General features: G+C 71.8%; 40 protein-coding genes and 1 pseudogene (2 of these 41 running past the window's edge). 22 read left to right on the top strand and 19 right to left on the bottom strand.

Going from position 1 to position 57671, the window contains the following annotated elements; genetic code table 11:
* Positions 1-95: the 3' portion of an aldehyde dehydrogenase family protein gene (locus WMF24_RS47645; protein WP_437734143.1), read on the top strand. The gene continues 1348 nt to the left of window position 1, outside the view; only the last 95 of its 1443 coding nucleotides appear in the window; its start codon lies beyond the left edge, outside the window; it ends in the stop codon at positions 93-95.
* 146 nt (positions 96-241) lie between these two features.
* Here WMF24_RS47645 and WMF24_RS47640 read toward each other — a convergent pair whose 3' ends face one another.
* Positions 242-1195 (bottom strand): DUF4142 domain-containing protein, encoded by a 954-nt coding sequence (locus WMF24_RS47640; RefSeq protein WP_437734142.1) that lies wholly within the window; start codon positions 1193-1195, stop codon positions 242-244.
* 967 nt (positions 1196-2162) lie between these two features.
* On the opposite strand from WMF24_RS47640, the gene WMF24_RS47635 reads away from it, so the two are divergent.
* Positions 2163-2798 (top strand): glutathione S-transferase family protein, encoded by a 636-nt coding sequence (locus WMF24_RS47635; protein ID WP_437734141.1) that lies wholly within the window; start codon positions 2163-2165, stop codon positions 2796-2798.
* An 89-nt stretch (positions 2799-2887) separates the two neighbouring features.
* Here the strand turns inward: WMF24_RS47635 and WMF24_RS47630 are convergent, their stop codons facing one another.
* Positions 2888-3529, bottom strand: a complete 642-nt coding sequence (locus tag WMF24_RS47630; RefSeq protein ID WP_437734140.1) for a hypothetical protein — start codon at positions 3527-3529, stop codon at positions 2888-2890.
* Between the two features lie 110 nt (positions 3530-3639).
* Between WMF24_RS47630 and WMF24_RS47625 the strand changes: the two genes are divergently transcribed.
* Positions 3640-4218, top strand: coding sequence for a GNAT family N-acetyltransferase (locus tag WMF24_RS47625; protein WP_437734139.1), 579 nt, complete (start codon positions 3640-3642; stop codon positions 4216-4218).
* Positions 4219-4311: 93 nt separating this feature from the next.
* On the opposite strand, the gene WMF24_RS47620 is transcribed toward WMF24_RS47625, so the two are convergent.
* The gene (locus WMF24_RS47620) at positions 4312-5799 is read right to left on the bottom strand and encodes a serine/threonine-protein kinase (protein ID WP_437734138.1); all 1488 of its coding nucleotides are present in this window, start codon (positions 5797-5799) and stop codon (positions 4312-4314) included.
* A gap of 450 nt (positions 5800-6249) precedes the next feature.
* Between WMF24_RS47620 and hemL the strand changes: the two genes are divergently transcribed.
* A complete protein-coding gene (hemL, locus tag WMF24_RS47615; RefSeq protein WP_437734137.1) occupies positions 6250-7566 on the top strand; it encodes a glutamate-1-semialdehyde 2,1-aminomutase in 1317 nt (438 codons plus the stop codon).
* A gap of 32 nt (positions 7567-7598) precedes the next feature.
* Here the strand turns inward: hemL and WMF24_RS47610 are convergent, their stop codons facing one another.
* Positions 7599-9254, bottom strand: a complete 1656-nt coding sequence (locus WMF24_RS47610; protein ID WP_437734136.1) for an FG-GAP repeat domain-containing protein — start codon at positions 9252-9254, stop codon at positions 7599-7601.
* Between the two features lie 325 nt (positions 9255-9579).
* Here WMF24_RS47610 and WMF24_RS47605 point away from each other — a divergent pair, with 325 nt between their 5' ends.
* From WMF24_RS47605 to WMF24_RS47595, 3 genes are all read left to right on the top strand, one after another.
* Complete coding sequence (locus WMF24_RS47605; protein ID WP_437734135.1) at positions 9580-10182, top strand: hypothetical protein; 603 nt, start codon at positions 9580-9582, stop codon at positions 10180-10182.
* A 129-nt stretch (positions 10183-10311) separates the two neighbouring features.
* Positions 10312-11805, top strand: a complete 1494-nt coding sequence (gene gcvPB / locus WMF24_RS47600; protein ID WP_437734134.1) for an aminomethyl-transferring glycine dehydrogenase subunit GcvPB — start codon at positions 10312-10314, stop codon at positions 11803-11805.
* 150 nt (positions 11806-11955) lie between these two features.
* Positions 11956-12264: a hypothetical protein gene (locus WMF24_RS47595; RefSeq protein ID WP_437734133.1), complete on the top strand. Its 309-nt coding sequence runs from the start codon at positions 11956-11958 to the stop codon at positions 12262-12264.
* A gap of 6 nt (positions 12265-12270) precedes the next feature.
* Here the strand turns inward: WMF24_RS47595 and WMF24_RS47590 are convergent, their stop codons facing one another.
* Complete coding sequence (locus WMF24_RS47590) at positions 12271-16092, bottom strand: serine/threonine-protein kinase (RefSeq protein ID WP_437734132.1); 3822 nt, start codon at positions 16090-16092, stop codon at positions 12271-12273.
* Between the two features lie 578 nt (positions 16093-16670).
* Here WMF24_RS47590 and WMF24_RS47585 point away from each other — a divergent pair.
* The 4 genes from WMF24_RS47585 to WMF24_RS47570 all read left to right on the top strand — a co-directional run bounded on the left by WMF24_RS47585 (position 16671) and on the right by WMF24_RS47570 (position 23013).
* A complete protein-coding gene (locus WMF24_RS47585) occupies positions 16671-17786 on the top strand; it encodes an ABC transporter ATP-binding protein (protein ID WP_437734131.1) in 1116 nt (371 codons plus the stop codon).
* Entirely contained in the window at positions 17779-18672 is an 894-nt protein-coding gene (locus WMF24_RS47580) for an ABC transporter permease (protein ID WP_437734130.1), read from the top strand. The genes WMF24_RS47585 and WMF24_RS47580 overlap by 8 nt, the downstream gene beginning before the upstream one ends.
* Positions 18669-19496 (top strand): ABC transporter permease, encoded by an 828-nt coding sequence (locus WMF24_RS47575; RefSeq protein ID WP_437734129.1) that lies wholly within the window; start codon positions 18669-18671, stop codon positions 19494-19496. Before WMF24_RS47580 ends, WMF24_RS47575 begins: the two co-directional genes overlap by 4 nt.
* A gap of 442 nt (positions 19497-19938) precedes the next feature.
* On the top strand, positions 19939-23013 hold the full coding sequence (locus WMF24_RS47570) for a TonB-dependent receptor domain-containing protein (RefSeq protein ID WP_437734128.1): 3075 nt from the start codon (positions 19939-19941) through the stop codon (positions 23011-23013).
* A 431-nt stretch (positions 23014-23444) separates the two neighbouring features.
* Here the strand turns inward: WMF24_RS47570 and WMF24_RS47565 are convergent, their stop codons facing one another.
* From WMF24_RS47565 to WMF24_RS47545, 5 genes are all read right to left on the bottom strand, one after another.
* Positions 23445-23969: a GNAT family N-acetyltransferase gene (locus WMF24_RS47565; protein ID WP_437734127.1), complete on the bottom strand. Its 525-nt coding sequence runs from the start codon at positions 23967-23969 to the stop codon at positions 23445-23447.
* A gap of 341 nt (positions 23970-24310) precedes the next feature.
* The gene (locus WMF24_RS47560) at positions 24311-25432 is read right to left on the bottom strand and encodes a polyamine ABC transporter substrate-binding protein (RefSeq protein WP_437734126.1); all 1122 of its coding nucleotides are present in this window, start codon (positions 25430-25432) and stop codon (positions 24311-24313) included.
* Positions 25433-25501: 69 nt separating this feature from the next.
* On the bottom strand, positions 25502-27745 hold the full coding sequence (locus WMF24_RS47555; protein WP_437734125.1) for an SLC26A/SulP transporter family protein: 2244 nt from the start codon (positions 27743-27745) through the stop codon (positions 25502-25504).
* Between the two features lie 193 nt (positions 27746-27938).
* Positions 27939-31025, bottom strand: a complete 3087-nt coding sequence (locus tag WMF24_RS47550) for an AAA family ATPase (protein ID WP_437734124.1) — start codon at positions 31023-31025, stop codon at positions 27939-27941.
* Positions 31026-31464: 439 nt separating this feature from the next.
* Positions 31465-33138 (bottom strand): protein kinase domain-containing protein, encoded by a 1674-nt coding sequence (locus WMF24_RS47545; protein ID WP_437734123.1) that lies wholly within the window; start codon positions 33136-33138, stop codon positions 31465-31467.
* A 513-nt stretch (positions 33139-33651) separates the two neighbouring features.
* Between WMF24_RS47545 and WMF24_RS47540 the strand changes: the two genes are divergently transcribed.
* Both WMF24_RS47540 and WMF24_RS47535 read left to right on the top strand, forming a co-directional pair.
* Positions 33652-34773, top strand: a complete 1122-nt coding sequence (locus tag WMF24_RS47540; protein ID WP_437734122.1) for a serine/threonine-protein kinase — start codon at positions 33652-33654, stop codon at positions 34771-34773.
* 24 nt (positions 34774-34797) lie between these two features.
* A complete protein-coding gene (locus tag WMF24_RS47535) occupies positions 34798-35784 on the top strand; it encodes an NAD(P)H-quinone oxidoreductase (RefSeq protein ID WP_437734121.1) in 987 nt (328 codons plus the stop codon).
* Positions 35785-35866: 82 nt separating this feature from the next.
* On the opposite strand, the gene WMF24_RS47530 is transcribed toward WMF24_RS47535, so the two are convergent.
* Entirely contained in the window at positions 35867-36355 is a 489-nt protein-coding gene (locus WMF24_RS47530) for a DUF2452 domain-containing protein (RefSeq protein WP_437734120.1), read from the bottom strand.
* A 185-nt stretch (positions 36356-36540) separates the two neighbouring features.
* On the bottom strand, positions 36541-37725 hold the full coding sequence (locus WMF24_RS47525; protein ID WP_437734119.1) for a hypothetical protein: 1185 nt from the start codon (positions 37723-37725) through the stop codon (positions 36541-36543).
* A 210-nt stretch (positions 37726-37935) separates the two neighbouring features.
* On the opposite strand from WMF24_RS47525, the gene murA reads away from it, so the two are divergent.
* The 5 genes from murA to sucD all read left to right on the top strand — a co-directional run bounded on the left by murA (position 37936) and on the right by sucD (position 43352).
* Positions 37936-39207 carry a UDP-N-acetylglucosamine 1-carboxyvinyltransferase gene (gene murA / locus WMF24_RS47520; protein WP_437734118.1) on the top strand — a complete coding sequence of 424 codons (1272 nt, stop codon included), beginning with the start codon at positions 37936-37938 and terminating at the stop codon, positions 39205-39207.
* Positions 39204-39839 (top strand): ATP phosphoribosyltransferase, encoded by a 636-nt coding sequence (hisG, locus tag WMF24_RS47515; RefSeq protein WP_437734117.1) that lies wholly within the window; start codon positions 39204-39206, stop codon positions 39837-39839. The genes murA and hisG overlap by 4 nt, the downstream gene beginning before the upstream one ends.
* Positions 39840-40007: 168 nt before the next feature.
* Positions 40008-40958 carry a hypothetical protein gene (locus WMF24_RS47510; protein ID WP_437734116.1) on the top strand — a complete coding sequence of 317 codons (951 nt, stop codon included), beginning with the start codon at positions 40008-40010 and terminating at the stop codon, positions 40956-40958.
* Positions 40959-41172: 214 nt separating this feature from the next.
* A complete protein-coding gene (sucC, locus tag WMF24_RS47505; protein ID WP_437734115.1) occupies positions 41173-42375 on the top strand; it encodes an ADP-forming succinate--CoA ligase subunit beta in 1203 nt (400 codons plus the stop codon).
* 95 nt (positions 42376-42470) lie between these two features.
* Positions 42471-43352, top strand: coding sequence for a succinate--CoA ligase subunit alpha (gene sucD, locus WMF24_RS47500; RefSeq protein WP_437734114.1), 882 nt, complete (start codon positions 42471-42473; stop codon positions 43350-43352).
* A gap of 139 nt (positions 43353-43491) precedes the next feature.
* Here sucD and WMF24_RS47495 read toward each other — a convergent pair whose 3' ends face one another.
* Entirely contained in the window at positions 43492-44541 is a 1050-nt protein-coding gene (locus WMF24_RS47495) for an oxidoreductase (RefSeq protein ID WP_437734113.1), read from the bottom strand.
* 274 nt (positions 44542-44815) lie between these two features.
* Here WMF24_RS47495 and WMF24_RS47490 point away from each other — a divergent pair, with 274 nt between their 5' ends.
* Both WMF24_RS47490 and WMF24_RS47485 read left to right on the top strand, forming a co-directional pair.
* Positions 44816-45832: a hypothetical protein gene (locus tag WMF24_RS47490; RefSeq protein ID WP_437734112.1), complete on the top strand. Its 1017-nt coding sequence runs from the start codon at positions 44816-44818 to the stop codon at positions 45830-45832.
* Positions 45732-47090, top strand: a pseudogene (locus WMF24_RS47485) (HTTM domain-containing protein); the annotation flags it as partial. The gene WMF24_RS47490 and the pseudogene WMF24_RS47485, both read left to right, overlap by 101 nt.
* Here the strand turns inward: WMF24_RS47485 and WMF24_RS47480 are convergent.
* Together WMF24_RS47480 and WMF24_RS47475 are read right to left on the bottom strand one after the other, a co-directional pair.
* Complete coding sequence (locus tag WMF24_RS47480; protein ID WP_437734111.1) at positions 47080-48573, bottom strand: MFS transporter; 1494 nt, start codon at positions 48571-48573, stop codon at positions 47080-47082. The pseudogene WMF24_RS47485 and the gene WMF24_RS47480 sit on opposite strands and share 11 nt — an antisense overlap.
* Complete coding sequence (locus WMF24_RS47475; RefSeq protein ID WP_437734110.1) at positions 48570-49202, bottom strand: hypothetical protein; 633 nt, start codon at positions 49200-49202, stop codon at positions 48570-48572. The genes WMF24_RS47480 and WMF24_RS47475 overlap by 4 nt, the downstream gene beginning before the upstream one ends.
* A 56-nt stretch (positions 49203-49258) precedes the next feature.
* Here WMF24_RS47475 and WMF24_RS47470 point away from each other — a divergent pair, with 56 nt between their 5' ends.
* Positions 49259-50218, top strand: coding sequence for a LysR family transcriptional regulator (locus tag WMF24_RS47470; RefSeq protein ID WP_437734109.1), 960 nt, complete (start codon positions 49259-49261; stop codon positions 50216-50218).
* A 49-nt stretch (positions 50219-50267) separates the two neighbouring features.
* Here the strand turns inward: WMF24_RS47470 and WMF24_RS47465 are convergent, their stop codons facing one another.
* Together WMF24_RS47465 and WMF24_RS47460 are read right to left on the bottom strand one after the other, a co-directional pair.
* Positions 50268-53816 (bottom strand): PHP domain-containing protein, encoded by a 3549-nt coding sequence (locus WMF24_RS47465; RefSeq protein ID WP_437734108.1) that lies wholly within the window; start codon positions 53814-53816, stop codon positions 50268-50270.
* An 8-nt stretch (positions 53817-53824) separates the two neighbouring features.
* Positions 53825-55378: a porin gene (locus WMF24_RS47460; protein WP_437734107.1), complete on the bottom strand. Its 1554-nt coding sequence runs from the start codon at positions 55376-55378 to the stop codon at positions 53825-53827.
* Between the two features lie 325 nt (positions 55379-55703).
* Between WMF24_RS47460 and WMF24_RS47455 the strand changes: the two genes are divergently transcribed.
* Positions 55704-56195, top strand: coding sequence for a hypothetical protein (locus WMF24_RS47455; protein ID WP_437734106.1), 492 nt, complete (start codon positions 55704-55706; stop codon positions 56193-56195).
* A gap of 66 nt (positions 56196-56261) precedes the next feature.
* Here WMF24_RS47455 and WMF24_RS47450 read toward each other — a convergent pair whose 3' ends face one another.
* Together WMF24_RS47450 and fumC are read right to left on the bottom strand one after the other, a co-directional pair.
* Positions 56262-57077: an SDR family NAD(P)-dependent oxidoreductase gene (locus tag WMF24_RS47450; protein WP_437734105.1), complete on the bottom strand. Its 816-nt coding sequence runs from the start codon at positions 57075-57077 to the stop codon at positions 56262-56264.
* 240 nt (positions 57078-57317) lie between these two features.
* Positions 57318-57671: the end of a class II fumarate hydratase gene (fumC, locus tag WMF24_RS47445; protein WP_437734104.1), read on the bottom strand. 1038 nt of this gene lie beyond the right edge of the window; only the last 354 of its 1392 coding nucleotides appear in the window; its start codon lies beyond the right edge, outside the window; it ends in the stop codon at positions 57318-57320.

The raw sequence follows: 57671 nt of genomic DNA, 5'->3' as shown, positions 1-57671 counted from the left end.
GCGGGTACAAGCAGTCCGGCTACGGGCGGGAGAACGGCCGCGCGGTGCTGGACGAGCTCACGCAGCTCAAGTCGGTCTGGGTCGCGCTCGGCTGAGCCGGGCGTGGGTCGCGCTCGGCTCAGCCGAGCGCCGCGAAGCGCGGGAATCGCCGAGAGGCGGAGAGTCGCCTAGATGCGGAGAGCTGCCGAGATGCGGAGAGACTCTCGCTCTCCGCATCTCGGGGCTCAACTCGCGCTGTCGACTACTTCGTCGTCCCGGCGCCCCTCGCGCCGGCGCCGCCGGGGGTCGCCGGCGGCGGCTGGACGCCGCCCTGGCCGCCCGGGCTCCCCGCCGTCACGCCGGTCTGGCCGGCCTGGTTCCCCGACTGCGCGCCGGCCGCGCCCTGCGCGCCCGCCGAGCCCTGGTTCCCTGCGCCCGCCGCGCCGGTCGTCGCGCCGCCCGGCGCTCCGGCGCCGGTCGGGGTCCCCGTCGCGCTCGTCGTGCCCGTGCCGGTCGTCCCCGCCGGGCCGAGCTTCTGCGCGAGCGCCTCCGCCTCCTTGAGGTGCTTCTCGATCGTCGGGCGGAGATCCTTCTCGATCATCGCCTTCAGATCGGCGTTCTTCGCGTCCTGCAGGATCCGCCGGTCGAGCAGGTCGAGCGTCTTCTGGTGGTCCTGGACCATGGTGGCCACGAACTGCTGATCGAAGTCGGCGCCCTGCAGGGCCTTGAGCTGGGTGACCGCCTGCTGCGTCTCGTCGGTGAGCTGCTTGCTCTTGTCCGACTCGGCCGCCGTGATGCCGAGCTTCTTCACGAGCTGGGCCTGCTTCGTCTTCGCCTGGGTGTGGTGCTGGGTGATCATCCGGGCGTAGGCCTTCACGTCCTTGTTCTTGGCCTTCGTCTGCGCGAGCGTGGCCTCGTCGATCTCCTTCTTGTTGGCGGCGTCGAGCACGGCGACGATCTGCTCGTCCGTCAGCGGGGCCTCGGGCGGCGCGCTCGGCGTGGTTGTGGTGGTTGCCTCCGTCTGCGCGTCGGCGCTGGGCTGCGTCGCCGGCGGCGGCGCGGTGTCGACCGGCGGCGGCGGCGGGGCAGCGGGCTGGGTCGGCGGCGGCGTTGCTCCGCTCGCCGAGCTCGGATCGCTCGCCGGCGGCTGGTTCGAGCAGCCGACGCCGAGGGCGAGACCGAGCGAGACGACGAGAACGTTGCGCGATGCGACCATAGATCGAGACCTCCTCACGTGGGTTTGGGTGCCCGGCCGTGTGCAAGATCGGTGCACAAGGCGAGCTCATGGTTTCCCCGCATTTCGCGCGATCCGTGGGGTGGACCACTGTCGCAAATCGCCACGGCGGGAGCGATGTTGCCTCAGCAGGAGCTTCCGGACACGGGGCCTCGCGGCCTCCGGCGCGCCGCGGTCGCCTTGGCCACGACGGGGTAGCACCACCGCACACATGGCGACAGGGGCTCTGCCTGGTCGCTCGCAGCGCGGCGCACGGGTTGTGAGGAGCTGCCAGCGGATGATCCCTTCAACGCCTTCCGGCATCACGGCGGGCATCGGAGGAAGAGAGAAGTGTCGTTCATCGGACCGTCCGTGCGCTCGATGCCTTCCGGCATCACGGCGGGGAGCGAGGTTGAACGAAGCCCGTGGACCCGCCCGCATCGCCTGCGGCGAAGCTCCGCGCGCTTCGCGCAATGTCCTGCACCACCTGCGGCGAAGCCCCGCGCGCTTCGCGCAATGTCCTGCACCGCGAGGCGATAAAGGACGATAAGAGGAACTTTCGCAGCGAAGACGAAGGACGCGAGCGCCTCGGCGGAGCAGATCCTCCGCCTGCTCGGCGCCACGACGACACCCGAGCAAACGCTCTGGAAAGGCTACCAGGCGCGCGCCGCCAAGCTGCTCTTCCGCCATTACGACGAGGCCGTCCGCGTCGTCCGGTTTCTCTTCTATTACGACGACCCCGAGGGCCGCTTCCCCAACCTGTACACGGCGACGCGCGCGCCGGCGTCCCCCCGGCCCGACAAGGGCGACACGAAGCCGGATGCTGGCGCCGTGACGCCCGAAGCCGCCCCTGTCGCGCCGCCCGTCGTCGGCATCGCCTGATCCGGACGCGCGCGCTCCCCTGCGGCGCCCCGCCATCCCCTCCACCGCGCCGCTCGTGCCCTCCGGTCCGTTGCGCTAGGGCATCGGCATGCGCCTCTACACGTTCCTCCACTCGCCCAGCGCGCTCAAGGTGCGCCTCGCGCTCGCCGAGCTCGGCGTCGCCTACGAGCCGATCGAGGTCGACCTGTTTCGAGGCGAGCAGCGCGCCGAGGCGTTCGCCCGGCTGAACCCGCACCGGAAGGTGCCCGTCCTCGAGGACGGCGCGCTCGTGCTCCGGGAGTCGAACGCCATCATCGCCTACCTCGGCCGCACCCAGGGGACGACGCGCTGGCCCGACGTGCCGACGTCCGAGGCGAGGGCGCTCCAGTGGCTGTTCTTCGACAGCGCGCACCTGACCCCGCACTGCGGCGTCCTCTGGTGGACCAACGTCGTCGCGCCGAAGACGGGCTTCCCCGCCCCCGCCGAGGCGGTCGTGAAGCGCGCCGCCGACGAGGCGACGCGCGCGCTCGACCTTCTCGAGGCAGAGCTCGGCGAGCAGCACTACCTGCTCACGAGCTCCATGTCGCTCGCGGACTGCGCCATGGCCGCCGCCCTCGCGATGCTCCGCGGGTCGCACCTCGACGACGCCGAGCGCTGGCCGCACGTGACCGCCTACCGCGAACGGCTGCACGGCCGCGAGAGCTGGGCCGAGGCGCGCGGCGACGCGATCACCGAGCTCGGTTGAGCGACGCGGCAGCCCGGCGCGCCCGCGGCTCCCCAGGGGCAGCGCGCCCGCGGCTCCCCAGGGGCGGCCCGAGGGCAGCGCGCCTGCGGCTACCGCCTCGCCCTGCGGGCGAGCCCGCGCGGGTCGCGGCCGATCGGCTCGCCCAGCTCGAACGCCGGATCACCGGCCCTCGCCGGCGGCTCCTGCGGCTCGCCCGCCTCGAGGGGGCCGTGCGCTCGCTCGGCCTCGGCGATCGATGGGTAGTGCTCCACGTCGCCGTCCACCCGGAAGCCGCCACCACGCGCCGGGCGCACGACGCGGCCGAGGGCGAGCCCCTCGTCCCAGTAGCCCCCGTGCTCGACCGCGATCGCCGCGCCGACGGCCACCTCGGAGAGCCGCGAGAGCGCGCCGTCGGGCCGGCTTGGCGTGGGCCGCCAGCGCAGGATCGTGTCCTCGGGGAGCACCACCACGGCGTGATCGCCGGACAGCTCGGAGATCCCACGGGCGAAGCGCACGCGGCACCCCGGCGCTCCGGCTCTCCATCCGCGCTCGCGGCCGGCGGCCCCCTCCTCGGCCACCCCGCCGGCAGCGTCCTCCGCCAGCTCGATCGCCGGGCCCTCCGCCAGCTCGATCCCCGGGCCCTCCTCCGCCACCCCGATCGCAGCGCCCTCCTCCGCCAGCTCTATCGCGACGCCCTCCGCCACCTCGATCGCGGCGAGCTGCTCCGGACGCGGATCCTCGAGCGGCGCCATGCGAAGTCCTTCCTCCCCGGCAGCTTCCGGCCGAGGGCGCAGCGCCGTCAAGGCCGCGGCCCCGTGCCACGCGCTTGACGCCCTGCCAGCCCGGCTGGTGCGATGCCCCCGTGGCCTTGTTCGACCCGTTCCCCGTCCTCACGACGCCTCGCCTCCGGCTCCGCGCGCTCGGGCCCGGCGACGCCGAGCGCGTCTTCCGTCTCCGGTCGGATCCGGAGGTGACGCGGTACCTCGGCCGCGCGCCCGACAGCTCCCTCGCCGACGCGGAGCAGCACCTCGCCGTCATCCGCGAGGGCATCCGCACGGACGCGGCGATCTACTGGGGCATCACGCGGAAGGAGAGCGGAGAGCTCGTCGGGACAGGAGGCTTCTGGCGCTGGAACAAGCCCCATCGCTGGGCAGAGATCGGGTACGGGCTCCTGCCGGAGCTCTGGGGACAGGGCATCATGACCGAGGCGCTCGGCGCCATGCTCCCCTTCGGCTTCGAATCGATGGATCTCCACCGCGTCGAGGCCCAGCTCGACCCGGAGAACCGCGCCAGCGCGCGCCTGCTCGAGCGCCTCGGCTTCGCGCGCGAGGGGCAGCAGCGGCAGAACTGGTACCACGAAGGGCGGTTCACCGACACGGCGGTCTACGGGCTCCTCCGCGGAGAGCTCAAGCGCGGAGAGCTCAAGGCCGCCGCGACGTGATCCGCGCGCTCGCGCCGACCTCGGCGCCGCCGCTGCCGCCGCGCGGCGCCGCCGCGCCGACCTCGCCGCCGCCGCCGCGCGGCGGCCCCGCGCCTACTTCACCGCCTCCGCTCCGCCGCTGCGCGCCGGCGCCGGCGCCGCTGGCTCGCCCTTCCGCTCCAGGTTGAGCTGGATGCGCGCGGGGGACTCGGACGTGATCTCCACCGTCTGCGAGACGCCGTCGCTCGACCGCGCCTCCACCGAGAGCGACACCCCCGGCTTCGGCCGCGCGATGACCTGGCTGCCCACGCCGAGCACCACGTCGTTCAGCCGCACCACCGCGGCGCTCGGCTGGACCTGCACCGCGATCGGATCCACGAGCGGCCGGTGCTCCCGCGGCCGGCTCAGCGCGACGAACATGAGCGACGCGACAGCCACCCCCGTCGACACCGACGCGATGAGCCACGGCAGCGCCACCGGGCGCAGCGCGTCGCTGCCGGCGCGCATCAGCCCGCCGATGCCCCGCCGCGGCTCGGTCCGCGCGCTCCGCGGCCGGCTGTCGGAGAGCGGCCCCGCGCTCAGCGTCGCGCCGGGCTTCGGCCGCCACCCCGGGCGCTGCTGCGGCGCGGTCGCGCCCGCGATCTTCTGCCGCTCCTCCTCCATCGCGTCGCCGCAGCGCGCGTTCAGCAGCTCCGCCACCTGCGCGGTCGTCATCACGCCCGACCGGCGCATGAGGAAGTCCTCCAGCGCGATCGCCATCTCGCCCGCCGTCTGGAAGCGCTGCCGCGGATCGCGCGCGAGCGCCTTCAGGATGATCTCCTCCAGCTCGCGCGGGCACTGCGGCGCGATGAGCGTCGGGCGCGGCGGCTCCGGCACCCCGGTCTGCGGCAGCACGAGGTCGTGCAGCACCTGGAACGGGAGCGCGCCCGTGACCGCCTCGAAGAGCACGACGCCGAGCGAGAAGATGTCCGAGCGACGGTCGACCGGGTAGCCCTGCGCCTGCTCGGGCGACATGTACTCGCCCTTGCCCTTGATCTCGCCGGTCTGCGTCGTGTCGCCGAGCCGCTCGAACGCCTTCACGATCCCGAAATCGGCCACCTTCACCGTGCCGTCGCGGTCGATGAGGATGTTCTGCGGGCAGACGTCGCGGTGCACGATGCCGAGCGGCTCCCCGCGCTCGTCGTGGAGCTCGTGCGCCGCGTGGAGCCCGTGCGCCGCGTCGGCCACAATGCGCGCGGCGATCGCCGGGGAGATCGGCATCGGGCGCAGCCCCGGCCGGAGCAGACGCTGCATCGTCTGCCCGTCGATCCACTCCATCACGAGGAAGAGCACGCCGTCCGAGTCGCCGAGGTCGAGGATCTCGACGACGTTGCGGTGGTGGATCTTCGAGGCGAGGTTCGCCTCGTCGAGGAACATGCGCTGGAACTGCGGGTCGTTCGCGAGCGCCGGGATCAGCGTCTTCAGCGCGACGACCTTGTGGAAGCCGCGGGAGCCCTCCATGCGCGCGGCCCACACCTGGGCCATCCCGCCCTCGCCGATGAGGCGCAGAAGCTCATATCGCCCGAGACGCTGCCCCGGAGCGGGGTCCTCGGAGATCCGCATGGCTCACCAGACGCTTGTGCTCGGAGAGCCGCGCCCGCGGCCTCCAGGAGCAGCACGGGCCGCACGATCGCGGCCCCCTCTCTCCAGGCGCTCACAATAGCCAAGCACGACCGCGCCGCAAAGGATCGTGTGGGCCGAGGGCCGCCCGCGCGTCGCCGGCGCCCCTCAACGCACAGCGCCACCGCGACGGCGACCCCGGGCCAGGGCCGCGGGAGACGCACGCCACCGCGACCCCGGGTCAGGGCCGTGGGAAGCGCACGGCGCCACAGCGACCGGCGACCCCGGGTCAGGGCCGTGGGGCCCGCAGCCCCGGACCACGCCCCCCGCCCGGCGATCACGACCCCGGCGACCACGACCCGCGCGGCGACCACGACCCGCGCGGCGACCACGACCCCGGCGGCCTCGATCCGCGTCGCCCCTCCGCCGCGCCCCTGCTATGGCCGGAGCACGATGACGAACGCGACAAGCGCCCCTCCGCCCGACCGCGGGGGCCGAGCCCCGGCCTCCAGAGCCCTGTTCGACCGCGCGGCCGCCGTCCTGCCCGGCGGCGTGAACAGCCCGGTGCGCGCCTTCCGCGCCGTCGGCGGCGACCCCCTCTTCATCGCCCGCGCGCAGGGATCGCGGCTGTTCGACGCCGATGGCGCCGAGTACATCGACTACGTCGGCTCCTGGGGGCCGGCCATCCTCGGCCACGCGAACCCCGCCGTCGTCGAGGCCGTCCGAGAGGCCGCCCTCCGCGGCCTCTCGTTCGGCGCCCCGACCGAGCTCGAGGTGCGCTTCGCCGAGGCGATCCGCGAGCTCTACCCGAGCATCGACATGCTGCGCTGCGTCTCGAGCGGCACCGAGGCGACCATGAGCGCCATCCGCGTGGCGCGCGGCTTCACCCGCCGCGACGTGATCATCAAGTTCGAGGGCTGCTATCACGGGCACGCCGACCACCTGCTGGTCAAGGCGGGCAGCGGGCTCGCCACCTTCGGCGCGCCCGACTCCGCCGGCGTCCCCGAGAGCGTCGCCCGCGCCACGCTATCGCTGCCCTACAACGACCCCGCCGCCCTCGAGGCCGCCTTCGCCGCCCGCGGCGGCGACATCGCCGCCGTCATCCTCGAGCCCGTCGTCGGCAACATGGGCTGCGTCCCGCCGGAGCCCGGCTTCCTCGCCCTCGTCATCGACCTCTGCCGCAAGCACGGCGCGCTCTCGATCTTCGACGAGGTGATGACCGGCTGCCGGCTCGCCCGCGGCGGCGCGCAGGAGCGCTTCGGCCTCCGGCCCGACCTCACGACGCTCGGCAAGGTCGTCGGCGGCGGCATGCCCCTCGCGGCCTACGGCGGCCGCGCCGACGTGATGCGCGTCGTCTCGCCGCTCGGCCCCGTCTACCAGGCCGGCACGCTGAGCGGCAACCCGCTCGCCGTCTCGGCGGGGCTCGCGACCCTCGAGCGCCTCACGCCCGACCTCTACGAGCGGCTCGAGAAGCTCGGCGCCGCGCTGGAGGAAGGCCTCCGGGCCGCCGCCAGGGGCGCCGGCGTGGACGCGTGCGTCCAGCGGGTCGGCTCCATGATCACGCTCTTCTTCACGAAGGGCCCGGTCCGCTCCTGGGCCGACGCGTCCACCTCGGACACGAAGCGCTTCAGCGCCTTCCACGCGGGGATGCTCGCCCGCGGCGTCTACTGGCCCCCGTCGCAGTACGAGGCGGCGTTCCTGAGCGGCGCGCACACCGAAGAGGACATCGATCGGACGGTCGCCGCCTGCCGCGAGGCGCTCGCGGCCTGAGATCCGGCGGGGCCCGCGGCCCCGCCGGCGCGTCAGTCCGCGCTGCGGACCCAGCCGTTGCGGTAGTAGTTGCCGCGGGCCGTGGGCCAGAGCAGGCAGTTGTCGGACGACTGCGGCACCGTGTACACGTACGTGCACGGCTCCGGGTACTGCCCGTCGATCCACCCGATCTCGCGGAGCGACACGACGATCTCGATCGTCCCGTCGCCGTTCACGTCGGCGAGCGTCGGCACGGGCATCGCGCCGAGCCGCGGCAGCGGGAGCTTGTGGAGGACCTTGCCGCCCGCGTCGAGGACGAAGAGGTGGCTCTTGTCCTCGTCGGTCGAGTAGGTGTTGAACACGATCTCGGGGATGCCGTCGCCCGACAGGTCGCCGACGACGACGCCGCCCGTGAGCACCTGCGTGTCGTCCGTGTACCGGACGTCCCAGAACTCCGTCTTGTCGGCGTAGACCGCGTGGATCCGCCCGTCGAGGCCCGCGAAGATCATCTCGGGGCCGGGGCGCGTCGCGTCGATGTCGGCCACGGTCACCTGCTGCGTCGCGGCCACGATGTTGCCGCCGAGATCCTCGCCGCCGGACAGGTAATCCGGCGCGTAGAACGGGCTCTCCCAGCCGTCGATGCGGCTCGCGTCGGGGCGGACCACCCAGAGGCCGACGCCCTGGGACTGGTCCGACATGTCCACGTCCTCGGCCGCCGCCAGCATGACGACCTCCGGCTTGCCGTCGCCGTCGACGTCCGCGATCGCAGGGGCCGAGTTCTTGAAATAGGCCTGGAGCTCGTCGCCGTCCCCGAAGCCCTGCATCGCGAGATCGAGATCGTGCATGTACCGCACGCCCGGCGTCTTCGGGCGGTTCCGGAACATGGGATTCGCGTCGAAGGCCTCTCCGGTGCCGTGATAGAAGCCGGCATAGGAGTTGTCCATCGGCGAGACGATGTCCTGCGCGCCGTCGTCGTTGAGATCGCCGATGGCCAGGTTCTGGTCGTAGGCGCCGACGATCCAGCACTCGGCGTCGTCGCTGCGGCGCGCGTCGCACCCGATCGTGCCGCTCGCGATCGGCGGGAAGCCCGCGATCGGCGCCCCACCCGCCTCGAAGGCCATCAGGATGTCGGGGGACCTGTCGGTGCTCGCCGCGACGACGTCGAGCTGACCGTTGCCGTCGACGTCGCCCGCGGCGATGGCGCGGATCTCGTCGTTCCAGGTGACGGGCCAGCCGCTGACGACCTGGCCGTCCGCGTCGAGCATGTAGATCGTGGTGCGCGCGGCGATGACGACCTCGAGCCGCTCGTCGTCGCGGAAATCCGCGACGATCGGGCTCGCCCAGATGCGGCCGTGCTGCCGCGCCTCATCGAAGCGCCACCGCTGCTCGCCGTCGGGGCCCCAGGCGACGACGTTGCCGTTGTGCGTGACGAGGATCTCCTTCGTGCCGTCGCCGTCCAGATCGGCGACCGCCGGCGACCCGAGCCACGCGCTCTCGTCGTCGTCGGAGAGCTGGAGCAGGAGCTGGGGCTCCGCGACAGCGGTGGACCCGCCGCCCGCCGCGGGGGCGCACGACGCGGCCGCGGGCAGCGGCCTGGAGCCCCCGGGGACGCTGTGCTGGCCGCCGCTCGAAGAGCTGCTTCCACCGCCGCGCGGGGGCGTGCCGTCAAGATTGCCGAGCTGCCCCTCGCAGGCGGCAAGGGCGAGCACACTGGCAAAGAGAGCAGTCCTGCCGGGAATTACTGAACCTCGGTTGCAGACAAAGGACTTCAGCATGCCGGGAGCTTAACAGCGGATTCGCACCCCTCGAGCAATGGAAGTAGAAAATCACGCATCTCAGCACACACCGGACGGTGCGTTACGCTCCCCCTTCAGGCGGTGAGGTGGGAGCGTGTCCCTGACGCTCTGTGACAACCCGCGCCCCTCGCCCCGCGCAGGCGCCTCAGGGCGTCAGGGACGCGCAGCGCGGACGCACGGCGGGAGGCGCATGGCGGGGGTATGGGTGAGGGGATGTGCTGTGCTAGTCTCCGCCGCCATGAACGTATCGCGACGGCTTTGGATCGCCGCCGCCGCCGGAGCCCTCCTGCTAGGCCCGATGGCGCTCGGCTGCAGCTCGAATCCCGCTCCCAAGACGGCCAAGGTGCAGGCCGGGGACATGCCCGAGGGCGGCGACTGGACGGGGGTCTATTACAGCGAGCTCTACGGCTACCTCCACCTCGTCCAGGACAACGACGCCATCTCGGGCAAGTGGATCCGCCCCGTCAAGGATCGCTGGGGCGAGCTTCACGGCTCGGTGACGGGCGACCTCATCAAGTTCTCGTGGACCGAGCATGTCATCGGCGCGATCGGGCCGAACTCGAAGAAGGAAGGCCGGGGGTACTTCAAGTACGTGCGCCCGGAGGGCGAGAACGTCGACGACAAGCTGGCCGGCGAGATCGGCCGCAACAAGGACGAGGTCGGCGAGCCCTGGGAAGCGATCAAGCAGCGCAACATGCTGCCGGACCTCGCGTCGATCGGGGGCACCGGCAGCTCCGACATCGGCGGCGGCGACTGGGACGCGGAGAACCAGGAGTCCGGCACGCCCGAGCCGCCTGCCTCACCGTCCGACGAAGCGCCTGCCGAGCCGCCCAGCCTCTGACATAACAGCACCCGCCGCCGGGGCCCCCGGGCCCTGACCGACGAAGCGCACCGCGAGGCCCCCACCCGGGGGCCCCTGACCGACGAAGCACCTGCCGGGGCTCCCCGGCCTCTGACAGAACAGCACCCGATGACCCAACCGCAGCCGCGAGGCATTCAGTTCCGCGAACCCCCCATCTTCGAGCGCGGCACGCCGGGCAGGACCGGCGCGTCGCTGCCCCCGCTCGACGTGCCCGACGTCGATCCGGGCGCCCACTACGGCGCGCTCGCGCGCAAGGAGCCGGCCGGCCTGCCCGAGGTGAGCGAGCCGGAGGCCTTCCGGCACTTCGTCCGCCTCTCGCAGTGGAACTTCTGCATCGACGGGCAGATGTACCCGCTCGGGTCGTGCACGATGAAGTACAACCCGAAGATCAACGAGTGGGCGGCGCGCATCCCGGGCTTCGCGAAGCTGCACCCGATGACGCCCGACGAGCTGAGCCAGGGCTCGCTCGAGGTGATGTGGCGCCTGCAGGAGGCGCTCTGCGAGGTCAGCGGGATGGACGGCTGCTCGCTGCAGCCGTCGGCGGGCGCGCAGGGCGAGCTCGCGGGGCTGATGATGATGCGCGCGTTCCACGAGTCGAAGGGGCGCTCGCCGCGGAAGGTCTTCATCCCGGAGAGCGCCCACGGGACGAACCCGGCGAGCTGCGCGCTCAACGGGCTCGTGGCCGTCCGGATCGAGAAGAACGCCGACGGCATCACCCACCCCGAGCAGGTGCTCGCCGCGATCGAGCGCGAGGGGTCGGACGGCGACGTCTGCGGCCTGATGATCACGAACCCGAACACCCTCGGGGCGTACGAGACGCACCTGCCGACGATCATCAAGCTCATCCACGACAAGGGCGGGCTCGTCTACGGCGACGGCGCGAACACGAACGCCATCATGGGGCACGCGCGGCCGGGCGACGTGGGCATGGACGTCATCCACATCAACCTGCACAAGACCTTCACGACCCCGCACGGCGGCGGGGGCCCCGGCGCCGGGCCGGTCTGCTTCAAGAAGCACCTGGAGCCGTTCCAGCCCTCGCCCGTCCTCGTGAAGCGCGGCGACGCGTTCGCGTGGGACCACGACCGGCCGCAGAGCGTGGGGCGGCTCCGGGCCTTCACCGGCAATTTCGGGATGTTCATCCGGGCGTACGCGTACATCCGGGAGATGGGCGGCGAGGGGCTCACGACCGCGAGCAGCCTCGCGGTGCTGAACGCGCGCTACCTCTGGGCCAGGCTGAAGGACCACTACCTGGCGCCGGTGCCGCAGCCGTGCATGCACGAGGTGGTGCTCTCCGACAGCCAGATCGAGAAGGAGACCGGGGTCAAGACGCTCGACATCGCGAAGCGGCTGCTCGACTACGGCTTCCACGCGCCCACGGTCTACTTCCCGCTGGTCGTGCCGGGCGCCCTGATGATCGAGCCGACCGAGACCGAGACGCGCGAGACGCTCGACGAGTTCGCGGCCGTGATGATCAGCATCCTCAAGGAGGCGCAGGAGACGCCCGAGGTGGTGAAGCAGGCGCCGCACGGCAGCGTGGTCGGGCGCCTCGACGAGGCCCGGGCGGCGCGCCAGCCGCGCCTGCGGTGGTCGAGGACGTGAGCGCCGCGGGGGAGGCCGCTGCCCGCGGGCGGCCTCCTCGGGCGGGCGTCGCGAGCGGGCCGCGCGCGCCAAATTCGCGAATCTCCGCCGGACGCGTCTACAATGAGCGACGAGGGACCGCGGTGAGGTACCTCACGGGACGAGCGACGCGTGGCCGATACCGTTGAGAACGAAGGCGACATCGAGACGATCAGCCAGACCACGCCGGTCTCGGTCGGAGACACCGTGCGCCTCGTGTTCCGCGCGTACGACGAGGCGACGCCGCCGTTCAACATCAAGATCCGCTCCCCCTCGGGCAAGATCATCATCGAGCGCGTGCTGCGCGACCTGCCGACCGGCAAGCCGCAGAGCGCTTCGCCGGTCGAGTTCAGCGCGTCGGCGCCCGGGGAGTACAAGATCGAGATCAAGCAGCTCTACGGCAAGCAGAAGGGCACCGCGGTCCTGCGCGTGAAGCCCTGAGGGGCGCTAGGTCGAGAAGCCGGGCAGGAGCATTCCCGTCATGCGGTCGGGGCTCACGATGCCCTGGTCCTGCATCCAGCCGTTCGCGGCGGCGACGGCGGCGCGGCCCTCGTCGCCCTGGAGCAGCTCGCCGTGGCGGCGGCGCGCGGCCGCGGCGTAGAGCGCCATGCCGGCGGACTCGAAGCCGCGCACGGCGTCGGCGAGCGACTGGAGGGCCGCCTCCGACTCGCCGCGCGACGCGGAGACGGCGGCGCGCACGGACGCGGCGAGCGGGTCGGCCCAGGGCATGTGCTCCGCGTCGAGCTTGCGGGCGGCGCGGAGCGCCTCGTCGTGGAGCGGCTCGGCGTCGGAAGGGGCGGCGGCGGCGGCGGCGAGCGCGGCGCAGGCGCGGAGGTGCGTGATGATGATGCGCACGGCCTGGATGCGCAGCACGAGCGAGCTCTCGATGCCCGACCGCTGCTCGGCGAACAGACGGTGCGTGGCCTCGCCCTCGCCCCGGTACAGGCCGATGTGCGCGCGGGCGACGAGGTCGAAGTAGCTCTGGAGCTGGAAGCCCGCCCTGGACCAGCTCCGGATCGCGTCCTGCGCCTGGCGCTGCGCGGCGTCGGGATCGTCGCCGACGAGCCAGTAGGCGTTGCTCTGCGACGAACGCAGGCTCGTGGCCAGGTAACGATCGCCGCGCTCGTCGGCCGCCTGCAGGTACATGGGGACCCGGCGCATGAACTCGCGCGTCTCGCCGCCGTACCAGAGCGCCCAGACCGAGAACGCGTGCGCCCAGCTCCGCTCCCACGTGACGCCGGTACAGCGCTCGCGGAAAATGACGTCCGCACGGTCGAGATCCGCCACGCCCTGCTGCCAGCGGCCGAAGAGCGTGGCCGTGACGCCGCCGACGAAGCCGACGAGGCCGAGCGCGTGGGGGCGGCCGATGCGCGAGGCGATGGCGCTCGCCGTCGAGAGCAGGTCGGCGACGCGGGCGGCGGAGGGGCCGCCGTCGACCGCGAGGTAGGTCGCCTCGAAGGCGAGGGCGCGGGTCACGCGGTAAGGCTCGCCCGCCTTGAGCGAGAGCAGCAGGTTGCGCGCCTGGAAGTCGGCGCCGCGCGTGGGGTCGACGATCGCGAGGCCCATCGCCGCCGACCAGCAGACGTCGATGCGCATGAGATCCTCGGGCGAGATCTCGTCGGCGGGGCGCTCGACGAAGTTCAGCCCGCGCAGGCGCACCTGCGCGCGCCGCAGCATCAGCGACGCGACGGCGAGCTCGGGGGTCTTCGGCACCTGCATGCCGACCGCGTGGAGCACCGAGCGCAGGCCCGCCATGCCGGCGTCGACGTAGCCGGCGCGGAGCAGGTTCTCCGCGGCGCGGCGCCCGAGATCGATCGCCTCCGCCTCCGGGGCGCCGTCGCTCGCGGCCATGTAGGCCTCGGCGGCCTTGGCGCCGCGGCCGGCGCTGCTCAGCGCGTCGCCGAGCTTGGCGAGCACCACCCGCCGCTCCGCGCCGCCGGGGAGGTGGAGGTCGATCGCCATGCGGTAGAGGCGCGCCGCGTGATCGAACGCGAACGCGGCCTCGGCCTGCTCGCCGGCGCGCACCGCGTAGCCGGCGGCGCGCTGGGGGTCGCCGGCGGCGCGCCAGTGCTCGGCCAGCGCCTCGAGCTCCGCGCGCCCGGAGGCCTCCAGCGCCAGGGCGAGCCGGCCGTGCCAGCTCCGCGACGTCTGCTCGTCGAGCCGGGTCGCCACCGTCTCGCGGATGCGGTTGTGGAACGGCTCCACGAACTCGTCCTGGCCCGACCCGCCGGTCCGCACGAGGTTCGCGGCGCGCAGCGCGGAGATCACCCGCGTGAGCTCCGAGAAGTCCGCGGCCATGGCGTGCGCGGCGACCGACGTGAGCACCGGCGAGCCGGCGCACACGACGAGCTCGAGGAGCTGGCGCGCCCGCGGGTCGAGCCGGCTGATGCGCGCCCAGAGGACGTCGTCGAGGCGCACCGGGCCGCTGTCGCCCTCCTGCGCGAGGCGGTGGCGCAGGAGGGCGTCGATGAAGAGCGGGTGGCCGCCGGCCTCCTGCGCGATCGCCTCGATGCTGAGCGGGCGGCCTGTCGGCGCGCCGCGGAGCAGCAGCGCGCAGAGCTCCTGCGCCTCGGCGAGCGACAGGCGGTGCAGGATGATGTGCCCGAGCGCGTCGGCGGGCACCCCGAGCTGCCGCGAGACCGGCGGCGCCGACTCCGAGGCGGTCCGCACCGCCGCGACGAGCATCATCGCGCGCGGGCGCGAGGGGTCGGCCGGCGCGCCCGCGGGGCCGTCGAGGCCGGCGAACGAGCCGGGCCTCGCCGCGGCGCCGAGGTCGGCCTCGGTCCACGGGCGCATCACCTCCGAGAGGAGCGCGATGCTGTCGGCGTCGGCCCACTGGAGATCGTCGATCGCGAGCACGAGCGGCCGCTCGGCCGCGAGCCGGCCGAGCAGCTCCCGGAGCGCGGCGAAGACGAGCGCGCGGATCTCGGGCGGGTCGATCGCCTTGCGGCGCGCGCGGGCCTCCGTGATCGCGGGGACGGTCCGGAGCACCGGGAAGACGGTGCCGAGCAGGCCCGCGTTGGGCGGCAGGAGCGCCTTGATCTCCTCGGGAGGGCGGCGCGCGAGGTGCCGGCTGAGCGCGTCGATGAGCTCGTCGACGGCCTTGTACGGGACCGCCTCGCGCTCGTAGCAGCGCCCCGCGAGGACGAGCGCGTCCTTGTCGATGCGCTCGAGGAAGCGGCGCAGGAGCGCGCTCTTGCCGACGCCCGACTCGCCCTCGATGAACCGCGTGACCGCGCGCCCCATCCTGGCCTCGGCGAACGCGCCCTCGAGCGCGGCGAGCTCGCTCTGCCGGCCGACGAAGCCGATGCGCTGCGAGAGGACCGGCGGCTCCTCGATGAGCTCCTGCACCCGGAGCCGCCGCAGCACCTCGCGCGCGGTCGGGCGGGCGGCGGGATCGATGCGGAGCATGTCGACGCAGAGCTCGTCGATGTCGGGCGGCATGTTCTCGACGAGCCGGCTCGGCGGCGGCGGCTCGGCCCGCCGCATCATGTCGAGCGTCGCCTTGGGGGCCGTCTGGAACGGATACACCCCCGTCAGCGCGAGGTAGAGCATGACCCCGACACTGTAGATGTCGGCCTCGGGACCGGCGGCCTTGGCCTCGGCCTGCTCGGGCGCCATGTAGTGAAGGGTCCCCACGACGGCGTTCTCGCGGCCGGCGCCGCTCGCGTCTGCGACGAACCCGAAGTCGAGGACGACAACCCGCCCTTCCGCGGTGACGAGCACGTTCGACGGCTTGATGTCGCGGTGGACCTTGTAGGCCGCGTGCACCGCCGCGAGCCCCTGAGCGAGCTGCGCCAGCGCCGAGCGGAGGCGGGCCTCGTGGAACGGGCGCTTGATGCGGGGCTGTTCCTCGCCGGCGGGGGCCTGGAGGTTCCACAGCGGGCTCGACGGCAGGGTGGAGCGCCGCCCGCCGCCCGCGGGCTCGCCCCGCGGCGCGGCGTCGCCCTCCTCGTGGAGCCGCACGTGCACGACGAAATCGACTCCGCGGATCAGCTCCATGGTGAAGAAGAGCTGCCCCTCTTCCTCGTGGAGCTCGCCGAGGCTGACCAGGTTGGGGTGCTGGATGTCCTGCAGCGCACGGAACTCGTTCTTGAACCGGAGGCGCGCCTCGGCGCTCAGATTCCGGAGGATCTTGAGGGCGACGCGCCCCTTTCGCTCGCGGTCGAAGGCCTCGTAGACAACCCCCATCCCGCCGACGCCCACGACGCGAACGACCTGGAAGCGACGCGTGCCTCCGAACTCGGGTCTCGCGCTCCTCAGGCCCATGCGTGGACCAAGAAATCACCGGCGCCGGGCGGTGGCAAGCCGTGCGTAGACAGCGCGTAGACAGCGCGTAGACAGCGCGTCGACAGCGCGTCGACAGCGCGTCGACAGCGCGTGGGAAGCGCGTCGAGGCGCGTGGCAGCGCGTGAAAGCGCGTGAAACCGCGCGGAGGCCCCTGGCAGCGCGCAGCGCCGCGCAGCGAGCGCGCCGGGCCCGCAGGGCGCGCCGGACGCGCGCTGGTCGCGCGTGCGGCGCTGAGGCCGCGGAGAGCGCGTTGGGCGCGGCGGGCCCGCGACCCGCGCGCTCGTCGCGCGGCGCGCGCGCGGGTCGCGGGCGCGCTCCGGGCCTGACGGGGACGCTCGTCACGGCGCGAGCAGGATCGGCAGAAAGGTGGCACCTCCAAGGGAAGGGCGGTAGCGTAGCCGGCCTGCGAGCGAGAAGAGCCCGGCCGGGTGCATGCCGTTCAGCCGGTCAGCACGGCGCGCACCCAGTTGACAACCGGAGGGCATCATGGTCTGCGTAGTACGCTCCGAGGCTTCGGAAGCGGTTCCGAGAGCGCCACGCGCGAAGGGTTTGCTGGGGTGATCCAGAGGTTGAGAGACTTCTTCTCGTCGTCGGCGCGGCGCAGCATGGCGCCCCCGGCCGAGAGCGCGGACGATCACTACCCGGGATGTAGCCTCGTTGTAGAGAATGTCAGCAAGAGCTTCGGCAAGACACAGATACTGAACGACGTATCGTTCACGGCGGAGGCCGGCGAGTTCGTGACGCTCCTCGGGCCTTCCGGCTGCGGAAAGACGACGCTGCTGCGCATCATCGCGGGGCTCGATCGCTCCGACCGGGGGCGCATCCTCCTCGCCGGCAGGGCGGTTGACCACCTGCCGGCGAACCGCAGGCCCGTGAACACGGTGTTCCAGAACTACGCGCTGTTCCCGCATCTCACCGTGTTCGAGAACGTGGCCTTCGGGCTGCGGTCGCGGAAGTTCCCGGATCCCGAGGTGCGCGAGCGGGTGCGCTCGAGCCTCTCGATGCTCAAGCTCGATGATCTCGCGGAGCGGTACCCGCACCAGATCTCTGGCGGCCAGAAGCAGAGAGTCGCGCTCGCCCGGGCGGTCGTCAACGAGCCTGAGGTGCTGCTGCTCGACGAGCCGATGTCCGCCCTCGACGCGAAGCTGCGCGCCGAGGTGCAGCTCGATCTGCGTCGCCTCCAGCGCGCGCTCGGCAAGACGTTCGTGCTCGTCACTCACGATCAGGACGAGGCGATGACGGTCTCGGACCGGATCGTGCTCATGAACAAGGGCCGCATCGAGCAGCAGGGCGCGACGGCCGAGGTGTACGAGCGGCCGCAGAGCCGCTTCGCCGCCGAGTTCTTCGGCGCGGCCAACATCATCTCGGCCCAGCGGGTCGGCGCCACGCTCGTGTTCACGACGGTGGGCGCGCTGCGGGTCCAGACCACGCCTCAGTGGGAGTTCGGCACGCTCGCGATCCACCCCGAGTGGATCGAGCTCTGCGAGACCGAGCCGCCGGAGAACGGCGTGCGCGGCGTGGTGCGGGAGAGCTTCTATCGCGGCGACCACGTGGAGCTCATCATCGAACCCGGGCCGCTCAGGGTGCAGCTCAGCCCCCGCTCGCGGCTCAAGCCCGGATCCTCGGTGTGGCTCGCCCTGCCCGCCGAGCGGCTCGAGGTGCTCAGTGACTGAGCCCACGGTCTGGTTCGGGCAGCTCACGACGCGGCGCAGGCTGCTCGCCCGGGGCTTCTTGTTCATCGCGACCGGCGTCTCCTGGCTCACGGTATTCCTGCTCTTGCCGAGCCTCGCGCTCCTCGTCGTCTCGTTCGTGAAGCGCGACGCGGACGGCGCCCTCATCTGGGAGCTGACGCTCGAGTCGTTCGCGCGCATCTTCGGCTCCGCTTCGGGCGAGAACGCGCGTATCCTCATCAGGAGCATCGTCCTCGCCCTGATCGCGACGAGCGCCTCGGTGATGCTCGCGTATCCCATGAGCTTCTTCATCGCCCGCGGCTCGCGGCGCCGGCGGTTCTTCTGGCTCGGGATCATCATCGTACCGCTCTGCACGAACCTCGTGATCCGCACGTTCAGCTGGAAGCTCCTCCTGTCGGCGCAGCTGCTGCCCGCCAAGCTCGCCGCCTGGCTCGGCTGGATCGACCCCGGCCGCGACATCTATCCGAGCTGGACGGCGGTCACGCTGGGCCTCGTCGCGGCCTCGCTGCCGTTCGCGGTGGTCCCCCTCTACACGAGCATCGACCGCCTCGACTGGTCGCTCGTGGAGGCCGCGCAGGACCTCTACGCCTCGCGGCTCCGCGTGTTCTTCGCGGCGATCTTGCCCCAGACCCTCCCCGGGCTCAGCGTCGCCGTGATCTTGACGTTCGTCCCCGCGATGAGCGTCTTCGTGGTGAGCGACATGCTCGGCGGCGCGAAGCACTGGCTGATAGGCAACCTGATCCAGCACCAGTTCGGCCCTGGCCGGAACATCCCTTATGGGGCGGCGCTGAGCCTGATCCTCATCATCCTGACGCTGGGCGGGGTCACCTTGTATCGCCGGAACGGGCGCTCGGTGGAGATCCTGTGAGCGGCGGCCGCGGCCCCTGGCGCGCGCTGACGACCGTCGCCGCCTTCGTCGGCTTCGGGCTGCTTTACCTGCCGCTCCTCGCCGTGGCCGTCTACTCGTTCAACGCGGCGGAGCGGGGCCTGGTCTGGACGGGCTTCTCGGTGCGCTGGTACCTCGAGCTCTTCGCCGATCCCGAGACCAGCCGGCGCGCCCGGGAGATCCGCGAGGTGGCCGTGAACACGCTGCTGCTCGGCGGCGCCTCGACGCTCATCTCGACGGTCCTCGGGACCTTGCTCGCGCTCGGGATGCGCTTTCCGTGGCCGACCTCCGTGAGCCGCATGCTCGAGTCGATCGTCGACATCCCGGCGGTCGCGCCGGACATCACGTTCGCGGCGGTGCTGGTGATGGCGTTCAACCTGCTCCGCCGGGTGGTGGACTGGTTCGACCTCGGCATGACGACGATGATCATCGGCCACGTGACGTTCGAGATCGCGTTCGTCACGCTCATCGTCCGCAGCCGCCTCATCTCCATAGGACCGACGCTGAGCGAGGCCGCGATGGACCTCTACGCGTCGCCCTGGACCCATTTCCGGCGGGTCACGCTCCCCCTGCTGTGGCCGGCGATCGTGGGGGGCGCGATGCTGGCATTCACGATGTCCCTCAACGACTTCGTGATCAGCTTCTTCACGTCCGGCCCGCGCTCGGTCACGCTCCCGCTCTTCGTCTACCACTCTCAGGTGCGGGGCATGCGGACCGATCTGTTCGCGATCTCGACGATCCTCGTGTTCGGCGTCATCGTGTTCATGATGATGGTCGAGCGGCTGACGCGCTGGAGACACGATTGAGAGCTCGCTGACGCGCCCCGGCCCGGCGGCGCGGCGCGCCGCGCCGCCCGTGGGGAGCGAGGGGCGCGCGCCGACGGCGTCCAGCTTCAGTGAACGGGCCGGGCGGGGCGCCCGATGCTGCGCATGCGCGCAAGCCAGAGCTCGCGCGCTTGCCTCGTTGCGCGCGGGAGATGCGAGGGTTTCCGGGGGGATCCACGCGCGCGGCGCCCTCGGCTCCGCTCACTCTGTATGCGCGCCGCGCAGGGCGCCTACACAGCGGCGTCCACGTGGAGCTCGGGGCATCGGCCGCTCGTGCGAACAGGTTGGATCGGCTCACGGCTTACGGTAAGCTCACCCGGCAATGCGGCTGTTCGTCCGAAGCTCGCCGTGTCTCGGCGTGACTGCTGGACCCGGCGGCGGCGCATTCCGCTCCACTTCGACCGTTGGGAATCGAGATCGAAAGATGAGCTTTCGTCGTTCCGCACTCCTACTCATACTCATTTCACTCCTCACATTCTCCGGTCGGCCTGCCTGGGCGGACGATCTGGCCGATGAGGCCGATCTACACTTCAGGATCGCCACGGACCGCTACGCGCAGCGCGATTACCGGGGCGCCCTGGAGCACTTCCTGGTGTCGAACCGGCTCGTGCCGAACCGCAACGTCATCTTCAACATCGCTCGAACGTACGAGGCGCTCGGGGAGTACGCGGACGCGTTCCGCTACTACGTTCAGGCGCTCGAGCAAGAGCCGAACGCGGCGCGCAGGCCCGCCATCGAGGAGGCGCTCGCGCGCATCCGGCCGAACGTCGCCGTCATCAACGTGCAGACGGACCCGCCCGGCGCGACGGTGTACATCAACCGCCGTGATCTCGGCGGCCGCGGCAACACGCCGCGCCTCCTCGGCTTCCAGCCCGGCAAGCACAAGATCATCGTCGACCTCGAGGGGTACGAGCCGGCGGAGGTCGAGAACGTCGAGGCGAAGATCGGCGAGCAGACGAACGTCCAGATAAAGCTCAAGCGCATCGTCGGCACGGTGCGTGTCGTGGGCGAGATGGCGGGCACGCAGGTGAGGATCAACGATCCGAGCGGTCCGGTGGCGTGCACCGCGCCGTGCGACCTCACGATGCCGCCCGGCCGTCACCGCCTGTACCTGACGCAGGAGGGGTATCAGCCGTCGGAGCAGGACGTGAACGTCGTGGCCGGCACGACGGTGGCCGCGCGTTACCGGCTGAACCCGCTCACCGGCAGCCTCGTCGTCAACGCGGACGAGCGCGACGCGCTCGTCGAGGTCGACGGCAAGCCGATGGGCTTCACGCCGGCGGTGCTCAACGTGCAGAGCGGCCAGCGCCGGGTGCGCGTCTCGCTGCGCGGCTTCCGCCCGGTGGAGCAGGTCGTCAACGTGGTGGCCAGCCAGCAGACCCGGATCGACCTCTCGCTGCGCCAGCTCGAGGAGGTCGAGGCCGCGTCTCGTTCGACGGAGGCCGTCGAGGACGCTCCCGGCTCGGTCACCATCATCCCCGGGCAGGAGCTCCGCGCGATGGGGTATCCCACGGTCGCCGAGGCCCTGAGGGGCGTGCGCGGCGTCTACACGACGTACGACGGCGTGTACACCTTCGCCGGCATCCGCGGCATCAACCTGCCGGGCGACTTCGGCAACCGGATGCTCACGCTGCTCAACGGGCATGCGATGAACGACAGCTGGGTCAACCTCTCGTACTTCGATTACCTGGCCCGGACGGACATGGAGGACGTGGAGCGGATCGAGATCGTGAGAGGTCCCGGCTCGGTGCTCTACGGTACGGGCGCCTTCTCCGGCGTCGTCAACGTCGTGACCAAGGGCCGCCCGACGTCGACCAGCGTGGGCCTCGGCGTGGGCACGGCGGACAACGGGCTCATCCGTGGGCGCGCGTCGTTCCAGCTGCCGCTCGGGCGCGACTCGGGCGTCTGGATGTCGGTCGGCGCCGCGCGCAGCCTGGGGCGGGACTACTACTTCGGCGATTACAGGGATCATCCCACGTCCAGCGATCCCCGGCCCCAGCCTGAGAATGAGGGCGACCCGATGCCGCCGGACGACCCGCTGCGTTACAGGTTCGACGGGCACTCGCGGGACAATGACAAGTTCACCGTCGGGACGCTCCAGGGGCGCCTCTGGGTGAAGTCGTTCTCGGCGCAGTGGTACCTGAACTCCCGCTCGAAGACGATCCCCAACGGCGTCGCGACGACGCAGCTCGGCAGCGACCGGACGTTCTACCAGGACACCCGCGGGTTCATCGAGGCCTCCCTGTCCCCGCGCTTCGGCGACAAGCTCGCGACGCTGACCCGCGCGAGCATCAACATGTACAAGTTCAAGGATCAGCTCTGGTACTACGCTCCTTCTATCGATCGGACCTTCGATCAGATCTATGACAGGGAAACCTTCGACGACATCTGGTTGCTCGCCGAGCAGCGGGTCGAGTTCAGCCCGATCCCGCAGCTGAAGATCACGGCGGGCGCCGAGGCCCAGATCCACTTCACAGCCGAGCAGACCGGCATCAACACGGCCTGCGCCTCCCAGGATGTTTGCCTCCCCTTCTCGTACCTGCCGCTCCCGGGTAACTCGGGCGATGACGGTATCGACGAGCACCCCTACAACATCCTGGCGGCGTACGCGCTCGTCGACATCACGCCGTCGGAGCGGCTCCGCATCTCGGCGGGCTCACGCTTCGACTACTACTCGACGCTGGAGGACCCGACGCCCGTCCCGAGCCCCAGGATCGCGCTCATCGTCAAGCCGTACGAGGGGGGCAACCTGAAGGTCACCGGCGGCCGCGCGTTCCGCGCGCCCTCGATTCAGGAGCTGTTCTACGGGTATGCCGTCTATGCGGACAACGCGCAGGGATACAATGTGACCTACAGGCCCGCGCCTGAGCTCGAGCCCGAGAACGTCTGGTCGGGAGAGGTCGAGTTCACGCACCGCCTCTCCTCCACGGTCTCTGCGCTCGGCGCCGGGTACGTGAACCACCTGAGCAACCTGATCTTCCAGCAGGGCTCCCAGACGGTCGGGGATCCGACGCGCTACGAGAACACCGGGGTTCCGATCCTGGTGATCGGCGGCGAGGCGGAGCTGCGCCGCGAGTGGCGCCAGGGGTGGATGGCGTCGGTCTCGTACTCCTACGCGAAGGCGCAGTACCTGGAGGACGCCGGCGAGAACCAGCTCCGCGCGGTTCCGAACTCGCCGGAGCACATGGGGTCGGTCCGCGGCGCCGTGCCGCTCTTCGGCAAGGCGCTCGGCCTGGCGTCGCGCCTCACGGTCGAGGCGCCGCGGTATGACCGCAACGTCCGCGCGACCAGCGAGATCAAGCAGACAAAGACCGAGCCGGTCGTGATCTGGGACATCGTCCTCTCCGGGCAGGTGGATGTCGGCGGTCTCCGCTACAACGTCGGCGTCTACAACGTCGGCGACTGGCGCTGGACGGCCCCCACGGCCGCGCAGTACACCATCGCCAAGTTCCCGCAGAACGGCCGTACGTTCCTCGCCTCGCTCAACATGAACCTCTGAGCGACGCGGGCGCTGGTCCCGCCAGCGAGCCCGACGCACGACAGCGCCCCTCCCGTCCAGCGGAGGGGCGCTGTCTTTTTGTCTCCCCGCCCTCGTTGCCAAGAGCGCTCCCCCGGCCCCGAGCGGCACGCGCGCGCGGCTGGCTCGCGCTCGACACGGCGCCGGCTGCCGACAGACCTGATGCGGTGGCGCCGGCCGACCAGCGCATGCCGCCTCGCGCGGCTCACGAACGAGCGTAGGCCCGCGCAGGGCGAGGTCGTCGCGCGGGGTGGGGAATGAGCTGTTGTCTGAGCCCAAATGACGTCGTGGCTCCGACGTGCTGTGCACGCGGGAGCCACGACGTCGAAGGCGAGCTCAGCCCATCCCCTGCCCCGCGCGACGACCTCACCCTCCGCGGGCCGTGTCGTCAGCAGGAGCCGGAAGGCCGACGGTTACTTGTTGTAGGGCCGCTGCGCCGGCCTGGGGCTGAACATCGTACACAGGACGGTGTCGTAGAACTTCCCCTGGAAGAAGTAGTTCTCCCGGAGGTACCCTTCCCGCTGGAAGCCGACCCGCTCCGCGACCCTCAGCGAGGGCCCGTGTTCGGGGTCGATGCCCGCCTCGATGGTGTGAAGGTCGAGCTGCTCGAACCCGAACCGCACGACGGCCCGCAGCGCCTCGGTCATGTACCCCTTGCCGCTCGCGGTGCGCGCCTGCTCATACGTGATCTCGGCGCGGTAGTGGTGCGGCATGAAGCGGAAGTACCCCGCCGCGCCGATCAGCTGGTCCGTCCCCCCCCGCACGGTGATGCCCCACCGGAGCTGCGAGCCCTCCTGGTGCGCGCGCTTGAGCATGCCGATCATCTTCCGCGTGTCGGCGACCGTCCTGTGGACGGGGGCGCCCCACAGCCGCAGCCACTCGTCGTCCGAGCAGACGGCGAACAAGGCTTCAGCGTCGGACTCCGTGATCTCACGCAAGATCAGACGCTCAGTCTCGATGCGGGGATGCACGGCGAACGGAAGGTCGAGAGGGCTGCTCATCAGGGGAATCTCCCAGGTATAACGCCCAGCCTATCATCGTTCCGCGAGACCGTGCGGCAAACTGGCGCGCGTGCGTTCGAATTGTACGCGTTGCGCACGACGGCGAGCCGCGCCCTCCGCACCACACCAGGTGCGGAAGAACCCGCTCGCCGCTTGTCGCGATCGGTCAGACAGCCTACTTCACAGAGGTTGAGTGTCAGTACACGTGGGCGCAGGTGCCGCCCTGATCCCGCCGTCGCGCGTCGCGCTCCCATGGGTCGTCGGCGCCGGCGTGGTCGTCACTGCGACTTCACTTCGGTCCACACCTCGTCAAACACCTTGGCTGCCTCGCCCAGGTCGCGGTGGTGCTCCAGGCGATCCGACACCTCTTTCGTCGGATAGATGAGCGTGTTCGTGCGGTCTCCCTCCGGCAGCTTCCCCTGCGCAACGGCGTTGGGAGACGCGTACTTCGTGTACATCGAGAGCTGCGCGCCGTTCTCCGGCGTGAGCACGTGATTGATGAACTTGTGAGCGAGCTCGGGGTGAGGCGCCTTCGCCGCGATCGTCATCACGTCGACCCAGATGACCGAGCCTTCCTTGGGGATCACGAAGGCGAGGCGCTCCTTGTCCTGCTCGATCGCCTTCTGCGCGTCCCCGTTCCAGACGACCGCCATGTCCACGGAGCCCGCCCTGACGTCCTCCATGGCGCCCACGCCGCCCTTGAAGCCGAGGCACTTCGGGTGCTTCTTCACGTCCTTCAGGACGCGGCCCGCCTCGCGGATCTCGTTCGCGTTCGTCGTGTTGCTCGAGTACCCCTTGTACTTGAGCACCGAGCCCAGCATGTCCCGCTGCTCGTCGAGCAGGATGAACGTCCCCGCCACCTTCTGCGGGTCGAGCAGCGACGCCCACGAGGCGTCGAGGTTGGGCACCTTCTTCTTGTTGTAGACGATGCCCACGGTGCCCCACTGGTACGGCACGCCGTGCTTGTTGCCGTCGTCGAACCCGGGCCCGGAGAACCGCGGCTCCAGGTTCTTGAGGTTCGGGATCTGGGCGTGATCCAGCGACCGGACGAGCCCGCGCCGCACCATCCTTGGCAGGATCTGGCTGGCCATGATCACGACGTCGTACTGGCTGTCGGCGCCCGCGTACGCCAGCTTGCTCTCCATCTCCTCGGTGGAGTCGTACCGGGTCAGCCGCACCTGCGCCTTGGTCTGCGACTCGAACTCCTTGATGATCTTCTCATCGATGTAGTCCGGGAAGATCAGCAGGTTCAGCTCGCCTACCTCGGCGGGCGCGGCCGGCTTCGCGCCGGCCCCCGACTCCTGCCCTGCCGGCGCGGATTCCTTCTTGGAGCAAGCGATAAGCGAAAGGGCCCCCAGCAGCATCGACAACAGCACCAGGGGTCTACGTCTGTATTGCATCGGTCAGTCCTTTCTCCGTCTTGTTCAAGGCATCTTGCGGGAACGCGGCGTGCTCGGACGTTCGTCGCTCTAGTTGAACAATGATTTGACAGGACCTGTCGAGTGGACGATTCTGCGCGCAAGCAACGTAACCACGAAGTGATGGAACGCGGCCGCCAGCTCCGGGGCCTCGGCGGTGAGGCGCCGCAGCGCCTCCTCCGAGAGCCGGTAGAGCGTGGCCTGGCGGCTCGCCGTCACGGTCGCCGAACGTTTCTCGCCCATGTACAGGCCGGACTCCCCGACGACGGAGCCCGGCCCCATGGTGCGGAGCCGCTTGATCTTCTTCCCGTCAATTTCCAGCCACGCTGTCAGCTCACCGCTCTCGATGAGGTATAGATCCTTGGAGACGTCCCCTTGCCGGAACAGGTCGAACCCCGCCGGGGCCTCGACGCGCTCCAGGTAGCCAAGGAAGCGAAGCATCTCCGGCCTGCCGTTGAAGACATCCTGGAGATCGTAGAAGAGCATGGGCGGCGGCAGCATGCTCGGGGGCGCCTCCTGGATGATCTCGTTCTCACACGCCTCGAGGCCGCGGTCCAGATCCGGGTAGATGCGGCACACGTCGTCGTTCTCGATCACGACCTCGCCGCGCTCGAGGTGATTCCTGATGTCCGCCGGGACCTCGGTGAGGATGAGCTTCACCCCGTGCGCCTTCGCGAGCCGGCGGAGCCGGAGGAAGCTGGCGATCGCCGAGGAGTCGAGCCCGTTCACGTGCCGGAAGTCGAGGAGCAGGTACCGGATCTCCCCGTCCGTGCTCTGGATGCGCTGCTGCGCGCTCGTGAGCAGGTTGTAGGCGGTCCCGAAGAAGACGTAGCCCTGGAGCTGGAGGATGTAGAGCTGCTTCGCGCGCTCCATCAGCGTCATCTCCTCGCCGTCGCTGCGGGCCACGTTGCTGCGGAGGTGCAGGCCGGAGATGGCGTTGCGGATGACCTCGATGCGGCTGTAGCTCAGCGCGAACAGGATGAGCGACACGCCGAGCCCCACGGCGACGCCGGTGAGGAAGTCCGAGACCGCCACGACGAGGAGGATGACCACGACGACGAGGTACTCGGTCCGGCGCAGCCGGAAATAGCCCTCGTACAGCGTGTTGATCAGGAAGTGAAAGCCGAGGTAAGCGATGAGCCCCCCGAGCACGGGGCGCGGGTAGTAGCTGATCGCGTCGGCGCCGATGACCAGCACGATCGCGCTGACCGACGCCGCGAAGATGCCCGCGAGGCGGGTGTTCGCGCCGGTCTTGAAGTTCATCGACGACTCGGGCATCGACATGTACCCGACGACGCACCCGAACAGGCTGCCGACGATGTTCGCGACCCCCGTCGCGCGCAGCTCCCGATCGAGGTCGATCTCCTGCTCGGTGGCGAGCTCCACGCCGGACGCGCTGAGGAGCACGGTGATGGCCGCCATGACCGTGACGGCCACCATGTTGCCGCCGCCCTCCTTGACCAGGACCGACCAGTTCACCTCCTTGAGATCGGAGGCCTGGACGGGGGGCCAGAGCCCCTCTTTCGGGAACGGCCCGAGGAGCCACCCGTCCGAGAAGGCCTGCGCCACGCTCGAGTCGGAGATGTAGAGGATGAGATAGAAGACGCCCGTCGACCCGAGGAGCAGGATCGGCAGGAGCAGGAGGTTCGAGTAACGCCGGAGCAGCGCCACGAGCAGGAAGCCGAACAGGACGCCGGTGAGGCACTTGTCCAGCGAGCTCGAGAACAGGTCCGGCAGCGTCTTCAGCGTGGCCGGCTTGCCCGACATGACGGACAGCGACCCCAGCACGAGCAGCCACCCGGCGCCGGCGAGGAAGCCGCCGGCCACGGGATAGGGGATGAAGCGGACGAGGACGCCGAGGCGTAACAGGCCGAGCAGCAGGAAGAAGCCGCCGGCGACGACGGAGGTGAGCGCGATGGCGACGATCACCGTCGGGAACGCGTCCGCGTTCGGATCGATCCTGTGGACGCCCGCCGCGATCGCGGTGGCCATCGACGCGAAGATGACGGCGGCGTCCTCCTGAGGCGCGGCGATGACGGGCCGGAATGAGCTGAGGAGGGCGACGATCACCCCGATGATCACCGAGCTGATCAGGAAGATGCCGATCCCCTTCGACAGGCGGTCCGCGAAGTCGTGCGTGAACACGAGCGCGGCCAGGGAGATGTCGAAGGTGACGACGAGCGTCCCCGAGACGGCAGCGGCCAGGAGCGCCTGGACCAGCTTGAGCCGCCTGCCCTTCCCGACCTGCGCCACCTGCACCGGCTCCGCAACGTCCCCTGCTTCCTGCTGTGTCATGCTCTTGAGAGACCTCTCGGACGATGTGGCGAAATCCCCGCGCTGCCCTGGGCCCGACGCGCGCTAGCGCCGCGCCCCGGCCTCGGCGAGCATAGCGACTTCGCCGCCGCGCAGGGTAGCGGCAGCGACGATCGCGGCGACGATGATGCTCAGGGGGCGACGGGCGGGGTGCGCTGCGGCACCCCGCGCCGGGTCAGGAGGCGCCCAGCTCACGCTCGATCGCGGCGGCCTGCTCCTGCAGAGCCTCCGCCTCGCCGAGATGGCCGCTCAGCCGGTGCAGCTTCGCGAACTCGGCGAGGAGCCTCGCCTCCTCGCGCCGGTTTCCGATCTGCCGCTCGATCGCGATCGCGCGGTGGTACAGCGTCCGCGCGGCGTCATACCGGCCCTGGACGGCGTAGGCCATTCCGAGGCTCGCCAGCGTGAGCCCCTCGGTCGGCAGGTTGCCCGACTCGCGCGCGGCGCGCAGCCCCTCTTCCCAGTACGTGCGCGCGTCGTCCGGCTGCTGCATCGCCCAGTGCGTGCGGCCGAGGCCGAGGAACCCGAGCGCCTCGGACGCACGGTCGCCGAGCTTCTGCGCGTCCGTCAGCACGCGGATGTGCTCCTGCCGCGCCTCCTGGTACCGCCCCCTCGCCTCGAGGACGTCGCGGGCGAACTCGTAGCGCACGATGACGCTCTCGGGCGTCGGCTCCGGCGAGAGCTTGAAGTAGACGCGGTAGAGCCGCGTCGCCTCCTCGTGCGCGTAGCGCGCCGCCGCCTTGCGCGCGCCGGCGAGGAAGTAGCGGCGCGCGTGATCGACCTTGCCCGCGCGCCGCCAGTGCCGGCCGAGCGCCACGAGCTGGTCCTCGAGGTCGTCCCCGTAGAGGCTCTCGATCGCCTCGGCGGCGAGGCGGTGGAGCTCCTGGAGCCGCGCCCGCGACTGCATCTCGTAGGCGGCGTTCCGGAGCAGCGCGTTGCTGAACTGGAAGCGCCGCTCCGTCATCTGCGACCAGATGCACTGCGCCTCGCCGATGCGCACGTGCTCCTCGAGCACCGAGGCGTCGGGGAGCATCAGCGCGAGCACGCGCAGGTCGAACTCGCGCCCGAGGACGGCCGCGGCGACGATCGTCTGCTTCACCTTCGCGTCGAGCCGGTCGAGCCGCGAGATGAGCAGGCTGTTCACGTTCTTCGGCGGCATGAACGTGTTCGAGATCGAGATGGAGCTCGAGCTCGACCCGTACCGGCCGTCCTCGAGCCAGTAGGCGAGGATCTCCTGCGCGAAGAACGGGTTGCCGCCCGCGGTCTCGCAGAGGAGCGTCGCGAGCATGTCCGGCATCGGGCCGCCGAAGAACGGGACCGCGAGCGCGAGGAGCTGCTCGCGCGGCAGCGGCTTCAGCTCGATCACCTTCTCGGAGATCCCGGGGTCGAGCGGGATGCGCACCGGGGTGCCGTCGTCCTTGCGCCGCGTCGTGCAGATGATCGCGATGGGCAGCCCGCGGCACGCGCGCGCGATGACGCGCACCGCCTCGAGCGAGTCCTCGTCAGCCCAGTGCGCGTCCTCGAGGTGGAGGATCACCGGCTGGAGCGACGCCTCGGCGAGGAAGACGAAGGAGAGCGCCGACAGCGTGCTCGTGTACCGGAGCTTCGGGTGCAGGCGCTCGTACGGCGAGTCCTCCCAGCGGATGCCGATGAGCGCGGCGAACACGGAGCGCGCGCGGTCGAGCTCGCGCTTGAGCGCGCTCTGGCTCTCGGGCAGCCGCTCGAGGAGGTACTCGAACGCGTCGTCGAAGTTCGTGAGCTTCTCTTCCTTGCCGAGCGCGGAGGACTCCCAGAAGTACTCCTTCAGCGCGAACTCGAACGCGTTCAGCGAGCTCTGGAGCGTCTGGTCGCAGCGCGCGTCGATCCACAGGAAGGGCCGCTCGCTCTGGTGCTCCTCGCACCGGTGGCGAAAGCGCTGCACGAGGTAGCTCTTGCCGAGCCCCGGCTCGCCGTCGATATAGATGATCCCGGCCGGCTTGCCCTCGAAGATGGGGCTCACGTAGCGCGCGAGCTGCTCGATCTCCGCCTCGCGGCCGATGAGGCCGAGGTCGTAGAACTCCTTCTGGACCGAGATGCGCCGCCGCTCGAGCGAGTAGACGAGGATGGGCAGGTCGAAGCCCTTGAACCGGAAGATGTTCTCCGTCGTCCACTGGTAGCTCGTCTCGCCGGCGCGGAAGACCTGCTCGTCGGCCCAGATGGCCGACCAGGGGGCCTTCGCGACGAGGCGCGCGGCGAGGTTCGTCGCGCGGCCGATGCACGCGAACTCGTGGCGCTCGGTCCCGCCGTTGAAGCCGGCGTAGCGGACGTCGCGCGTGATGCCCGCGCGGAGGCGCATCTGCCGGAGGCCGCGCTTCTTCAGCTCGAGGGCGAAGTCGAGCGCGCGATCGTTGTCGTTCTCGTGCGTGATCGGGGCGCCGAAGTGGATCAGCGCGGCGATGCCGAGATCGCCCGCGTCGATGCCCGTGAAGGTGCCGCCGTAGAGCTCCGAGAGCTCGTGCAGGAGGCGCGTGAGCTCCGCGAAGCTCGGGATCTGCTCGAACGAGAGGAAGACGCTCGTGACGTTGCGGAACTCGCCCTCGGGCGGCATGTCGGCGACGCCCCTCGCGACGAACGCGGCGCCGTCGCCGCGCGGCGGGTTGCGCGGGACCTGCGGCAGCCTCGGCGCGGGCACGTCGCCGAGCTTGTAGACGCCCTCGCCGTGGTACTTCGCGCTCGCGGGCGGGATGCGGTCGCAGAGCGCGCGGTCGAGCAGGATGTCCCCCTTCTGCGCTTGCCGCTCGATCGCGACGCACGCGGCGAGCGCCTGCCCGTGGAAGTGGTAGTACGCGCGCTCCGGGGAGACGCGGACGATGCCCCACTCGACCGAGCCCCACGCGAGCCCCATCCGGAACGAGAACGGGAAGCTGCCGAAGGGCGTGTCGCGCTCGGGGTGCTCCGCGAACAGGTCGCGCATCGACAGCGCAGCGCCGAGCACGTACTCGGCGACCTTGCGGTCCGGCGTGTCCTGGAACAGCGCCGTGAACGCGTCGCCCGCGAAGTTCGTGATGAAGCCTCCGGCGTGGTGGACCGCGGCGATGAGCGGGTCGAAGTAGTACCGGAGCGTGCCCGCGAGCGTCTCCGCGCCCGCGCGCCCGTGCTGCATCAGCTTCTCCGTGAGCTCGGTGAAGCCGGGGATGTCGATCATCAGCACCGCCCCCGTGAAGCTGCCCTCGGTGTTGCCGAGAGCGTCTTGCTGGATGATGAAGTCGGGGACGAGCGGGTTCATTTCCTTGCTCCTCAGCAACGGATCCCGCTTGGAATCGGCCTGGGAAGCGCGTCTGCGGGACGCAGAGCCCGGAGTCTACTGCCGGCGGGAACAGATGAATACGGGGATCTTCGATCGGCCGTGCGCGCGACGCGCCGGCTCACCGCCGCGCGCTGGTCACGCTGCGCGGTCCGGGCGGGCTGGCCGCGGCGCTGCGCAAGCTGGTCGCGGCGCTGCGCGGGCTGGTCGCGGCGCTGCGCGGGCTGGTCGCGGCGCTGCGCGGGCTGGCCCGCGTGCGCGTGTTCCGCAGGGCGCGGCACACCGGCGCCTCGCGGGACACCCCCCTCGGCGGAGAGCCCGGAATACAGCTCTGTCGGACCGGCTGGTACATCCGCCCAGAGCGGCCGCGCGGGGAGGACAGACGGGGACACGACGTCGAGGCGTGCGGGGCGCTGGAGGGTCATCGTTCGATCTGGATGTCCAGCGGCCGAGGAGGGGGAGGCGCCGGCGGGGGCGTGTCGGGCGGCGGCGTCGGCCTCGCGGCCGGCCGCCCGTAGCTCCGGGGCGCCGGGGCCGCCGGGGGCGGCGTCGGCGCTGCCGGCGTGCTCGTCGGCGCGGCCACCTTCTTCGTGAGCGTGGCGACGAGGCGGACCGACTGATCCGAGGGGCCCTGGACGATCGAGTACGGCTCGTACCCCTCGTTCCGCACGGTCAGCCGGCGGGGGTTGGCGCGCACCGAGCTGTTCGAGATCGAGAGCTGGAGCGGCGTGGTTCCAAGGAGCTTGCCGTCCTCGAGGACCTCGGCGCCGGAGGGCATCGACTCGACCATCAGCACGAACGACGAGACGTCCGCGGGCTGCGGCGGCGGGGCGACGACCGGCGGCGGCTTGTCCGGCTGCGGCGCGGCGACCGGCGGCGGCTCGCTCGATCGCATCTGCGACATCACGACGCCGATGCCAGCGACGGCGAGCACCCCCGCCGCGACGAGCACGATGCCCTTGCGGCCCTGCGGCGCCGCGTCGGCCGGCCGCGAGGCGGCGCCGAGCGACGCGTCGTCGACCGAGGCCGCGCCCGTGGACGACGACGGGGGCGACGGGCTCGCGGGGATCGCCGTCATCACGCGCACGGGCGGCATCGGCGTCGGCATCCTGCCGGTCCCGCCGGAGTCCATCGTCACGAGGCCCGTCGAGCCGAACGCCGGCGACAGGCCCATCGCCTGGGCGCACTCGCCGAGGCCGCGGATGAACGCCTCCATGTTGGCCGGGCGGCCGTCCGGCTCCTTCGACAGGCAGCGCATCACGAACGCCTCGAGCACCTCGGGCACGTCGGCCTCGGGGTTGCGCTCGCGCATGCGCGGGACGGGCTGCTGGAGGTGGGCGATCAGGATCTGGACCGAGTTCTGCGCCTCGAACGGGACCTTGCCGCAGAGCATCTGATAGACGATGACGCCCAGCGAGTAGACGTCCGTCCGGAGGTCGACCTTGCCGTGCGAGATCTGCTCCGGCGACATGAAGCGCGGGGAGCCGAGGAACGAGCCCTGCTGCGTGAGCTCCTCCGAGTCGTCCGCGAGCACCTTGACGAGGCCGAAGTCGAGGATCTTGACGAGCTCCCCGGTGTCCTCGCCGGGGACGAGCATGACGTTCGACGGCTTCAGATCGCGGTGCACGACGCCGTGCTTGTGCGCCTCGCGGAGCCCGCGCGCGATCTGCCGGGCGACGCCCATCGCGTCCGGCGCCGACAGCCGGCCGGCCTTGCGGAGCCGCCGGAAGAGCGTCTCGCCCTCCAGGAACTCCATGGCCATGAAGTACCGCTCGGGCTCCATGTTCTCGACTCGGCCGTAATCGAAGACCGTGACGATGTTCGGGTGCTGGAGCCGGGCGAGGATGCTCGCCTCGAGGAAGAAGCGCTTATGGAAGTTGGGATCGATCTGATTCGATGAGTTGGTGGGCGTCAGGACCTTGATCGCGACCTGGCGCTCGAGCGCGATCTGCTCTCCGCGGTAGATGACCCCCATGCCGCCCGTGGCGAGGAGGGAGTGGATCTTGAACTTCTGATTCAAGACCTTTCCCAGCAGCGGATCGGACTCACCGCTGGCCGACGAGGCACCGTCCGAAAGCTTCTCCGCCGTGCTCATGGCCTCTGTCTCTTTCCCCTTCCCATCCCGCTGGCCCCCACTGCTGGCAGTCGGGGAAAGCGTACCCCGATCCCGTCGCGCGCTGCCTTCGTTCGCCTTGTTCGATCGACGTCCGATCCGACGTTTGGTCTCACGTTCGGGCTTACGTCCTACCTCGCGTTCCGCCTCACGCTCCGCTTACGTCCGCTTACGTCCGATGCAAATCCTGGGACCTGGCTCGCCGCAGCGCCGCCCGCGCTCGTCGGGTTGTCCCCCGGACTGGCTGCGGCACGTAGAGCTCAGCCTACCGTAAGCCGCGAGCCGATCCAACCCGGCTGCTGAAGTTGACATCCGTTGGCTACCCGACCGCACGCTGTGGGCGCTCACGCCCGGCCAGGACGCTGGGTTCCTGAACGAGCTTGCTGCATGGGCGGATGTACCCGTACTCTGACCGGGTCCCCGATGCCGCCGCAGCACTTTATCCGATGCCAGGCGTGCGGGTTGCCGCACCCTTCGGACACCGAAAGGTGCCCGGTGCACGGCACGGCGCTCACGCCGAGCGTCGCCCCGCCCTCCTCGACGCGGGTGCCGCCGAGCAGGGGCGAGTCGGTCTGGCCGGTGGACGGCCCGCTCGGGGCCGACAGCGATCCCGATCAGCCCCGGCCGACGAAGGAGGCGCCCCTCGTCGGCCGGCTCCTTCACGATCGGTACCGCATCCTCGGCGTCATCGCGAAGGGCGGGATGGGGATGGTCTACGACGGCATCCACATCGGCCTGCGGCGCCGGGTCGCGATCAAGACGCTCCGCGGCCAGTATGCGCACAGCAAGACGGCGATCGCCCGCTTCCACAACGAGGCCGCCGTCGCGGGCCGCTTCGGCCACCCGAACATCGTCGAGGTGTACGATCTCGGCGTGCTCGAGGACGGGACGCCCTACCTCGTCATGGAGCGGCTCGAGGGCGAGACGATCACCGAGCGGCTCGCGCGCGAGCGCCCGATGCCCATCTCCGTCGTGCTGGACGTGGCCGTGCAGGTGCTCAGCGCGCTCGTCGTCACGCACGCCGAGGGCATCCTCCACCGCGACCTCAAGCCGGACAACATCTGCCTCGTCGGCGGCGACCGCGGCCCGCTCACCGTCAAGGTGCTCGACTTCGGCGTCGCCGAGGCGTTCAACACCGGGTCAGGGCCGTCGATCCTCGTGTCGACGGGCGCCGCGGGGAGCCACGCGGTGGCCGGCACCCCGGCCTTCATGGCGCCGGAGCAGGCGCAGGGCGTCCGCGATCTCGACGCCCGCGCGGACCTCTACTCGGTGGGCATGCTGCTCTACGTGATGCTCACCGGGCAGCTCCCGTTCAAGGCGCCGACGCCCGCGGCCCTGCTCACCGAGATCCAGCGCGTCAAGCCGATCCGGCCGCGCATGCTGCGCCCCGAGGTCCCCCACTCGCTCGACGTCGCGACGATGCGCGCGCTCGCGCTCGACCGCGAGGAGCGCTTCTCGAGCGCGGCCTCGATGCTGGACGCGCTCGAGCAGGTGCAGATCGAGGCGGCGATCGGCGGCCCGCCGCCGGCCGAGCCGGCCGAGCCTGTCGATCCGGACTCGGAGAAGGTCGAGTACTTCTACCGGAAGAGCGTCCTGCCGCCGCCCATGGAAGAGTGAGCGGCGCGTGCGGTAGAGAGACCCATGCGAGCCGTCGTCATCCGTGAGCCGGGCGGGCCGGACGTCCTGGAGGTGCGCGAGGTCGAGGCGCCCGAGGTGCCCGAGGGGCACGTGCGCGTGGCCGTCCGCTTCGCCGGGGTGAACCGCGCCGATCTGCTCCAGCGGCTCGGCATGTACCCGGCGCCGCCGGGCGCGCCGCCGGACGTGCCGGGGCTCGAGTACGCGGGCGTGATCGAGGCCGTCGGCAAGGGCGCGCACCGCTTCGCGCCGGGCGACCGCGTCTTCGGCCTCGTGCCGGGCGGCGCCTACGCCGAGCGGATCGTCGCGCACGAGCGCGAGGTCGCGCCGGTGCCGGACGGGCTCACGGACGAGGAGGCGGCGGCCGTGCCCGAGGCGTTCGTGACCGCGTACGACGCGCTCGTGACGCGCGCCCGGCTCGCCCCCGGCGAGCGCGTGCTCGTGAACGCCGTCGGCAGCGGCGTCGGGACGGCCGGCCTCCAGATCGCGCGCGCGCTCGGGTGCTTCGTCGCCGGCACGTCGCGCACGCAGGACAAGCTGGACCGCTGCCGCGAGCTCGGGCTGGACGCCGGCATCGCGGCGTCGGGCGGGACGTTCGCGGACGAGGTACTGAAGGCGACCGGCGGCCCGGGCGTCGACGCGGTGCTCGAGCTCGTCGGCGGCGCGTACGTCAACGAGGACCTCAGGGCGTGCGCGCCGCGGGCGCGCATCGCGCTCGTCGGGCTGACGGCGGGCGCGACCGCGGAGCTCGATCTGCGCGAGCTGCTGCGCAAGCGCGTCGAGCTGATCGGCACCGTGCTCCGCTCGCGCCCGCTCGAGGAGAAGATCGCGGCGGCGCAGGTGCTCGAGCGCAACATCTCCCCGTGGCTCGCGCGCCGCGCCGTGCGGCCGATCATCGACAGGGTCTTCCCGCTCGGCGATGCAGCGGCAGCGCACATTTACATGGCGAGCAACGCGTCGTTCGGGAAGGTGCTGCTCCGGATCGGCGCGTGATCGACGCGTGATCGACGCGTGATCGACGCGTGATCGGCGCGCGTTCAACGCACGCAACGCGTGCTCAACGCAGGGCGCTGCGTCACGCGCCGCGGCCGAGGAGCCGCGCGAGCGCGCCGGCCTCGGCGTCGTGCGCCTCGGCCTCGTCGGCCGGCGTCCACGACATGTCGACCTCGAGCCGGTACGAGCCCTCGAACGGGTGCGGCGGCGCGCCGCCCCACTCCTCGGGCGAGAGCATCGAGAGGTAGCGGACGCCGTCGGCGCGCCGGTAGAGGTGATAGACGTGGCCGGGCCGCTTCTTGAAGTTGCACGCCGCCCGGTGGAGCTCGCTGTCGCGCTGCGCGGCCTCGAGCACCTGGCGCGCCTGCTCCTGCAGCGCCCGGATCTGCCGGGCGATCTGCGCGAGCTTGCCGCCGGTGACCGCGCCGAGCAGCGCGTCGGCCTGCTGGATCTCCCGCGCCACGTCGACGAGCTCGTGCGGGGCGGAGAGCCGGCTCAGGGGGTACGGCGAGGTGCTGGCGGGGCCCTCGTGGCGGCCGCCGCCGTGCCTGGTGAAACCGTCGTCGCTCATGAGGAGACCCGGAGCTTAGTGCAGCGCGCGCCCGCGCTGTAGCGACCGCGACGCCGGGCGGCCGCCCCGCGCCGTCGCCGGCCGTCGCCGCGGCGGGCTCGTCCGGGCGCGCGCCCCCGTCACCGGCGCGCGCCCCCGTCACCGGCGCGCGCCTCCGTCACCGGCGCGCGCCGCCCGGGCGGTCGTCACGGGTCCGGGCACCCGTCCTCGTCCGCGACGCCGTCCTCGTCTTCCTTCTGCACGGGGCAGCGGTCCTCGTCGTCGAAGACGCCGTCCTCGTCGTTGTCCCCCTCGGGGCACCCGTCGTCGTCCTGGAAGCCGTCGCGGTCCTCCGCGAGCTCGCGGCACTGGTCGGCGTCGTCGTCCACGCCGTCCTCGTCGACGTCGTGGACGCGCGGGGTCCACGCGAGCGAGAGCACGCCGCGCAGCGGCGAGGTGCCGATGCCGCCGATCAGCGCGGTCTGTACGCCGCCGAGGAGCGAGAAGTCGCCGAGCGCGTAGCGCGCCGCGAGGCCGAGCTCCAGCGCGGCCATCTCCTCTCGCGCGAACGGCGCGACGGGCGAGAGCGGCAGGTGCCCGTGCGCCTCCAGGAAGAGCGTGGCGCGCCCCTCCGGATCGACGCCCAGGATCTGCGGCCGGAACGAGAGGCCAAGGCCGAAGGGGAGCTCGTGGCCGAAGACGGTGGGGCACGGATCGGCGCCGGCGGCGTCGATCGGCGTCGCGTGGCAGGCGAAGCGGGCCCGCTCGGCGCGGAGCTTGAGGCCGGCGGCGAGGTGCGCGCCGACCGCGATCAGGCGGTACTCGGCGAGGAGCCGGAGCTCGTTCGTGACGCTCCCCTCGCCCGCGTACGACGCCTCGTCGCCCGTGGGCAGCGTGAAGCGGTTGTGCAGGGCGAGCGCGAGGCCGCCGAGATCGCCGCCCGTGGGCTGGACGAGCGTGAGCTTGCCGACGAGGCCGAGATCGCCGAGCGCCTGCGCCGGGACCCACGTCGGGCCGAGCACGCGCGTCGCGTCGGACGTCGGCTCGTCGCCGGTCTGGTAGAGGACCACGGGCAGCGTGAGCCCGACGAGGAGGCGCCGCGCGATGCCGACGCCGGCCGCGAAGTCGGCGCTGACCTGGTGGCGGAGGACGTCGAAGCGGACGTCGTCCGACGCCGGGTCGCGGAGCACGATCGGCCGGAAGGCGTACGAGGCCCAGAGGCTCGCGCTCCACACGCCGGTGTCCGGGGTCGCGGCGGGCTCCAGGTAGATGCCGGCCCCGGGATCGATCGAGGCGCGGAACCCGCGGAGGTCCGCCGAGGGCTGGGCGGCGGCGAGCGAGGCCACGGAGGCGGCGAGCAGCGAGGTCAGGGCGAAGGCGCTCGGTCGCATGGCTGGAGGAGACTAATCCAGCGCAGGGGAAATTGGGCGCCCGTCGTCCGGCCGGGCCGGGCGCTCGACGCAGGGGCGACGCGGACGGCGGGCGCGCGCTGGAGCGAGGCGGCGGGCGCCCGCCGCTGACGACCGCGACGGCCGGCGGGGCGGGGCGCGCGGCATGCCCGAAACATCGCGTTCCGCTGCGGGTTGTGCGATAGCGGGGGCATGGACTCCATCCGGATCCGGGGCGGCAAGCCGCTCTCCGGCAAGATCCGCGTCAGCGGCGCGAAGAACGCGGCGCTGCCGATCCTCTGCGCGACGCTGCTCTCCGACGGCGAGAGCCTGCTCCGCAACGTCCCCGCGCTGCGCGACATCGACACGACCGCGGCGCTGCTCCGGTTCCTCGGCCGCAAGGTCGAGACCGCGCCGCCGCTCGTGAAGGTCGGCGCCGGCGACAACGTGCGGCCCGAGGCCCCGTACGAGCTCGTCAAGCAGATGCGGGCCAGCGTGATGGTCCTCGGCCCCCTGCTCGCGCGCTTCGGCCGCGCCAAGGTGTCGCTGCCCGGCGGCTGCCAGATCGGGACGCGCCCGGTCGATCAGCACCTGAAGGGGCTCGAGGCGCTCGGCGCGACGATCCGGCTGTCGCGCGGCTACATCGTCGCGGAGTGCAAGCGCCTCCGCGGCGCCGAGGTCGTGTTCGACCTGCCGACCGTGACCGGCACCGAGAACCTGATGATGGCCGCCGCGCTCGCCAAGGGGCGGACGACGCTCGTCAACTGCGCGCGCGAGCCCGAGGTCGAGGAGCTCGGCCGGGTGCTCAACAAGATGGGCGCGCGCGTGAGCGGGGCCGGCACGGACGTCATCCACATCGAGGGCGCGGACGAGCTGGAGCCGTTCGATCACGCGATCATCTCCGACCGGATCGAGGCCGGGACGTACATGGTCGCGGCGGCCGCGGCGGGCGGCGACGTGCTGATCGAGAACGCGCCGCTCGAGGACCTCGAGGCGGTCGCGGCCAAGCTGCGCCAGGCGGGCGTCGAGGTGGGCCGCGAGGGCGACTGCGTGCGCGTGCGCCGCGACCCCGAGCGGCCGCTGCGCGCCGTCGACGTCACGACCGCGCCGCACCCGGGCTTCCCGACGGACATGCAGGCGCAGTTCATGGTCCTGATGTGCCTCGCGCAGGGCACGTCGCGCATCGTCGAGACGATCTTCGAGAACCGCTTCATGCACGTCCCCGAGCTCGCGCGCATGGGGGCGCACATCGACGTGGACGGCCACACGGCGCACGTCCACGGCGGCGCGCCGCTGTCGGGCGCGACCGTGATGGCGACGGATCTGCGCGCGAGCGCCTCGCTCGTCATCGCGGGGCTCGTGACCGCCGAGGGCGAGACCGAGGTGCTGCGCGTCTATCACCTGGATCGCGGCTACGAGTTCATGGAGCGCAAGCTCGCGCAGCTCGGCGCCGACGCGGTCCGCGTCGAGGGGCGGGCCGGATGAAGAAGCCGCTCACGATCGCCGTGCCGAAGGGGCGGATCCTGAAGGATCTGATCCCGCTCGTGCAGCGCGCCGGGCTCGACAGCACGCCGCTCCAGGAGAACGACCGCCGCCTCGTGCGGCCGACGGCGGACGGCGCCTTCCGGTACGTGTTCCTGAAGCCGGACGACGTGCCGACCTACGTCGAGTACGGCGCCGCGGACCTCGGGGTCTCGGGCCGGGACACGCTCCTCGAGCGCCGCCACGACCTCTACACGCCGCTCGATCTCGGGATCGGCCGCTGCCGCCTCGTCGTGGCCGGCCCGGAGGACACGCCGATCCCCGATCTGCCGCGCGTCGCCACCAAGTACCCGCGGATCGCCGGCGACCACTTCGCGGGCAAGGGCGTGGTGGCGGAGATCATCCCCGTGCACGGCTCGGTGGAGCTCGCGCCGCTCGTCGGGCTCTCTCACCTCATCGTCGACATCGTCGAGACGGGCGCCACGCTGCGCGAGAACCGCCTCGAGGTGCTCGAGACGGTGACCGAGGTGAGCACCCTGCTCATCGCGAACCGCGCGTCGTACAAGCTGCGGAGCGACGACGTGCGCCCGCTCATCGAGCGCCTGCGGGCCGCGACGACCGGCGCGCAGAAGTGACGGCGAGCGCCGGCGGCGGTCCTCGCCGCCGGCAGGCCCGCCGCCGCCGGCCGGCTCGCTGCCCCCGGCCGGCTTGCGGATCAACGACAGACACCATCGGAGACATGGAGAGAGGAGGCCCCGCTGCTACCGCTGTTCGCCGCGCTTCCGGCCGATATCGATTTGTGGGTGGGAGGGGGGACCAGCGTGGTCGCGGGCGTGCACCGCGACCCGCCGGGGACCCACCGCTTCGACGCCCTCGCGCAGGCCGAGGTCGGGGTCCGGATCGCGAGCGATTCGCTCTACTTCCGGCTCGATCTCGACATGCAGGCCACCTCGGCGCCGCTCGGCCTGCCCGGGTTCGGCCTGCCGGGGTTCGTCTATCCCGAGTGGTCGCTGCCCGCGGAGGGGCTCAAGATCGGTCCTCCCGAGTGGGCGATGCTCCAGATCGGCCGGGAGGACTACCACCTCCGGCTCGGCATCATCACGCACGCGATTGGCATCGAGGACTGGGATAACTGGGTCAACTACTTCCCGACCTCCTCGACGATGATCAGCACCGTGCCGGGCCGGATGCTCGGCGTCGAGCCCGGGCTCGTCCTCGGCGAGGGCTACGAGGTCAACGTGTTCGGCGGCTTCGATCTCGACGTCGACGCGCCGACCTTCGGCGCCGGCCTGACCACGATGCAGGCGCTCTGGTCGACCTGGTCGGGCGTGGCGTTCTATCCGACGATCGATTTCTACTCGGCGGTCCTCGCCCTGGAGCTCTACCCGGCCGAGGAGCTGACGGTGTCGATCGACGGCAGCGTCGGGCTGGTCGGGATGGCGGACGACGTCGGTGCGGTGAAGCTGAAGCCCTGGGTCGGCGGCGAGATCATCGCCAACATCCTTCCCAAGGTGGCTATCCATCCGCTCGTCCGAGTCCAGGCTCTCCACGAGCCCGGGGGCGCCCTCTCGGCCTTCCTGTTCGCGCCCCAGCCGAGCGTGTCGGCGAGCGCCGGGCTCACCTACGCGCCGTTCGACGAGCTCAAGATCAGCCTCGAAGGCAAGGCGTCCCGGGTCGAGGACGACATCCTCCCCGGCCTGTTCGCCCTGGTGGCGCTCCGCCGGCCCGAGCCGCCGCCGTATGCCGCCAAGTGAGGAGACGGCGCGGCGCCGCGCTTTTCCATGAAACACATGAAACACTCGGGGTAGGGCCGGCTCGGCGGCCGGAGAGGCGGCCGAACGTCGCCGAGCGTTACCGATCGTTACCGGTCGTCACCTGAGCGGCCGCGCGATCAGCACGCGGCGTCCGTCGCCCTCTCATTCGCGTCTCGCCTGGGCCCACCCATGTGATAGGGTGGCGGCCCCTCTCATGAAAATCCACGAGTATCAAGGCAAGCAGGTCTTCGCCCGCTACGGGGTGCCGGTACCGAAAGGGGAGCCCGCTTTCCAGGCGAGCGAGGTCGCTCCGATCGCCGATCGGCTGATCGCGCAGACCGGGAACCCGGTCGTCGTCGTGAAGGCGCAGATCCACGCGGGCGGCCGCGGCAAGGGCGGCGGCGTCAAGGTCGCGAAGGGCGGCAGCGCGGAGGCGGCCGCCCTCGCCGACAAGATCCTCGGCATGCAGCTCGTCACGAAGCAGACGGGCCCCGAGGGGCAGAAGGTCCGGCGGCTCTACATCGAGCAGGGCCTCGACATCGCGCGCGAGCTCTACTTCGCGATGCTCGTCGACCGCGAGCGCCGCCGCATCGCGGTGATCGCGTCGACCGAGGGCGGCATGGACATCGAGGAGGTCGCCCACAGCACGCCGGAGAAGATCTTCAAGCTCTTCATCGATCCGGTGCTCGGCCTCGCCCCGTACCAGGGCCGGCAGCTCGCGATCGCGCTCGGGCTCACCGCGAAGGAGACGCAGCGCCAGTTCCTCAAGCTCGTGGCCTCGCTCTACGCGTGCTTCACCGCGGAGGACTGCTCGCTGCTCGAGATCAACCCGCTCGTCGTGACCCGCTCCGGGGACATCTTCGCGCTCGACGCGAAGGTGAGCTTCGACGACAACGCCGAGTTCCGGCACCCCGAGTGGAACGAGATGCGGGACGTCGACGAGGAGGATCCCGTCGAGCTCCAGGCGAAGCGGGCCGGGCTCTCCTACGTCTCGCTCGACGGCGACATCGGCTGCCTCGTGAACGGCGCCGGGCTCGCGATGGCGACGATGGATATCATCCTGCACTACGGCGGCAGGCCGGCGAACTTCCTCGACGTCGGCGGCGGCGCCTCGCAGGAGCAGGTCAAGACCGCGTTCCAGATCATCCTGCGGAGCGATCGGGTCCGCGGCATCTTCGTGAACATCTTCGGCGGCATCATGCGCTGCGACGTGGTGGCGGCCGGGGTCGTCGCCGCGGCGAAGGAGCTCGGGCTCAAGGTGCCTCTCGTCGTGCGCCTCGAGGGGACCAACGTCGAGGCCGGCCGCAAGCTGCTCGACGAGAGCGGCCTGACCATCCAGTCGGCGAGCTCCATGGCCGACGGCGCGCAGAAGATCGTCGCCGCCACGCGCGGCGGCAAGGCCCAGACTGGCGCCTAGGGCGCCCGCGAGCACCGAGCCTCGAACCCAGTTGAGCAGCGAGCGACCGGCGATGGCCGGGCTCCTGTCCACGTTGAAGGTAGAGTAATCAAGCGATGAGCATCCTCGTCAACAAGGACACGCGGGTCGTCTTCCAGGGCATCACGGGCGCCTACGGCTCGCAGCACGCCCGCGCCTGCATCGAGTACGGGACGAAGGTCGTCGCCGGCGTGACGCCCGGCCGCGGCGGCCAGCGCTTCGAAGACAAGGTGCCGATCTTCGACACGGTCGAGCAGGCCGTGCGCAACGAGGGTGCCGAGGTCTCGTGCATCTTCGTGCCGCCCGTCGGCGCGGCGGACGCGATCACGGAGGCGGTCGACGCGGGCTGCCGGCTCGTCATCTGCATCACCGACGGCGTGCCGGTGCTCGACATGGTGCGGGTGCGTCGCTTCCTCGAGGGCAAGCCGGCGCGCCTCATCGGGCCGAACTGTCCCGGGGTGATCACGCCCGGCGAGTGCAAGATCGGGATCATGCCGGGCCACATCCACAAGAAGGGGCACATCGGCGTCCTCTCCCGCTCGGGCACGCTGACCTACGAGGCGGTCGGTCAGCTCAGCGCGCTCGGGATCGGCCAGTCGAGCTGCGTGGGTATCGGCGGCGATCCGGTCGGCGGGATGGACTTCATCGACGTGCTCGAGCTGTTCAACCAGGATCCCGACACGCACGGGGTCGTGCTGATCGGCGAGATCGGCGGGACGGCGGAGCAGCGCGCGGCGGCGTGGATCAAGCAGAACATGAAGAAGCCGGTCGCGGCGTTCATCGCGGGCCGCGCGGCGCCTCCGGGCAAGCGCATGGGCCACGCGGGCGCGATCATCGCGGGCGGCGAGGGCACGGCGGCCGAGAAGATCGCGGCGCTCGAGGCGGCGGGGGCCAAGGTGGCGGCCACGCCGGCCGAGATGGGTGTCGCGATGCAGGCGGCGCTCGCGGCGGCGCGCTAGGACTTCCGGCAGGGGGCGGCGCTCGAGGCTGGGCTTGTCACACAGGCCCTGCCGAGCCGCCCGACGCGTGGCGCTTCTACCCAGCTCGGGTATCGGCTGTCGCACGAGGCGCTAAAGCCTTCTCACGCGGCCTGTCCGGTCACGTAGAAAAGCCATCGAGCTGTATCGTCCGCCGCTCCGCCGAGCTCCGCATCGCGGCCTCGACGATGCGGATCACGTCGCGCGACGCCTCGGCGCGGACCGGCGGCGGGGCCCCGTCGAGGATCGCGGCCGCGATGCCCTCGTAGTAGGCCTCGTAGGCGCCGGGCAGGCTCTCGATCGTGCGGCGCTCGCCGTCGGCCGTCACCAGCGTGCCGAACCAGCGCGGGTCCTCTCGCCCCCACTCCGGCATGCCGGGGCGCTTGCCCGCCTTGAGGGCATCCTCCTGGCCGTCGATGCCGTACTTGAGGAAGCTCCCGCCGTCGCCGTGGACCGCGAAGCGCGGGCCCGGCTCGCGCACGAGCGTCGACGAGCGGACGATCACCCGGCGCCGGCCGTAGTCGAGCGTGAGGTGGAAATAGTCGACGGCGCGCGCCTCGGGCCGCTGCGTCAGGACGTCGGCGGTGACCGCGCGCGGCGGGCCGAAGAGCGCGAGGGCCTGGTCGATCAGGTGCGCGCCGAGGTCGTACAGGATCCCCGAGCCGGGGGCCTGCTGCTCCCGCCAGCCCGGCTTGATCGCGGGGCGGAAACGGTCGAAGTGCGCCTCGTACGAGGCCACCTCGCCGAGCAGGCCCTGCTCGATGCAGTGGCGCACGGTGAGGAAGTCCGCGTCCCATCGGCGGTTCTGGAAGACCGACAGGAGCCGGCCCTTTCGCGCGGCAAGGGCGATGAGCTCGTCCGCTTCGGCGCTCGTGTTCGTGAACGGCTTGTCGACGACCACGTGCTTGCCCGCCTCGAGCGCCGCGCGCGCGAGCGGGAAGTGCGTCTCGTTGGGCGACGCGATGACCACGAGGTCGATCCCGGGCTCGGCGATCAGCACCTCGGGCGTCGGGTGCACGGCGACGCCCGAGTGGTCGGTCATGACCTGGCCCTCCCGTCGGGTCGCGATGGCCGCGAGGCGCAGACGAGGAACGGACCGGATCAGCGGGGCGTGAAAGACGGCGCCGGCGAGGCCGTAACCGATGAGGCCGACATAGACGCGCTGGGACATGGCAGGGCGGGCTCGCCGCGGACGCTAGCCCGAAGGGGCGCCGAGGGGAAGCCCGGCGCCACGGCCGCCCACGGCCGCCGCGATGCGCGCGTCGGAGGCTCGCGGGCCGCCCGGCACGTCCGCGTCGCTCGCGATCGCGTCAGGCGAGCCACCGAGAGAAGTGGTCACTAGGCATCCGATGTCGTCGCACATGACCCACATCGCCGCGACGCGAGAGGGTTCGTACAGACGCGGCAGAGCGCTTGCGATAGCCTCCTCGGTTCGGAGGCTTGTGATGAACTCCAGGAGCGTACTTTCCGTCGTCGCGCTGACCACTTTGCTCGCCGGCAGCCCCTTTGCGGCAGGGTGCAAGACAGCCGCGGAGGCCAGCGTGACCGAGGAGTCGGTCGAGGCGGTCCCGGTGGCGCTCGAAGAGCCGCTGACCGAGGAGCACGACGGCGGCTCCGTGGGGTGGGACATCGCGCCCGACGGCACCGTGAAGGCCATCGTCAAGACGGCAGACGGCAAGCCGATCGACAAGGACGTGAGCGGTACGCTGACCTGGAAAGGGCCGAACGGCGACGCGCAGGTCCCGCTCACGCTCGACGCGAAGACAGGGCTCCTGATCGCGGCCGGGCCCAGGCTCGAGGCCGACCTCACCGAGGTGAAGTACAACGTCGTCGTCTCCGGGAACCCGTGGAACGGCACGCTCCACGTGCCCGCCGGGGGCACGAGGGTCATCGTCGAGGGCGCGAAGAAGGCCGAGAAGCGGCCTGTCCCGCCGGGCAAGACAGGCCCGAACGGCGGGGTCATCCAGGTGGTCGGCGACGACATCATCGAGGTCGTCGCCGACAAGACCTCTGGCCAGGTCAGGGTGTATGTCCTCGACGCGAACTTCAAGCCGGTTCCCATCGGCGACCGCAAGATCAAGCTCGGCTTCGTCGGGTCGGGCTCCGAGCTCATCGTGCTGACCCCCGGCCCTGGCGGCCTCTACGGCGTCGGCACGATCGGCGCGAAGGTGAACCCCGTGAAGCTCACGGTGGTCGTGGCGCACCCGACCCACGCCGACGTGGTGCTCGTCGGGTATCGCCCGGGCGTGCACGTCGTCGTCGGGCCGAGCGCGCCGTCCCTGAACGTCGTCGTTGCGACGACGTGGAACGTGGGCGTGAAGGTGAAGACGGCTCCAGGTCCAGGCGTGGTGGTGATCCACGATGACGACGACGACGACGGGCGACCGGTCCACATCCACGTGCACGGCAAGCACAAGGGCAAGCACAAGCACAAGCACCACAAGCACCACCACCACCACTAGGGCCCTCGCGCGGCGCTGGGCGAGCTCCCTCACCGCCGAGGTCGACGCCGCCTCGCTCGCCGTCTTCCGCATCGGCTACGGCGCCCTGATCGCGTGGGAGGTCGTCCGGTACGCCGCCCACGATCGCATCTACCGTTATTACATCGAGCCGAGCTTCTTCTTCGGCTTCGTGCCCTTCATCCGCCCCTGGGGCGGGGCGGGGATGTACTGGCACTTTGCCGCGCTCTTCGTCCTCGCGCTCCTCTGCGCCGCCGGGCTCTTCTACCGGGTGAGCGCCGCGCTCCTCTGCGCCGCGCTCACGTATGTCTTCCTCCTCGACAAGGCGCAGTACCTCAACCACCTGTATCTCCTCTGCCTGCTCGGCCTGCTGCTCGCCGTCGCCCCGGCGCACCGCGCGCTCTCGCTGGATCTATTCCGCGCGCGGCGCGCCGCGCCGTCCAGCGCGCCGGCCGAGACGGTGCCCCGCTATCATGTCTTTGCGCTGCAGGCGCAGATCGCCATCGTCTACTTCTACGGCGGCGTCGCGAAGCTGAACGGCGACTGGCTCCGCGGGCAGCCACTCACGATGTGGCTCGCCGAGCGCGCCGACGCGCCGCTCGTCGGGCCGCTGCTCGCCACGCCGGCAGCGGGGCTCGCGCTCTCGTACGCAGGGCTGCTCATCGACCTGTCGATGGGCTTTTTGCTCTTCGCTCGACGCACCTTCCCGATCGGCGCGGCGCTCGCCGTCGCGTTCAACCTCAGCAACGCTTTCCTGTTCAAGATCGGGATCTTCCCCTACGCGATGATCGCCGCGCTCGCGCTCTTCGGAGACCCGTCGTGGCCGAGGCGGCGGCTGCCCTTCCTCTTCGCGCCCACGGCAGCGGACCGCGCGGGCGGCGACGCCCCCGCCCCCTCGCCCCCGGCGCCGCGGAGGGCCCTGCCGCTCGCGCTGCTGCACGCCTATCTCCTGATCCACCTCCTCGTGCCGCTCCGCCACTGGGCCTATCCGGGCGACGTGGCCTGGAACGAGGCCGGACACCGCTTCTCGTGGCGCATGAAGCTGCGCGACAAGAACGTGAGCGAGCTCGACGTCCACGTGCTGGATCCGAGGACCGGCGTGCGCGAGTCGCTCGACCTCGGAGAGTGGCTCACCGATCGGCAGCTCGGCGAGATGTGCGCCCGGCCCGACATGATCGTCGACTTCGCGCATCACGTGGCCGACCGCTTCCAGGAGGACTTCGGCGTCCGGCCGATCGTCACGGCCACGGTCATGGCCTCGCTGAACGGCGGGCCCTTCCGCGACCTCGTCGACCCGACGCTCGATCTGGCGTCGCAGCCGACAGGGCTCCTTGCGGTCGTGCGCCCCCCCTGGCGCCAGCGCGCAGCGCGCTGACGGTCGCGGCGCTCAGCGCCAGCACGGCGCCGATACCGAGGCCGAGGCGCGGCGCGGCATCGATCGGCGTGAGCGTGAAGAGCACGGTCATGACGACAGCGCCCGCCGTCTGGCCGGCCAGCCGCGCCGTGCCCTGCATGCCGCCCGCGGCGGCGCTCCGCGCGCGCGGCGCAGCGAGGAACATGTTGCGGTTGTTCGGCACCTGGAACAGGCCAAAGCCCGCGCCGCACAGCGCCACGAACGGCACCAGCGAGAGCGCGCTGCCGCGCGCCGGCAACAGCGCGAGCGCAGCGAGCCCCAGCGCGAGACACACCGCGCCCGTCGCGCACAGCCAGGCCGTCGAGATGCGGCTGGCGAGCCGGCCCGCGACGGGCGCCACGATGGCCACGCTCAGCGGCCAGGGCGTGAGCATGAGCCCGGTGGTCAGCGCCCCTTGGCCAAAGCTGTGCCGCAAATAGAAGGGCAGCGCGACCAGCGCGGAGGCCTGCCCCGCGAAGCACGCGACCGACGCGATCACGGAGACGCGAAACGAGCGGCTGCGCAGCAGGTCGAGCGGCCAGAGGGGCGCCTCCTTCGGCAGCTCGCGGCGGAGCAACAGCGTCGCGCTCAGGACCGACGCGGCGAGCCAGGAGGCCCCGAGCGCAGGCTCCGCCGGCAGCAGCTCCGCGCCCGCGATCAACGCGCCGAAGGCCCCCGCGTTCAGCGCCATGCTGGTCGCGTCCAGCGCTCGCGCCGTGCCGGGGACAACGGGGAGACCGCGCGTGGCGAGCAGCACCGCCCCGCCGAGCGGAAGGTTGACGGCGAACAGCCAGGGCCAGCTCGCGCTGGAGAGCAGCGCGGCGCCGACCGTGGGCGCTGCGGCCGAGGACAGCGCCACCGTGAGCGCGTTCCAGCCGATGGCGGCTGCCAGCTGCGCCTGCGGGACCACGAAGCGCAGCAGCGCCACGCCGAGCGCCATCACGGCGGCGCCCCCGAGCCCCTGCAAGAAGCGCGCGGCGACCAGCCAGTGGAGCGATGGCGCCAGCGCACACAGCGCCGACGCGCCCGTGAACAGCCCGACGCCTGCCGTGAACACGGCGCGATAGCCCAGGCTCTCGCCCAGCGCGGCGCACGGCAACAGCGCCATCACCAGCCCGAGCTGGTAGGCGCTGACGACGCGCACCGACACGGCGGGCGTCACCTGGAACGCGTGCGCCAGCGCAGGCAGCGCCACGTTGGCGATGCCCGCGGAGAGCACCACCAGCACCATGGCCGCGAGCACGCACGCAATCGCCTCCGTGCGCGCCGGGCGCTGCGCGCCGAAAGCCGCCAGATCGGACCCCTCGCTCGGCAGGTGCGCGTCCGCGACCGAGGCGCGCAGCGCCGTCATGGCCCCACCGTCCAGACGCCGTCGCGCTCGACATAGCGGGTCACGCGCCGCGCGACCTGATCTTCCCGCTTGAGATCGCGCTCGGTGAAGCGGAACAGCAGCGCCGGGCCGGCGACACAGCGCGTGTCGTGGATGTCTCCCGGCAAGAACAGCTGCGCCTGCCCGGCGCGCAGCAGCGTCTCGTCCCGCTTGACCAGCGCGACGCCGGCGCCGGTCTCGACGCGCGCGTAGGTCGACATCGCGATCTCTCCGCGCTGCAGCGCGTAGATCACCCAGCCGCGACCGTGATCATGCGGCGGGCGGTAGAGCCCGGCCTGCTCGGTGTGGGCCAGCAGCACGAAGCCGTGCTCCGCGTCCCGGTGGAGCTCCGTGGACGCGGGCGCCTCCTCGTGCAGCGCCGCGAGCCAGGGCTCGGTGGCGCGCGCCTTCGCCAGCTCTTCCAGGTGAAGGCGGCAGCTGGCGACCAGATCGCTGCTGAGCGGTCCCCAGCTGGCGCGGGTGCGATGGATGAACAGTTCAAGGGCGTTCTCGGTCATGCGCGGCCTCCGGCTCGGCTCGAATCGACGTGATCCGAGCTTCGACGTCCAAGCTAGGGCGCCGGCACGGGTTGCGGAACGCGCAACGATCACAACAACTCTTTGCGTTTGACGCCATGTCCCGCGCCGGCCTCGGTTAGCCTGGCGGCATGGCGCTGCCTGATCTGAACCTGCTCGTGACGCTCGACGTGCTGCTCGCGGAGGGCAGCGTCACCGGCGCGGCCCGACGCCTGCGCCTGAGCCCCTCGGCGATGAGCCGGGCGCTCGCGCGCTTGCGGGAGACCCTGGGCGACCCCCTGCTGGTGCGCGCCGGACGCGGCCTTGTGCCGACCCCACGCGCGCTCGAGCTGCGCGAGCGCGTGAGCCACCTGGTGCAGGGCGCCGAGGCCATCCTGCGCCCGGCCGAGAAGCTCGACCTGAAGCGCCTGGTGCGCACCTTCACGCTGCGCACCAGCGAGGGCTTCGTCGAGAGCTTCGGTCCAGCCCTGATCGCGCGCACCGGCGCCCAGGCGCCAGGCGTCCGGCTGTGCTTCGTGTCCAAGCCCGACAAGGACAGCGCGCCGCTGCGCGCTGGTGCCGTCGACCTCGAGACGGGCGTCGTCGACGAAGACACAGGCCCCGAGCTGCGCACCCAGGCGCTCTTCCGCGACCGCTTCGTCGGGGTCGTGCGCAGCGGCCACCCCCTCAGCCGCGCGAGGATCACGCCCGCGCGCTACGCGGCCGGACGCCACGTCGTGTTCTCGCGGCGCGGCATGGCCAAGGGGCGCATCGACGAGAACCTGGCCGCGCTCGGGCTGGCGCGCGAGGTGGTGACCATCGTCGGCGGGTTCGCTACCGCGATCGCCCTGGCGCGCGCGACCGACCTGATCGCCACCGTCCCGGAGCACCACACCCGGAGCCTGCGCGACGGCCTGTTCAGCTTCGCGCTGCCCTTCGCTGCGCCCGAGATCACCGTCTCGTTGCTGTGGCACCCGAGGCTGGACGCAGACCCCGCCCACCGTTGGTTGCGCGACAGCTTGCGGGAGGTCGTGGCCGGCGGGGAAGAGACGGCGGTTAGGAACGGGCGTGCTGGGCAGCGCCGCGCGCCGCGGAGGAGGCGAAGCGGCTAGATGGGCCTCACCAGCTTCCGCCGGGCCGCGCTCTCTGGCTCCGCCGCCGCTACGGCGACGCCTGCTTGTCCTCGCAGCGGCCCAGCACGAAGATCCCGCAGACGCGCTCGTCCACGAGGCACTGCTGCCCTTCGGGGCACTGCGACGGGTCGAGCACGGCCGGGTCGCACGGCCGCGAGCAGAACGGCGGCGGCCCCTTCGGGGCGTCGTAGGCGCCGTTGCCGTCGCGGTCCAGGAAGATGGGGTTCGTGATCGCGTACGGCGCCACCGGGTACCAGTCCGGGACCGGCGGCGACGCCGTGAAGAACCGCGAGAGCGCCTCGACCTGCGTGAAGGCGAGGCTCGCCACCCGGGGGAGCTGGAGCTCGCCGAACGACACGGGCAGCGCGACCGGCGTGAGGAGGTTCTCGTCGCGCAGCCCCATCGCCACCACGACGACCCAGCCGTCCGTCGCCGGCGCCGGCAGCGCGAGCCGCGCGTCGACGTCCACGATCGCCGACGGCCCCGATGACGGCTCGAGCACCTCGACGAGCCGCCCGCTCACGTACACCTCGACGCGATCCACGCCGAACCAGCTCGCCGTCTCGATCCGCAGGTCGAGCGGCACCGTGTCGCCCTCCACGCGCGCCACGCCGCCGAACGTCGCGCCGCCCACGCTCGCTCGGACGAACGGGCCATACGTCGCGAACGCGCTGCCCGCGCGCAGCGACGCCGTGGCCTCGGCGAGATCGATCGCCGCCGGCTGGTCGGTCCGCGCGCGGAAGTACGTGCGCGGAAAGCCCGGCTCCAGCGAGGCGCCGTGGCCATCGCTGCTCCCTACCTGCGTCGGCGAGAAGCCGTAGTCGAGGTAGCGGAACAGGTCATCGACCTGGCCCGCGTGGAAGGTGCACGGCCGATCCGCGTCCTCGGGCGGCACCGCGCCGCCCTCCCCTCCCAGGCAGAGCGCCTCCCCGTCGGCCGCGCTCCTGTCGAAGTCCCAGACGGCGTCCTGCTCCTCGGGCGTCCTCGTCAGGATCCGCTTGGTCACGCTCCAGGCGAGCGCCGAGCGGGCGCGCTGCTGGCACACCGCGTACCGCTCGCCGGGCCTGCACGCCGGCAGCGCGAGCTCGGCGCACGCCGCGCGGAGCGCCGCCTCGTCCTCCGCGGCGTCGATCCGCGACAGGCAGCGGTTGAAGTCGACGACCTCCTGCACCGTGGGGGTCCGCAGCAGATCGAACCGCTTCGCGTTGAACACCTCCATCGCGTCGAAGTCGCAGCTCCCCACCTGGAACAGCGGGTTGCTCGCCTCGAGCGTGGGGATCGTCCGGTGGAGCGTGAAGGGATCGACCCCGAGCTGGTCGATGTACCCGATGAACCCGTCGCGCGGGTGCGCGACGATCACGAGCGCGTCCTCGCCGTCGGCCGCCGTCCCGCGGACGCCCTCGATCACGTCCCCGCCCGCGCGGCAGACCCAGTCGAAGACGCCGTGATCCGGCGCCGCGAGCTCGTCATAGCGGAGCGGGAAGCCGATGAAGTGCCCGAGCTCGAGCGTCGAGACCTCGGCGCCGACCGCCGTCTTCAGGTGCGGCTCGAGCATAAGCTTCCGCGCCGCGGGCTCGAGATCCGTGTGCACGTCGTGATCGGTCGCCACCGCGATCTCGAGCCCCTCGACGACCGCCGACGTCACCCGCTCCTCGAGCGCCATGCCGCTGTCGAAGCTCGGGCGCTGGTGCAGGTGCATGTCGATCGACATCCACCCCGTCGAGTCGACCTCCCGCGGCACGAGCGCCTCGATCCGGCGCGCCTCCCCGGCGCGCAGCTCGATGTCGGGCACCTCGAACCGGCCGAACTCGGGCCCGCGCGTGACGAGCACGCGGTAGCGGCCGGGCTCGATCTCCACCGAGCCCTCGCCCGTCGCCGACCGCTCGATCTCCCGGACGCCGCTGCCGAGGCGGCCGTGGCCCAGGTAGACGCGCCGCAGGCCGTCGCCCTCGCGCGGCTGCCCCGCGGCGTCGAGCGCGACGAACGTCAGCTTGGCCGGCGCGAGGCGGCCGCCCTCGTCGACGACCCGGTACGCGACGCGCGCCGGGCTCGGCAGCTCCGCCGACGCCGTCGCCGTGGCCCCGGCGCCGATCGCCACGCGGATCGGCGCGGACACCGCCGTGCCGCCCGGGCTCTCCGCGACGAGCAGGTAGCCGCCGGGCGCGAGCCGCGCGCTGAAGTCGCCGTCCTCCACCGGATCGAGCCCGCGATCGGCGTCGATGGAGCTGAGCAGCCCCACGTCGCCCGAGCGCGCGAGGTTCGCCTCGACCAGCGCGTCGACGCTCGCGAAGACGACGCCAGGGTCGGGGTCGCGGAAGACGTGGACGCGCGCGTTCGGCACGGGCTCGCCCGTCGATCGCCACCGCACGGCGCCCTCGAGCGCGCCGGTCGGCGTGCCGCGGGCGTCGTGCACCACCTCGGCGACGCTCGCGATGTCGCCCTCGCCCACCGCGAAGTAACGCTCGTAGGTGAACGACCGCTTGCTGTCGCACGCCGCGTCGTCCGACGCGCCGGCGAGGCAGCTCCGGCCGGCGCTCAGGAACGCGGTGGCCGCGCTCGTGAAGACGGGGACGTTCACCGCGGTGGGCGCGCCGCCCGGGGCCGCCTTCGTGAAGTAGCCGTAGCTGACGTCGCCGCCCGCCGCGGCGACGAAGTCGAAGCTGAGCGGCCGCTGGAACGTGTCCCGACCGGCAAAGAGCGCGTCGAACACCGCCCGCTCCTCGTCGAACCCGATGCCGGGGCCGAAGATGTCGTTCTGGTTGCCGAAGAAGACGAAATCGCCGGCGACGATCCCGCCCTTCCGCTCGGGGTCGTTGTTGCGGTCGTCGCCGAGGATGCCCCGGAAGATGTCCTCGGGCCCCGTGTAGTTGTCGAGCGAGAGCGGCTCGCCGCACGCGCACACCGGACAGCCGTCGTCGCCGGCCGCGAGGCCGTCCTCGCACTCGAGCGCGCACGAGGCGACGCTCGGGCACCCGATCGCCCTGTCGGGCAGGAGCAGCGTCGTGCGGATCGTCACGAACCGCTCGCCGGGGCGGAGGATGTAGTCGGTGCGGAAGCGCAGCTCCGGCTTGAGGCCGTCGAACAGCAGGCCGAGCAGGTCCTCCTGCGTCCTCAGCACGCCGAGCGCGTGGAAGAGGAACCCGCCGTCGCCCTCGACGCGGACGATCGCCTCCTGCCCGTCGGAGCCGTCCTTCACCACGAGGACCTCGGTGGCGCCCGGGTCGGGCACGAGCAGGTTGGCGACAGGGAACGACTCGGCGAAGCGGTCGCGGCCCGACGCGCTCGCGAAGCGCGGATCGGGCCGGCGCAGGTCGGCGTCGACGAGCGAGCCGCCGTAGACCCCCGGCCCGGGCGAATGGCGGGGGCCGAGGATGGCGACGCGGATCTCGTCGTTTTCCAGAAGGAAATCGCCCACATCGGCCATCGCGACGGGGCCGCCGACGAGCTCGAAGCGGTTCTCGATCGTCTTGGCGCGCAGGAGGCTCGGCGACTCGCAGCCGGCCGATCCGGCGAGGGCGGCGCCGCCGGCGAGGCCGAGCAGCGCGAGCAGGGCGGGGGCGGTGCGGCGGGTTCGCATGGCGGCCGCTACAGGTTGAGCTGGAGCTGCAGCGCCACGGCGTCGTTCTCGAGCGCGACGCCGTGGGCCTCCTGCCGGTGGGTGAAGTCGGCCTGCGCCTTGAGGACGTTGTCGATGAAGTGGTAGCTCGCGCCGGCGGTGAGGGCCCAGCCGTCGGTCTCGTCCGAGAGGTCGAGGTTGGGGTCGAGCCACTCGAAGCGCGCGCTCACGCCGAGCTTGATGCGCCGCACGAAGTAGCCGACCTCGCCGACGAGGCCGAGCGACGTGACGGGGGCGAGCTGGCCTGTCGGCTGCGTCGGCGCGCTCTCCGGATCGCTCTGGTTCCAGAGCAGCTCGACGAGCGCGTGCGCGCCCGCGGCGTGCAGCAGGACGTCGGCGCCGACGCCGTGGATGTCGCGCGTGCCGCCGTCGCTGAAGAAGTAGCTCGCGCCCGCGCCGAGGCGGGGGCGCGCGGCGGCGAGGTCCTGGATGGAGCGCGGCATGGGGCCGAGCGGCTCGGTGGCGAGGCGCGCGACGTAGGCGATGTTGTCGAAGCGGTTGCCGAAGCTCGCGGCGTTCTCGACATAACCGGCGAAGAACTGATCCGAGCGCTGGAACCCGTTGAACATGCCGGCGAAGTAGCTGAACGCCCGGTCGTGGAAGTGCCCCTCGACGTGGAGGCCGACCTGGCGGAAGGGCGCCATGGCGCGCACGGCGAGGGGCCGCTCGATGAGCGCGCCCTCGCCGGCGCCCGTCATCGCGGAGCGGCTGAACGGCACGTCGTGCGCGCCGAAGTAGAGGTGCGCGAACGGGAAGTGGGCGTAGCCGATCCACGCCTCGGACAGCCGCGCCGAGGCGTCCTCGCCCGCGGCGAGCTCGCCCGCGACGGCGAACGGCACGTACCCGGCGAGCGTGCCAGCGAAGCCGACCCGGGCGCGCCGCACGCGGAACCCCTGCCCCTCGGCGACGTCGCCCGCCTGCAGGAAGGCGTCGTCGCCCGCGTACGGCACGGCCTGCGCCTGGACGAGCACGAGCGGCGCGAGGAGGAGCCGGCCGACGCTGAGCTGGAACGGCGGCCCGGAGGCGCCGTCGGCCGCCGGCGCGGCGTCGGAGCCGGCGGGCGCCGGCGCGGCCGCGGCGGCGGGCGGCGCGGTGCCGCCGGGCGGGAGCGCGGGGGCGGCGGGCGGCAGGGCGGCGCCGGCGTGAGGGAGCGCGGCGCCGGGGGACGGCAGCGCGGCGCCAGACGGCGCGGCCCCGGAGGGCGCGGCGCCGGGCGGCGACGCTGCGGGCGCTGACGGCGCGGACGCAGGCGGCGTGGCCGCGCCCGGAGCGGCCGCAGCAGGGTTCGTCGCCGGGCCCTCCGGGACGGCCGGCGCGGCGGGCGGCAGCAGCGGGAGCGGGTCGGCGGCAGGAGGCTGGACCGGCAGCGGCTGGACGGGCTGCGCGCCGGCCGGCGCACACAGGAGCGCCGCCGCCAGGAGCGCAGCGGCGGCCGCGCCGCTCCCCGCCGCGCCACCCGCGCGGCAGCGCGCCCTGGCACACCGAGCGTGCGCGCCGCGACGACTCGAAGAGCAAGGTGTCATCGGCATCCGTGGCGGCCGGCGGCAGCGGTGGAATCGCTGCGAGAGCAGCAGCGGCGCCGCAGGCAGGCGCAGCCCGTGTATCCAGGGTTCGACGGGGAGTCAACGCGCCGCCTCGCGCCGGGCGTGTTGCCCTTTCCGGCATCTCGCGTTCCGCGTACACTCGTCGTTGCCGATACCCGCGGCGATCGACGTCGATCGCCGCCCGTTCCCGATGGCGGGGCTCGCCCCGCCGCCGCGCTGGAGGCCGGCGTGCCCGGCGTCCTGTGCGGTCAACCTCTCGCTGGATGTTCATCAGCCGCGCCGAGGCGCGCAGAGGAGGTGGCGAATGAGGGTGTGCAGGAGGGCGCTCGGCGCTGCCGTGGTGGTGCTCGCGGCGCTCGTCGCGCCGGAGACGGTGCGGGCGCAGGAGGTCGTGCAGACGGCCTTGTCGCCGCCCGCGGCTCTGGCCGCCTCGACGGACGCCGAGGCGCGGTTCGAGGCGCGGGCCCGCGCGCTCGTGGCGGAGCTCCAGCCCGCGCAGCTTGGCAGGACCTGGGCGCGCGTCGTCGACGATGCGCTGCGGCGCCTGACCGACCTGCCGTCGGCGGCGGTCGCGCCGCCGCCGTCGTCGGACCTGCTCGTGATCCCGGAGTCGCCGGTGATGGTCGAGGGCCCAGCCGCCGAGGACGAGGAGGCGGGCCCGACGCTCGTGCTCGGCTCGATCCGCATCACGTTCGCGCCGGTCGTGGTGCCGGCGTCTCCGGTGATCGAGAGCGAGCGCGGTGATCAGGCGATCCTGCCCGGGGCCGTGGCGCGGCTGCCGTGGTTGATCCCCTGATCGAGGTCTGGCTGGGCGGGAAGGAGCCCTGTGCGAGCCACTTCCCTCCCCTGGGCCCGCGGCGAGCTACGGCGCGCTGCTCGCGCCGCGGCTCAGCACGTCGAGGTAGCTGTGTAGCCCGCGGATGTGGTTCCCGCCGTCGACGAGGATCGACTCCCCGGTGATCCAGCGGGCGTCCTCGCTGCAGAGGAAGGAGACCACGGGCGCCACGTCGTCGGTCTCGCCGATGCGCCCGAGCGGCGTGCGCTGGGTGAACTCCTCGGCAGACGGCCCCCTCGTGAGCCCGACGGCATCGGCGAGCGGCGTGCGGATGAGCCCCGGCGCGACCACGTTGACCCGGATGCCGTGGCGCCCGAGCTCGGAGGCGGCGACCTTGGAGAGCTGAGCGAGGCCGGCCTTGGCGGCGCAGTAGTGCGCCAGCCCGTCGGTCGCCGCCGCCTGGTTCAGCGAGGAGATGTTGACGAAGGCGCCCGGCTTGCCCGCGGCGATGAGCTCGCGCGCGACCGCCTTCATGAAGAGAAAGGGGCCCTTCAGGTCGACGGCGACGACATGCTCGAAGTCTTCCTCTGGCATGTCCACGATGGCTGAGAGCGTCGCGGTGCCGGCGTTGTTGACGAGGATGCCGGGCGGCCCGAACGCGGCCTTCGCCGCCTCCACGCCGCGCGCCACGTCCTCGGCGCGGGACACGTCCCCCGCGAACGCGCGCGCCCGCGCCCGCCCCTCGGCGGCACGATTCAAGGTCTCCGCCGCCGCCTCGACCTTCGCCGCCGTCCGGCCGAACAGCAGCACGTTCGCGCCGTCGCGAAGCAAGCGCGCCGCGATCCCGAGACCGATTCCCTGTCCGCCCCCGGTCACGATTGCACAGCTCGAGATAAGCTTCATACGCCTCCTGGCGCACGCAGCGTACAGGATCGGCGCGCGGGGAGGCTGCGTTGTCGTCCGCGCAGCAGCGCGCCCGTGCTCTCCGGCGAGCTCACAAGAACAGTCCGCTGTGACTAGAACGACCAACGGGCCGAAGCCGCTCGAAAGAGCAGAACGTCGAACCGCCAAGGCGCCAGAGACGCCATGATCTTGTCCTCTTCCTGGCGCTCCTGGCGTCCTTGGCGGTTCGTTTCGGGTCGATCAACGTGAGGGCCCGATCATCCGCTCCGGCCGCACGATCGCGTCGAACGCCTCGCCGTCCAGGATCCCCAGCGCGAGCGCCGCCTCGCGCAGCGTCGTGCCCTCGGCGTGCGCCTTCTTGGCGATCTTCGCCGCGTTGTCGTAGCCCACGTGCGGGTTCAGCGCGGTCACGAGCATCAGGCTCTCGCGGAGGTTCCGGGCGATGCGCTCGCGGTTCGGCTCGATGCCCCGCGCGCAATGCTCGTCGAACGACGCGCAGCCGTCGGCGAGCAGCCGGATCGACTGCAGCACGTTGTGGATGACGAGCGGCTTGTACACGTTGAGCTCGAAGTTGCCGCTCGCCCCGCCGAGGCC

The organism is Sorangium sp. So ce1335 (assembly GCF_051521615.1).
Taxonomy (GTDB): Bacteria; Myxococcota_A; Polyangia; order Polyangiales; family Polyangiaceae; genus Sorangium.
Note: the sequence above shows the minus strand (reverse complement) of the source record. Positions and strands in the feature narration are given on the sequence as shown.

What these genes read in the sequence shown, in the direction of transcription:
- WMF24_RS47570 (WP_437734128.1), top strand. Translation starts at nt 19,939, where the DNA reads ATGAGCTTTCGTCGTTCCGCACTCCTACTCATACTCATTTCACTCCTC.
- WMF24_RS47530 (WP_437734120.1), bottom strand. Translation starts at nt 36,355, where the DNA reads ATGAGCGACGACGGTTTCACCAGGCACGGCGGCGGCCGCCACGAGGGC.
- WMF24_RS47605 (WP_437734135.1), top strand. Translation starts at nt 9,580, where the DNA reads ATGAACGTATCGCGACGGCTTTGGATCGCCGCCGCCGCCGGAGCCCTC.
- WMF24_RS47525 (WP_437734119.1), bottom strand. Translation starts at nt 37,725, where the DNA reads ATGCGACCGAGCGCCTTCGCCCTGACCTCGCTGCTCGCCGCCTCCGTG.
- WMF24_RS47630 (WP_437734140.1), bottom strand. Translation starts at nt 3,529, where the DNA reads ATGGCGCCGCTCGAGGATCCGCGTCCGGAGCAGCTCGCCGCGATCGAG.
- WMF24_RS47450 (WP_437734105.1), bottom strand. Translation starts at nt 57,077, where the DNA reads ATGAAGCTTATCTCGAGCTGTGCAATCGTGACCGGGGGCGGACAGGGA.
- WMF24_RS47455 (WP_437734106.1), top strand. Translation starts at nt 55,704, where the DNA reads ATGAGGGTGTGCAGGAGGGCGCTCGGCGCTGCCGTGGTGGTGCTCGCG.
- WMF24_RS47635 (WP_437734141.1), top strand. Translation starts at nt 2,163, where the DNA reads ATGCGCCTCTACACGTTCCTCCACTCGCCCAGCGCGCTCAAGGTGCGC.
- WMF24_RS47550 (WP_437734124.1), bottom strand. Translation starts at nt 31,025, where the DNA reads ATGAACCCGCTCGTCCCCGACTTCATCATCCAGCAAGACGCTCTCGGC.
- WMF24_RS47555 (WP_437734125.1), bottom strand. Translation starts at nt 27,745, where the DNA reads ATGACACAGCAGGAAGCAGGGGACGTTGCGGAGCCGGTGCAGGTGGCG.
- WMF24_RS47470 (WP_437734109.1), top strand. Translation starts at nt 49,259, where the DNA reads ATGGCGCTGCCTGATCTGAACCTGCTCGTGACGCTCGACGTGCTGCTC.
- WMF24_RS47465 (WP_437734108.1), bottom strand. Translation starts at nt 53,816, where the DNA reads ATGCGAACCCGCCGCACCGCCCCCGCCCTGCTCGCGCTGCTCGGCCTC.
- WMF24_RS47560 (WP_437734126.1), bottom strand. Translation starts at nt 25,432, where the DNA reads ATGCAATACAGACGTAGACCCCTGGTGCTGTTGTCGATGCTGCTGGGG.
- murA (WP_437734118.1), top strand. Translation starts at nt 37,936, where the DNA reads ATGGACTCCATCCGGATCCGGGGCGGCAAGCCGCTCTCCGGCAAGATC.
- WMF24_RS47545 (WP_437734123.1), bottom strand. Translation starts at nt 33,138, where the DNA reads ATGAGCACGGCGGAGAAGCTTTCGGACGGTGCCTCGTCGGCCAGCGGT.
- WMF24_RS47490 (WP_437734112.1), top strand. Translation starts at nt 44,816, where the DNA reads ATGAACTCCAGGAGCGTACTTTCCGTCGTCGCGCTGACCACTTTGCTC.
- hisG (WP_437734117.1), top strand. Translation starts at nt 39,204, where the DNA reads ATGAAGAAGCCGCTCACGATCGCCGTGCCGAAGGGGCGGATCCTGAAG.
- WMF24_RS47590 (WP_437734132.1), bottom strand. Translation starts at nt 16,092, where the DNA reads ATGGGCCTGAGGAGCGCGAGACCCGAGTTCGGAGGCACGCGTCGCTTC.
- WMF24_RS47640 (WP_437734142.1), bottom strand. Translation starts at nt 1,195, where the DNA reads ATGGTCGCATCGCGCAACGTTCTCGTCGTCTCGCTCGGTCTCGCCCTC.
- WMF24_RS47460 (WP_437734107.1), bottom strand. Translation starts at nt 55,378, where the DNA reads ATGACACCTTGCTCTTCGAGTCGTCGCGGCGCGCACGCTCGGTGTGCC.
- WMF24_RS47495 (WP_437734113.1), bottom strand. Translation starts at nt 44,541, where the DNA reads ATGTCCCAGCGCGTCTATGTCGGCCTCATCGGTTACGGCCTCGCCGGC.
- sucD (WP_437734114.1), top strand. Translation starts at nt 42,471, where the DNA reads ATGAGCATCCTCGTCAACAAGGACACGCGGGTCGTCTTCCAGGGCATC.
- gcvPB (WP_437734134.1), top strand. Translation starts at nt 10,312, where the DNA reads ATGACCCAACCGCAGCCGCGAGGCATTCAGTTCCGCGAACCCCCCATC.
- WMF24_RS47535 (WP_437734121.1), top strand. Translation starts at nt 34,798, where the DNA reads ATGCGAGCCGTCGTCATCCGTGAGCCGGGCGGGCCGGACGTCCTGGAG.
- hemL (WP_437734137.1), top strand. Translation starts at nt 6,250, where the DNA reads ATGACGAACGCGACAAGCGCCCCTCCGCCCGACCGCGGGGGCCGAGCC.
- WMF24_RS47620 (WP_437734138.1), bottom strand. Translation starts at nt 5,799, where the DNA reads ATGCGGATCTCCGAGGACCCCGCTCCGGGGCAGCGTCTCGGGCGATAT.
- sucC (WP_437734115.1), top strand. Translation starts at nt 41,173, where the DNA reads ATGAAAATCCACGAGTATCAAGGCAAGCAGGTCTTCGCCCGCTACGGG.
- WMF24_RS47480 (WP_437734111.1), bottom strand. Translation starts at nt 48,573, where the DNA reads ATGACGGCGCTGCGCGCCTCGGTCGCGGACGCGCACCTGCCGAGCGAG.